Below are 57,472 nucleotides of genomic sequence, written 5' to 3' on the forward strand. Positions count from 1 at the left end.
CGCAAAGGGGCTGATTCCCAGCGCCGCTATGTGGTCAAGATGGACTTCTGTGTCTCCGGCCACGTCTACGAAACCCAATTCTCGTTAACCGATCGTGGCCGTTTCCACTATGCCGCTATCCTTGGCCGTCGCTTTATGGGCGATGACGACGTGTTGGTAAGCTCGTCTGAAAGCTTCCTGGCTAACGACGAGTGTGACTACCAGACCCTCGAGGAGCTCAATAAGAGCCAGGATTAAGTGCCAGCCTCGGCCAGGACCCGCTCGCAGATGGCCAGCACGTCGTGGCTGAAGTGTGCGGGGGCCGTGCGCATGGCGTCGAGGCTGAACCAGTCCACCTCCGACACATCGTCGCTGGCGAGCGGTTTGCCGGAGCGATAGCGGCATATCACCGGGCAGAGCACGAAGTGGTATTCCACCGTGGGTCCACGGGTAATGACCTCCAGGGGCGGCATCAGTCGCTCCGCCTCCGCCCCGAGCCCGGTTTCTTCACGCAGTTCCCGTAGTGCCGCGTCCATCAACGATTCTCCCCACTCCACCTTGCCGCCAGCATGACCCCAGAGGCCCGCATCTGGCGGATTGCGCCGGCGAACCAATCGGAATTCGCCCCGATGTTCGAGAATGGCGATAACAGCCGGGATGGGGTAGGCCATGACGAGAGTCCTTCCGAGATCGACGGAGCGGTAGATATAGTTTATCAGCACCGGCCTTAGGGTGGCCGGATTGCCTGCCGCCACCTCAGTTTTCAGCCATATGCTGGTCCGGTGCAGTTGTTTAAAGTAGGTGCTTTAATGGGTTAGGGCGCTGTGCCCGACATCAAGAATAATATGAAACCCTCAGTTGGGTAATGCAGGTGAGACGATGAAGAAGCTAAAAGACAAAGTTGCGGTGGTCACCGGGGCCGGATCGGGCATCGGTCGTGCCTTGGCGATAAAACTGGCGCAGAAAGGATGTCGTCTGGCGTTGTCCGATGTGAATGAAACGGGCTTGAAAGAGACGGCAGACGCCTGTACCGGCAAGGTCGAGGTGAAGACATACAGGCTGGATGTGGCCGAGCGGGACGCGATCTATGCCCACGCCGAAGCTGTCGCGAAGGATTTTGGACAGGTCAATTTAATCATCAATAACGCCGGTGTAGCGCTGTCCGCATCTGTTCGTGAAATGACCGATGAGGATTTCAAGTGGATCATGGATATCGATTTCTGGGGCGTGGCTCATGGTACCCGCGCTTTCCTGCCGCATCTGATTGCCTCCGGCGACGGGCACGTGGTGAACATTTCAAGCGTGTTCGGGCTGATCGGCGTACCCAAACAAAGTGCCTATAACGCCGCCAAGTTCGCCGTACGCGGCTTTACCGAAGCACTGCGCCAGGAAATGAAGCTTGAGAAACAGCCGGTTGCGGTGAGTTGCGTGCATCCTGGCGGAATCCGCACGAATATCGCCCGCGCGGCGCGAATGGGGGCTTCCGAGAACGCCGAAGCTCAGCGTAAAGGCTTCGATAAGTTGGCGATTACCACGCCGGAGAAGGCCGCAGCCGTCATTATCCGTGGCATCGAAAAAAATGAGTCCCGTATTCTTGTCGGGCCCGATGCCTGGGGCATCGAAGCCCTGAACCGCGTGCTGGGGGCCGCCTACCAACCGCTGGTGGAACGATTCTCCCGCAAGAGCCTGTACGTCTGACCGGCCGCTGTTTGTCCTGAGGCCGCTAAAGCGTGGACGGCCTGCTGAGATCGGGATAAAGCGGGGGCGCCAGACCGCTACGCCGTGTGGGTCCGGGAGCAACCGGCCAGCCCGGAGGCGGCCGTATCCCGGTGATAGCGTGGTTGATGCTTAAAGCTTGATCTTCGCGCCCAGCACCTCTAAAAAGCGGGCTATCCAGGCAGGGTGAGCCGGCCATGCTGGCGCCGTCACCAGCTTGCCATCCACATGGGCCTCATTCGCCTCGATGGACTGGAACTTGCCACCGGCCAGCGTCACCTCTGGAGCGCAAGCCGGATAGGCCGAGCATTCTTTGCCTTCCAGGATGCCTGCAGCCGCCAGTATTTGCGCACCGTGGCAGATCGCGGCGATCGGCTTGTCCGCTTCGGCAAAGTGCCGCACGATCTTGAGCACGTCGTCGTTCAGCCGTAGATACTCGGGCGCCCGTCCGCCGGGCACTATGAGGCCGACGTAGTCTGACGGTTTCACCGACGCAAAGGTGGCATTAACCGTAAAATTGTGGCCCGGTTTCTCCGAGTAGGTTTGATCCCCCTCGAAATCGTGGATTGCGGTACGCACGTATTCGCCGGCCTTTTTGTCCGGGCAGACCGCGTGCACTTCATATCCGACGGCCATTAGCGCCTGGAAGGGCACCATCACTTCGTAATCCTCGACATAGTCGCCGACCAGCATGAGTAAGCGTTTCATTTCCGATTCCCTCCTTCATCGTTCCCGGTTCGATCCAAGCCCTTAAGCTTCACCTATGGCGATGGGTTGTCAAATGAACCTTAGTCGAACAGAGGGAAAGCGATTCAGCGTTGACGGGCTGCCTGGCGCTGCGCAAACCAGCCGAAGAACAGGCTGAGAATGCCGTAATAGACCAGCGCGATAACCACCAGCACGGCTAGCCAAGCCAACGGAGACAGCGCGCTGAAAGCGCTGGACAGCGCAGCCGGCGTCTGGGCCAAGCCGACATTCCCGACCACCAGGGACAGCGTCGTCACGATTGAAATCGCGAAGGTTACCCCGACGCAGCCTAGCGCCAGCTTGCGCTTCTCTGCCGCGTCGGGGGCGTGCTGCTGTTCTCTGACAAACAGCGATGCGGCGCCCGTCCCGGCCCCGACCAGATAAGCCAGGCTGGCAATGAAGCCGAGGCTGGTGCCGGTAAAGTAGACGATCAGGCTTATAGCGGCCATCAGCGCCACGTAGATGACGCCGAAAAGGATGAAATAGCGTTGCAGTTTCAAGGCGTTCCCCTGCGTACGGAGTGGGTTGTTGTTGTGACGCAAAGGATAGGGAAAAGCGGGGCGGCACGCCATGGTTCCCGATTTCACTTATAAAAAACGCCCGCAAAATACGGGCGTGAAGGGGCAGGATGGCACTGAAACGATCGCCGCAGCTTGAACTATGGGCCGCGATACGGATTGGCCCGTACTATCGTCCTGTACTAACGACCTGTATTACCGTCCTGTACTCCTTGCCTTGCTACTGGCCTCACTACTGCCTCACGACTGGTTTCACTACTGGAGAGTACGGCGATTACCGTTGCGATATTGCGGGGCGATGTGGCTGGTGATCTCGCTCTTGAAGCGCGCAATGAGTTCGCTATTGTCGTGCTGCCAAGGATGGAAGCCCGGCTTGAAGTACTCCAGCCAAGTGGGAATCAGGCTGGAGAAAACGCCGTTGGTACCCCATGTGCGCCAGAGGCCCTTGCCCACATCCTTCAGTGAGACGCTGCGCTTGTCGTTCCACATCATGCGCGCGGTGAAATAGGTGGTCATGACGCCGAGCAGCGCGGTACTGACGATCTGATAGAAAGAGCGCTCCAGATAGGTGCCGCCGACCTGCTGAAAGACGTCGTAGGCCACGGCCTTGTGTTCGGTTTCCTCGATGGCATGCCAGACCCACAGCGGACGCATGGTTTCGTGCATGTCTTCGCGTACGTCGTCCCGCTCCAGCAGCATATCCGCCATCATCGCGGTCATGTGTTCCAGCGCGCAGGTCACGGCGAGCTGGTGGCGTTTGGGCAGGCGCTTGCCGAAACCCTCCAGCAACAGGCGCAGATGGTGCTCAAGTTCTTCCACCGGCATGTCCTGGTCACGCACGTGCTGATTCATGGCGATATGTTCCAGCGAGTGCATGGCCTCCTGCCCAATGAACCCGGCCACTTCTTTCTTGAGTTCCGGATCGTCGATCTGGTCCCGGTAGTAGCGCACGGAATCGACGAAGAACTGTTCGCCCTGGGGAAAGAGTACTGATAGCGCGTTCATCATGTGGCTCAGGAACGGACTGTCGTCGAGCCAGTAGCGCGGCACCTGGTCGTTGAACTCAAAGCCCATGCGCTGGGGCTTGATAGCCACGTGGTTAGGCTTGCGGATGGCGGGCTTGGTATGGGCGGTCGATGTTCTCAGCATTAATCCTCCTATGCGCCGTCAATGGGCGCCGATGCCGGAAAGGACGTTGCGGGCGTTCGGGTATATCGGCTCCCGAAACAGCCTTCGATGTGATGGAGCCAGTGTCGGTGCTGCAAGCCTTGGGGGCCATGCTTAAACAGGACGCGGGTCGTGGATGATGGGCCAGGGCGTTCCGGGATTGACCGGAACGACAGAAAATCCGGGCGCCACGCCAAATAGAGACGGGGGGGCTTCTGATAGCATCGGGTTGTCGAATGCCCCACGGCACCTGTGCCGACTACGCTGTTTTTTGATGAAGGAATCCGGATGGCTAAGGTGAGCGCGGATAGAGAACGTCAGATGCTGGGCCTTTTCCTACTGCCCGGTGTTTATCTGCGGGTATTGGGCGATACCGTAAAACGCCTGGGATTCAATGATCGTCCGCTCTACGAAGGACTGAACTTCGCGGCGACCGATCTGCAAGCTGCCGACAGCCGGGTGTTCGTCACCGATGCCATCGTCTTCGCTGACCGCGCGATAGCGTTGGCTGGCCGCCAGGGGTTGAGTTTCGCCCTGGCGCGGGAGTTGCGGGTCACGATCCATGGCATGCTGGGGTTTGCGGCGCTGACCAGCCCCACCGTGGGCGGCGCGCTGGATTCCGTGCGCCGCTATCTGCAGTTGCGGGCGCCTTTCCTGAATATGGTCATGCGCGATGCCGGCGAACGGGTGCTGGTACAGCTTAAGGCCGAGTTTGAGGTGCCCACCCTCTACCCTTTCCTGGTAGAAACCGTAATGGCCACCCTGGTGCTGCTGTGCGAACAGCTGGTGGATCGCGAGAGCGCCGAACAATTGGGCTTTGAACTGCGGGACGGCAAGTTGCCCGGGGTTTCGGCCCAGTTGACCTGTGTTGAGCCGGCCTACTACACGGACTATGCCCACCAGCTGCCAATCCGCTTCGAGTACAGCCGCGATGCCGAAATGCTGATCTTCCCCAAGCCTTTCCTGGATATCCGCATGCGTCTGGCCGACGCGGAGGCCTCGGAAATGGCCCGCAGCCAATGCGAGTTCGAGTTGCAGAAAGCACTCAAGGAACAGGGCGATATTGTGCTGGCGATTCGCAACATGCTGCACTTAATGCCTGGCCCCTTGCCGTCCCTGGAAGAGATGGCCGAGCGATTCTGCGTTTCTTCGCGAACCCTGAAGCGCCGCCTGGCGGAACGGGATACAACCTACCGGGAAATTGTCGAAACGGTGCTCAAGGACCGCGCGATCCAGCTTTTGCGTTATACCAATCAATCGATTAGCGAAATTGCCTACGACCTGGGTTATGCTGATCTCTCCAACTTCAGTCGCGCCTTTCGCAAGTGGACCGGTAAATCGGCCAGCGAATTCCGCGAAGGCGGGCCGGACCGGAGCTGGGGCCGTAACGCATCGGACTCGGCGTCTGGCCTGCTGGAAAGGCGTGACTGACCCTGTTGATTTTGGGGCCTCCGTTTAAGACTGTTGGCGATTTGCGCTGTATTGATAAAAGGCGATAAACCGGCGCAAGAGGCCTTCGTGGCTTGCAGACTGCATCAGAGGTTCCTTTGGCTGGAGGTAATTGAATGCCGCAGACGGATACGCACAGCAAGGTGGTTGGCTATTTGCTCTGGATTTTCGGATTTCTGGGTGCACACCGGTTCTATTACGGTAAGCCGGTCACCGGAACCATCTGGTTTTTCACCCTGGGCCTGTTTCTTATTGGCTGGATTATCGACGTGTTTCTGATTCCCGGCATGGACCGGCAAGCCGACGTTCGATTCCGCGGGGGTGACACGAGCTACAATATCGCCTGGGTACTGCTGACGTTCCTGGGTGTATTTGGCGTCCACCGCATGTACATGGGCAAGTGGATTACCGGCGTTATTTACCTGCTCACCGGCGGGCTGTTCCTGATTGGCGTTCTCTATGATTTCTGGACGTTGAACGACCAGGTTTCGGTTAAGAATGCCTCTGTGCTGGACTAACGCTACCTCTTCAATCCTCTCACTCTCCACATTTCCCGTGAGCGGCTATTGTCGCTCACGGGGCCTTTTAGGGTTCATCGTACTTTAGGGAACTCTTCCAAGTGCTTAGCGCTGCTTTAGGCAGCGCAATCTTCCTTGGCGGTGACCGGTACAGCCAGTTCCAGCGCCTCGCCATTTACCCGAACGTTATAGACGGGCACTTTAACAGCCCCGTCTTCCTGGCATTGGCCCGTGGTCAGGCTGTAGTGCTGTTTGTACAGTGGCGAGGCCACGACCAGCTCACCCTTGAGATCGCCGACGATGCCCCGCGCCAGGACATTGGCCTTGCCCAGCGGACAGTAGTGGCCAATTGCATAGAGTTCCGGCTTTTCCCCCGGCAGATAGAATACGGCGACCGGCCCATCGGGGGTCCAGACGGCGATGCCGGATTCCGGAATCAGATCTTCGCGCTTGCCGACTTGTATCCATTGTGTATCAGACATGGTGCTTTCCTCGAAACAGTAAGTACGCTCGCGTGTTTTAGCGGGGAGAGGGCTAAACCATCTCCACCTTGATTTCGTTGGCAGGGCGGCGCTGCTCGCGCTCGGTGGTCCAGTGTTGCACTGGATCTTTCTTGTCCGGCGCGTTGACGAACTCGCGGAAGCGCTTGCGCTTCTCGGGATCTTCCACCGTGGTTTTCCACTCGCACTGGTAGGTGCCGATGACGTCCTGCATGTGGGCTTCCAGTTCGTCGCCCAGGCCCAGGCTGTCTTCCAGCACCACTTGCTTGAGGTAGTCCAGGCCGCCGTCCAGGTTTTCCAGCCAGACGCTGGTGCGCTGCAAGCGGTCGGCGGTGCGTACATAGAACATCAGGACCCGGTCGATGGTGCTGATCAGTTGCTCGTCCGACAGATCAGTGGCGAACAGGTCGGCGTGGCGCGGGCGCATGCCGCCGTTGCCGCAGACGTAGAGGTTCCAGCCGTTCTCGGTGGCGATCACGCCGATATCCTTGCTCTGGGCTTCGGCACATTCGCGGGTGCAGCCGGAGACGGCGAACTTCAGCTTGTGAGGCGAACGCAGGCCCTTATAGCGGTCCTCCAGGCGGATCGCCATGCCCACGCTGTCCTGCACGCCGTAGCGGCACCAGGTGCTGCCGACGCAGGATTTTACGGTGCGCACCGACTTGCCGTAGGCGTGGCCGGTTTCGAATCCGGCGGCGATGAGCTTCTCCCAGATTTCCGGCAGCTCGCTCAGGGTGGCGCCGAACAGGTCGACCCGCTGACCGCCGGTGATCTTGGTGTAGAGGTTATATTCCTTGGCCACTTCACCCAGCACGATCAGTTTCTCGGGCGTGATTTCGCCACCCGGGATACGCGGCACGATGGAATAGGTGCCGTTCTTCTGCATGTTGGCCATGAAGGTGTCGTTGGTGTCCTGCAGCGGGACGTGGTCGGTGGCCATGATGTGCTCGTTCCAGCAGGTGGCCAGAATCGACGCCACCGTGGGCTTGCAGATATCGCAGCCGTGGCCTTTGCCGTGCTGTTCGATCAGCGTATGGAAGGTGCGGATGCCGTTCACTTTCACTAAGTGGAACAACTCTTGGCGGCTGTACGGGAAGTGCTCGCAAATGTCCTTGCTGACTTCCACGCCGCGCTTTTCCAGCTCGACATCCACAACGCTCTTGAGCAGCGCTGCGCAACCACCGCAGCCGGTGCTCGCCTTGGTCTCGCCCTTGACCGCCGCAAGATCGCTGCATCCCGCGTCGATGGCAGTGCAGATATCGCCCTTGCTGACGTTGTGGCAGGAGCAGATGGAGGCCGTTTCTGGCAGAGCATCCGGACCCAGTGCCGGAGCGCCGCCTTCGGATTCCGGCAGGATCAGGGTTTCCGGGTGCTTGGGCAGGTCGATACCGTTCAGCGCGTATTGCAGCAGCGTATCGTAGGGGCCGTTGTCACCCACCAGGATCGCCCCCAGCAGTTTCTTGCCGTCCTCGCTGATCACCAGACGGCCATAGGTGCCGGCCTGTTCGTCGTTGAAGCGGATATTGCGGGCACCCGGCGTGGAGGCGTGGGCGTCGCCGATGGAGCCCACATCCACACCCAGCAACTTGAGCTTGGTGCTCATGTCGGCCCCTGCAAAGGAGGCTTCACTCTGCTGATTTAAGCGGGAGGCAAGGGTACGGGCCATGGTGTAACCGGGCGCGACCAGGCCAAAGATGCGGTTGTCCCAGAGCGCACATTCGCCGATGGCAAAGATCTGCGGATCGGAGGTGGTGCACTGGTCGTCGATAATGATGCCGCCGCGTTCGCCGATCTCCAGACCACTGCTGCGGGCCAGGGTATCCTGCGGACGAATGCCGGCGGAGAACACGATCAGGTCGGTCTCCAGGTGGGATTCGTCAGCGAAGTTCATGCGCAGACGGGCCTCTTCACCGGCAACGATTGCTGTGGTGGCCTTTTCGGTATGGACCTTTACCCCCAACTCTTCGATCTTGCGCTTCAGTAGCGCACCGCCGTCGGCATCCAGTTGAACCGGCATGAGCCGTGGTGCGAATTCCACCACCTGAGCTTCCAGGCCCAGCGTTTTCAGCGCATTGGCCGCTTCCAGACCCAGCAGCCCACCACCAACGACGACGCCGCTCTTGACGCCTTGAGCGCTGGCGCGAATGGCATCCAGGTCGGCGAGGGTGCGATAAACCAGGCAGTGCTCATGGTCGTTGCCCTCGATCGGCGGTACGAACGGGTAGGACCCGGTCGCCAGCACCACGGCGTCATACTCATATTCGCCCTTGGGCGTATGTACCCGGCGCAAGTCACGGTCGATGGCCGTCACCTGCTCGTCCAGATGTAATTGCAGGTTCTTGGCCGCGTAATCTTCCAGCGTGCCGAGGGCCAGTTCTGCATGGGTTGAACCACCGAAATACTCGGACAGATGCACCCGGTCGTAGGCGATCAGAGGTTCTTCGCCGAACACGTGGATGTCGTACTCTGCCGCTGCGGGCGTGTCCGCGAACTGCTCGAGAAAGTGATGGCCAACCATGCCATTCCCAATCACGATCAATGTTTTCTTAGCCATGGTCTGTCTCTCTCTTTCTGTCACTTTCTAATCGGTCTGTCGGTCTGTTGGTCTAACCGGCGTCGCAGTAGGCGGCGCCGAACGCGAGTTGCTGGCGGTAGGCCGACAGATCCCGCTGTTGCTGGAGTTGGTCGAAATACCAGGGACCGTCCTGGGTCTCGCCGAACAGCACGGCGCCGGCCAGGCGGTTATCCCTGAGCAATAGATGGCAGTAACGGGCCGAGTCGTGGTCTTGCCAGATAACGGATTCGGTATCCGGGCCGGGCTTGGCCTGGCCGCAGGAGAAAATCGGAATGCCGCTGATCTTCAGGCGGGTGGCCACCTGGGAGGGCTCGAACGCCGCCGCTTCGCCGCAAAGTACGTGAGCCAGCACATCCGCCTGCTGATAGCCCGGCTCCACCAGACCGAACGTCTGCTCGCCGAGCTGGCAGCACTCGCCCAGGGCGTAGATGTTGGGCACGCTGGTCTTGAGCTGGCGGTTCACCAGAATGCCGCGCTCGCAGGCGATGCCGGCCTGGCGGGCAAAATCGGCATTGGGGATGATGCCGGCGGCCAGCACCACCAGATCGGTGCTGATCAGCGTCTCGTCGGCTAATTCCACGGCTCGTACCCGGCGCTGTCCCACAAGGCCGCGCGGGGTCTCGCCGGTGATGCTGTGGATACCCCGAGCCTCCAGCGCTTCTTCCAGTAGTCGGCCCGCGGTGGCATCAAGCTGGCGGTTGAGCAAATGCGAGCTACGATGGATGACGGTGACTGACATGCCCTGCTGGCGCAGGCCCTCGGCGGCTTCCAGGCCGAGGAACCCGCCGCCGATCACGACCGCCCGGCGATGGCGCTGGCTCATGTTCAGCAATTTTTCGGTATCGCGTACATCGCGAAAGGTGAACACGCCTTCAAGATGCTCGCCCTCAAGCTTCAGTGAAGCGGGGCGTGCACCGGTGGCGATGACCAGATCGTCGTAATCGAAGTGTTGCCCATTGGCGATCGTGACCACCTGGCGTTGCGGGTCGATCCCGGTGACCGGAGCGTCGGGGTGCAGGCGGATGCTGTGCGTCCTGAACCAGTTCGACGGCTGCAGCGTGATGGCCTCAAGGCTGGCTTCCCCGGCCAGCACGGACGACAGCAGCACGCGGTTGTAAGCCGGTACGGCCTCCGCGCTCAATACCTCGATCCGTGTGTAGGGATGGCGGTCACGCGCGACCAGTCGCTCCAGCAGACGCTGGGCCACCATGCCGTGTCCAATCACCAGTAATGTGCGCTCTTTCATGCTGTGCCTCTGTTTCGTTGCATCAACAACCGGTCGCATCGACGACGTGGCGGGCTGAAAACAAAAAAGCCGGAGCATCTACCCCTTGCGGGGCGATGGTCCGGCGTCAGTGCCAACAACGATGTTTGATGGTTCGATCAATCCCTGATCGGGCAAGTCGTCCTGTTTCGACCTGTTTCTCCTTATTTCTCCCTGTTTAAATAGTAGCGATAACCGTGCCAGTCACGGATGCCCTTTAAAATCAGTTGCATGCACGAATATCAGCCGATTCTCATCGTTGAGATTTGCCCATCACTGGTTCGTCGCGGGGGCAAAGTGCACTAAAACTGATCAGTGGGTTTCGACGGTTTCCGCCGGTTTTTCCTGTTTCGGCGTCGTCGTCACAGCGGTAGTCTGCGATTCCTGAGCCTCCGGGTTGTCTTGCGGCGCTTCGGTATCGGCCGCTTCCGTCGCTGTGTTCTTGCCCGGGAAACGCTGCTTCTCGTAAAGGAAGCGCAGCACGGCCTGCCGGTAATGGACGTAGTCCGGGTCGTCCGCCAGCGTGACGCGGTTACGCGGCCGTGGTAGTTCGATCCGGAGTTCCTCGCCGATAACGGCAGCCGGGCCGTTGGTCATCATGACGATGCGGTCGGACAACAGCACCGCCTCGTCGACGTCGTGGGTAATCATGATCACGGTGCTGTTGAGGTCCTGCTGGATGTCCATCAACGCATCCTGCAGATGGGCCCGGGTCAGGGCGTCCAGGGCGCCGAAAGGCTCGTCCATCAGCAACACCCTGGGGCGCATGGCCAGAGCCCGGGCGATACCGACCCGCTGGGCCATGCCGCCGGAGATCTCGCCAGGCCGTTTATGCCGCGCGTGCGCCATGTTGACCAGCTCCAGGTTATGAACGATCCAATCCTTGCGCTCGGCCTTGCTCATGGTCTTGCGGAAGACCTGTCGCACGGCGAGTTCGACATTCTCGTAGACGGTCAGCCACGGCATCAGCGCATGGTTCTGGAACACCACGGCTCGCTCCGGCCCCGGTGTGTTCACTTCGTGCCCGTCGAGTACGCAACCGCCCTGAGTCGCCTGTAAAAGCCCGGCCACGATGTTGAGAACCGTGGACTTACCGCAGCCGGAGTGGCCGATCAAGGAAACGAACTCTCCCTTGTGGATTTTCAGGTTGATGCGGTCCAGGGCCTGGAACGGGCCCTGTGGCGTATCGAAAGCCATGCTGACGCCGGTCAGTTCGAGGTGTGGCTTGCTCATGAATCTTCTCCTTGCGAATCCACGGTGGAGGCAAACAACTGTCCGAGAGGGCGGCAGCGCCTATTCATCCCAGGCGACCTTGCGCTGAACGATCAGCATCACCCTATCCAGCGCATAGCCGATAAAGCCGATGGCAAGAACCGCGACCATGATGCGGCTGAGCGATTCGCTGCTCCCGTTCTGAAATTCATCCCAGACGAACTTGCCCAGTCCCGGGTTCTGCGCCAGCATTTCGGCGGCGATCAGCACCATCCAGGCGATGCCCAGCGACACCCGCAGGCCGGTAAAGATCATCGGCACCGCCGCTGGCAGTACTACCTTGCGGGCATGGGTCCAAAACGGCAGACGTAGCACGCGGGAAACGTTGACCAGATCCGGATTCACCTGGGCGACGCCGGTACTGGTGTTGATCAAAGTCGGCCAGAGACTGCACAGGGTGACGGTGATCATCGAGGTGATGAAGGCTTTCTCGAACATGGGGTCGTCGCTGACGTAGGTGGCTGAAACCACCATCGTCACCAGCGGCAGCCAGGCCAGGGGCGAAACCGGCTTAAAGATCTGGATGATCGGATTGGCCGCGGCGGAGAAATAGCGGTTCAGGCCGATCAGCACGCCCAGCGGTACCGCAATCAGTGTGGCCAGGAAGAAGCCCGCCAGCACCGTCACCAGGCTGGTGCCGATCTGATCGAAGAACGTGGGCGCGCCGGGGTAGGGCCGGATGAGGGTTTCCGCATCCGGGTTGTCCGCCAGGATGCGTGCGTTACGCGTTTCCTGCATTTCGACGAATTTAGCGGCACGGTCCTGTTCGTTTTCGTGTTCCTGCCAGAGCGCACCCGCTTGTTCCCAAACATTGGCGGGCGTGGGAAAGTTGCCCAGCGACGTATTGATCTGGGGCGCGATCAGCTGCCAGGCGATCAGGAAGAGCGCGATGCCGAGCATCGGCAAGGTCACGGATTGCAACAGCACCTTGCCGGTCAAGTCCGGATAGCGGCGCCGGATCATCTGTAGCAGCGGATTCGAGGGTGTCAGCGTGCTCATAACCGTTCTCCAGAACCCCGTTACAGGGTCTCTTTGCCTTTGAGTCCAATCTCGAAGCTGTCGATATAGGCGTTCGGCTGTTTGGGATCGAATGCCACGCCGTCGATCAGCTCACCCTGATGGGGCCGGGTAAAGTTCTCTGCATCGAAGTCGGGAAAAGCGCTTGCAGGAAGAGTGCCGTCCGCAATCAGCGACTTCGCGGCCTGTTCATAGATGTCGGCGCGATAAACTTTTTTGGCGACATCCATGTACCAGTCGTCTGGCTTCTGCTCGGAGATCTGGCCCCAGCGACGCATTTGCGACAGGTACCAGATGGCATCGGACGGGTAGGGGTAGGTGGCAAAATAGCGGAAGAACACGTTGAAGTCGGGGACTTTGCGCACGTCGCCCTTTTCATACTCGAAGGTGCCGGTCATGGAGTTGGCAATCACTTCCTCGTCGGCGCCGACATAGTTGGGGCGGGCCAGCATCTTCACGGCCTCTTCGCGGTTGGCGTTGTCGTTCTCATCCAGCCAGTGCGCGGCGCGGATCAGGGCGCGTAGCAGGTGCAGGTGGGTATTGGGATTCTTTTCCGCCCAGGACTGGGTCACACCGAAGACTTTTTCCGGGTTGTTGGGCCAGATTTCGTAGTCGGTGATCACCGGTACGCCAATGCCCTTGAACACGGCCTGCTGGTTCCAGGGTTCGCCCACGCAGTAGCCCTGAATGGTGTCCGCTTCCAGGGTGGCCGGCATTTGCGGTGGCGGCGTCACGGAGAGCTGCACATCGGCTTGCAGCGTGCCGCTGGAGTCGCCCTTATGGGGGGCGTAGTAGCCCGGATTGAGACCGCCGGCGGCAAGCCAGTAGCGTAACTCGTAGTTGTGGGTGGAGACCGGGAATACCATACCCATCTTGAACGGGCGCCCGGAGTTGCGCTGCTTCTCCACGACCGGTTTGAGGGCGGAGGCGCTAATCGGATGCTGTGGCAGGCCTTCGTCATTCTGAGGGAGGTGCGCCTTCATCTGGTTCCAAACATCGTTGGAGACCGTAATCCCGTTGCCGTTGAGGTCCATGCTGAAGGCAGTGACGATATCGGCCTGGGTGCCATAGCCGATGGTCGCGCCCAGCGGCTGACCGGCCAGCATGTGCGCGCCGTCCAGTTCGCCGGTGATGACACGGTCGAGCAGGACTTTCCAGTTAGCCTGGGCCTCGAGTTCGACGAACAGCCCTTCATCCATAAAGAAGCCCTGTTCCCAGGCGACCGCCAATGGCGCCATGTCCGTCAGCTTGATGAATCCGATTCTCAGCTCCGGCTGTTCGGGTGGCCCAATCTCTTGCGCGCTGGCAGGCAGGATCTGGGACGTGCCGAGCGCCAGTGCCAGTATTGCGGTCAGGGTACGGCTAGCCATGCGTCTCTCCTCGATTTTTAATCGTGTCGTGAGTTCTTTTTTCAGGCCAAAAAAAAGCGCCCGTCCCCGGGGGAAGCCGGGAACAGGCGCCAATGCCTGCAGATCGTATCGTCAGGTTAAAACGATTCGGCGTCCGCCACAGGGCGAGGCTCGGTACGCGTCATCGTCAATTTAGTTAAAGCAGGGGGCGTGCCAACAAAATTAGTTCATATAAAACTGTGGGTTATTTGGCTTTGACGCGCGGCCAGTCTGCGTTTGCGAGGCCTTTATGGGTCAGTTGTCTAAAAAATGCACCACGGCCGGGCGAAGGCAGGTTAGAACGGCAAGATAGATAGGCAGGGTAGAAAGGCAGGATAGGCAAGAAGTATGCGAAACGGGAATTTGGGAGAATTAACCGAAGCATCGGCTATGAAAGGCGGGTCGTCGGTCAGCCGGGCCAGCGGTGAATATGCTCGCCCAGTAGGCTATCACCGGCTATGTTCACCGGACCCTCATCGCCCTCGAGTACATAAGGCAAACGATGGTGGCCTTCGGTCTTTGCGTCGATAAGCGGCGCGTCGATACCCACGGAGCGGGCGGCTTTGCGGAATAGCGCCGGTTTGACGATGCTGCGAATGTCCGCCGCCGTCGGTTCTTCCAACTGGCCCCAGCGTGCCAGCCTTGTGGCCAGCCAGTGGGCTTGGGATAGCCAGGGAAAGTTGGCGCTGTCGCGGAAGAAATGCTGGTGCAGGCGTGGGTGGAACAGCGAGAACGGGTGGCCGTCCAGCGCTTGAACCTGATTGCCTAGATAGCGTTCGTCGGACAGGATGTCCCGCAGCGCCCCGTGGTGGTCGGGATTATCCAGCCATTGGCAGGCGCGCAGCAGCACACGAATCAGGCGCTGATGGATTTCGGGGTGTTGATCGGCCCAGTCCTGGCGCATCCCCAGCACTTTTTCCGGCGAGTTCTGCCAGATCTGATGACCGGCATGGAGAATGACACCCAGGTCCTGCCATTCCAGCAGGCTGTTCCACGGTTCGCCGACACAGCATCCTTCGATGGCACCGGCGCGGAACGCATCCAGCATTTGCAGAGGCGATACCGGTACGATTTGCAGATGATGGCGTGCTTCCGGACCTGCCGCCGCGACCCAGTCCCGCAGCTGCAGATCATGGCTGGACCACGGCGCTACCGAGGCCAGCCGGATTGGCGAATCCCGGCGCCGGGCAACATCTATCAGCGCTCTCGCCGAAGCCAGCGGGGCGTCGGGCGTGGCGCCGCAGTCGACCAGCTTGGAATAAAGGGACGTGGATACGGTAATGCCGTTGCCGTTGCGGCTGAGCACCATGCCCGTGGCAATCGGTGTGCGCGGGCGGTCTGTCGCCAGCGACATGGCCAAAGGCATCGGCGCCAGCATCTGAGCGCCATCCAGCAAGCCAAAGGATATCTTGTCGCGCAGTGACGCCCATGACGCTTCCCGAACCAGTTCGACGTCCAAACCTTCGTGAAAGAACAGGCCCAGCTCGCGGGCAATGATCAAGGGCGCGCTATCCAGCAGCGGCACGAAGCCTAACCGGACGGTGAAGCCTTTATGCCTGCGAAACGGTATGGGGTCGGTCATGGCCTGAACCGGTCCTTTTCAGGTTTCATTCGGATGCGCCAAGCTAGTGTGCCGTGCGGTTAATTCGCTGATCTGCTGCGCGTCGCTGACGGCGCTGGACAAGGCGCCAAGCCGCAGGCGGGGTGGTTCCCCGTCAAGGTTTGGGAACGACGGCCCAGCGTCGTCAGCGACGCGCCCTTCGGGAGCCCCTGAGAGCCGCGTTGCGATGGCTCGATTTGGAACCACCAAACCTTCGCCACCGCGTCTTGCTCTCAAAGCTCTCAGGGGCTCAGTAGATCAGCGAATTAACCGCACGGCACACTAAGTCAGGAGGCGCGTTTCATTTTATCGGCATCCTTGCCTCCGAACATGGCAATCACGCGCTCGGCAATCTGGCCGATGCGCTGGCTGTGATCCATCGCGGCTTTTTGCAGCACCCGATAAGCCTCGTCTTCGTCGCAGCTCTCGCGCTTCATGATGAGACCTTTGGCGCGATCGATCAGCTTACGCTCTTCCAACGCCGTACGGGTTTCTTCCAATTCCGTCCGCAACGCCTGGAAAGCCTCAAAACGTGCAACCGCGGTATCGATGATCCCACGAACATGCTTGGGCTGCACGCCATCGACGACGTAGGCACTCACGCCCGCGCGCACGGCGGCCTGAATGGTGTTGCGATCACTTTGCTCCTGGGCAAAGAAGATGATCGGGCGCGGCGCGTGAGCGTTCAGGGTACTCATATTTTCCAGCGTGTCGCGGTCCGGCAGGTCCATATCGATGATTACCATGTCCGGTTCATCACGGGCGACGGCGGCGGTCAGGCCGGTGGCATCCGGACGCTGGCTAATGACGTCATGGCCTTCGTCGACCAGAGCCTTGCGCACGATCGCAGCGCGGTCGGCATCATTATCGATTAACAGAATTCTCAGGGGTTGGAAATCATTCATGGCAACGTCCTCGGTGTTTCTGTACGAGGTAAAAGCAATAAACTGACCAAGCCTGTTGATCTGTAGTCTAACTGGTTGATTCGATGACTTTTTTGAATTATTCAGCGGCACCGTACGAGCCTTGAGAAAGGCGCCGATACTGCTCGCTAGTGGGTCAAAAATTGGGCTTATGCACTGTTTTGGCGTGTCGGCAGAAATCGACTGCCCTGTTTTCGTGGACTTACGGCTGGCCCCTAAATTGCTTCGTTTACCGCACGGTCTATAAAAGGAACCGGCAATGAAGCCCGATCTCCCTGTCGCCGACTGCGGTCTGCGATCCGGGCGTTCGGGCTTTTTTATGGCTTTTTGCCGATTCACGCATTTTGTGTCTTTGGGTTTTTTGCCCGGGGCGAAGACGATTAAGAGAGGTGCCCGTGAACGACATGCCCGACTCAGTCTGCAAGACCACCTGCCCCTATTGTGGTGTGGGTTGCGGCGTCGAGGCCCGCGCCGGCGAGGCGGTCCAGGGCGACAAGGAGCATCCTGCCAATTTCGGCCGTCTGTGTGTCAAAGGTTCGAGCCTCCACGAGACGCTGGGTGAGACCGGCCGTTTGCTACATCCCAAGGTGAACCACCAGCGGGTGGATTGGCCGGCGGCCAGCCGAGCTGTGGCCGCGGCCATCCGTGGGTCTATTGAAGAGCACGGGCCCGAGTCCGTGGCTTTCTATCTGTCCGGGCAATTACTGACAGAGGACTATTATGTCGCCAACAAGCTGGCCAAGGGCTTTATTGGCACGCCTCATGTGGACACCAACTCGCGGCTTTGTATGTCGTCGGCGGTGGCGGCCCATAAGCGGGCGTTCGGCGCAGATGTGGTGCCGGGATGCTACGAGGATCTGGAACTGGCCGACTTGCTGGTACTGGTGGGCAGCAACACCGCCTGGAATCACCCGATCCTGTACCAGCGGATGAAAGCAGCGGCCCGGGCTGGCCGGCGCGTGGTCGTCATCGATCCGCGCCGGACCGCCACTAGCGAGCTGGCGGATCTACACCTCAGCCTCAAACCGGGGACAGATGCCCTATTGTTCAACGGTTTGCTGCGTTGGCTGGCCAACCAGATGGCGTTGGATCAAGCCTATATCGACCGTCATTGCGCCGGTTTTGAAGAAGCGCTGGACGCTGCAGCCGCATCAGCGCCTTGCGTTGAAACAGTAGCGCAAGGTTGCGACTTGCCTCAGGCTGACGTCGAGCGATTCTTTCGCTGGTTTTCCGAAACTGCCCGTACGGTCACTGTCTTTTCCCAGGGGGTCAATCAGTCCAGCAGCGGTACCGATAAGGGCAACGCCATCATCAATTGCCACCTGGCCACCGGCCGCGTGGGCAAGCCGGGCGCCTCGCCCTTCTCCGTCACCGGCCAGCCCAACGCCATGGGGGGGCGTGAGGTGGGCGGACTGGCCAACACCCTGGCGGCGCACATGGACTACGACACGCCCGGCGATGCCGATAGAGTCACTCGATTCTGGCAATCACCGGGGCTGGCGAAGGGGCCGGGGCACAAGGCGGTGGATCTGTTCGATGCGGTTCATCGCGGCGACATAAAAGTACTCTGGATCATGGCCACCAATCCCGCCGTCAGCCTTCCGGATAATGCCAAGGTACGTGAAGCCCTGGCCCGCTGCCCCACGGTGATCGTGTCCGACTGCATTGCCGATACGGACACGGCCGCCTATGCCGATATCCTGCTGCCCGCTGCGGGCTGGGGGGAGAAGGACGGCACTGTCACCAATTCCGAACGACGGATTTCGCGCCAGCGCCGGTTCCTGCCGTTGGCCGGGGAAGCCCGGCCGGATTGGTGGATCATGAGCGAGGTGGCCCGTGAGTTGGGTTACCAGGCGGCTTTCGACTATCGCAACGCAGCCGACATTTTTAGCGAACACGCCCGGCTTTCGGCTTTCGAAAACACCGGGCGCCCCTTTGACATCGGCGGCCTCAGCACACTGGACGAAGACCAGTACGACGCTCTCGCACCCATCCAATGGCCAGTCAATCCGGCGTTTCCTGCCGGGCGGGCACGGCTTTTCGACGACGGGCAGTTTGCCACGCCGGACGGCCGGGCCCGTTTTATCGCCGTGAAACCCTCATTGCCGCGCCAGCAAACAGACGACACTTATCCGCTGGTGGTCAACAGCGGCCGCATCCGTGACCAGTGGCACACCATGACCCGCACGGGCCGTGCTGCCAGGCTGTGGCAGCATCGGGCGGAGCCGTTTATCGATGTTCACCCGGGAGATTTGGAAAAACAGGGGCTAAAGCCGGGCCAGCTGGCCCGATTGATCGGACGGAAGGGCGAGTTTGTCGGGCGTTTGCAGGCTGTCGATGAGCAGCGCGAGGGCGAGGTTTTCATCCCGATTCATTGGAACCAGCAGTTTTCCGCCAAGGGCATGGCCTCCAGTCTGATGGCGCCGGTGGTGGACCCCGTGTCTGGCCAACCGGAATCGAAACATGGTGTGGCGCGGCTCGAGCCCTTGGCGGTCCGCTGGGAGGCCCGGCTGCTGTGCCGGCCGGGCCACGCGGGCTTCTGGCAGGCCGAGCACTGGTCGAAAGTGCCTCAGGCTGGCTGCGACAGTTGGTGGCTGGCGGGGCCGGAGGCGCCGGACTGGCCCCAGTGGGCGCAGCAGTGGCTGGGCGGCACGCCGCAGCTGGAGATGTCCGATGTTGCGGCAGGCCGCTATCGCGCAGCCCGGTTCCATCAAGGCCGGTTGCTGGCGGTCCTGATTGCGGAGCCGGCCGGCGGTACGTTGCCCGACTTGGCCTGGCTGGCTCAATGCTTCACGCGCGATGCACTGTCCGCCGCTGAAAGGCGTGCGATTCTGGCGGGACGGGATGTGGAGCAACCGGATATCGGGCCTGTGATCTGTAGCTGTTTCCAGGTGGGGGAAAAACAGATCGCTGCAGCGCTGCAAAACGGGGCGGACTCGGTGGATGCGCTGGGCGTTGCTTTGAAATGTGGGACCAACTGTGGCTCCTGTGTCCCGGAGCTGAAGAAGCTGGTGGAACAGGCCCGTATTGGCGATGCGGAAACGGCGAGCCGCTGAGGCGGCCGGTGCTGGCTAGCCCGGGACAATGCCGGTCAGCGATGGGTCATCATGGAAACCGGCACACGGTAGCGTGCCCCGCGCCAGCGACCCGTACCCTGCACGGTGCAGGTGCGCCGATTGATACGGACGATCTCGCCCTCCCGCTGGTGCCGGTCGCGGCCGAAGCGCACCGCGTCCCCCACCGAAAAGGCCTGCAGCTGTTCTCGGACATCGTTGAGGTTCATGGTGGTCTGGGGCAGCTCGATACCTGACCGTGCGCTCCGCTCCAGCAGGAAATGCCTGACCGCGGCCGCGCCGCCGCTCCCATGTAATTCATCGAGAATAGTGTAGAACGCCGCATTATGAACCGAACCGTAGCGCCGCTCGCCGCTGATGCTCTGCAGCAAATGGGCGAACTCATGGCAGCAGGTATGGGCCAGCAGGTTGGCGGTAGACACCTCCCCGTCGAAATAACCCTTGTGCTGGATCTCCCGGGTCGATAACCAGCCCTGGCTGGTCTGCGCTGAGAACTTGGCTTCGACCATGCGCTGGCCGAAGCTGATGAGGTGATGGTGGGTATTGGGGTCAAACCGGTGATAAGTGGCCTGGCCCGAACCGATCCGGCATTTCAGCTCGCTACGGGCCGAGCGCTGCTTCACCCAGTCCCTTGCCGGCCCCCAGAGAATAGCCTCGGTGGCGCTGCACATCAGGCGTGCGGTGTGGTGGATCGTCTGTGGGGTGGGACTGCTGGTCATGCCGGGTAAGGGGTCCTCGATGGTATCGGGAGAATAATGGCGCCTTGGGGCCCTGGCTGCAACTTGGTTACGCGGACCCCAAATTCGCCGTACCCACTGCCGCTGGCAGGGGGTTCAATGGCAAGTCCGGTCACACAATATCGAGAGGGGATTTGTGCCGGGGCGCGGGGAAGACCTTATCGAGTCGTTCCAGGACGTCGTCGTTCAGTTGAAGTGAGAGGGCCGCAGCGTTCTGCTCCACATGTTCGGTGCTGGCAGCCTTGGGAATGGCGATGACGTTGCGCCGGCCTTCCACTGGACGGATCGCCCAGGCCAGCAGCACCTGGGCCGGGGTAGCCTTCAGTTCGCTGGCGATGTCTTGCACGGTGGCATCGGTCAGCAGTTCACGACCCAGGCGGCCACCCTGGGCGAGAGGGCAGTACGCCATGATCGGCATGTCCTGCTCTTGCTGCCAGGAGCGCAGGGAGTGTTCGATACCCCGGGACCCCAGATTGTAGAGCACCTGATTCACCGCACACTCCGAACCGCCGTTGGCTCGTTGAACGGCCTGCATATTGTCCACGTCGAAGTTGGAGACACCGAAACGCCTGATCTTGCCCTGCTCTTGCAGCCGCTGGAAGGCCTCGAAGGTTTCCTCGAGGGGAATGCTGCCTGGCCAGTGCAGCAGGTAAAGATCCAGGCAGTCGATACCCAGGCGCTTCAGGCTGTTCTCGCAGGCCTCGATAGCACTTGTGCTGCCCGCGTTCCAGGGATACACCTTGGAAACCACGAAGGCATCATCGCGGCGCCCGCGCAGGGCTTCACCGACAACCGTTTCAGCGGCGCCTTCGCCGTACATTTCTGCGGTATCGATGAGCGTGAGCCCCTGATCGAGCCCTTGCTGGAGCGCCCTGACTTCCTGATCTTTCGGCGCCAGACCCTCGCCCATGTACCAGGTACCCTGGCCGATGGCGGGCAAGGCAAGTTCGGGTTGCCGTCCGGTGGCTTGGAGATGCACGTGTGGTGTTGTTGTCATCTGAGCTGTCCTTCTCTGTGAAAATGATGCCGGCCCCCATCGATGAAGGCGCGGCAAGTCACGCAAAAAAATCAGGCAGGGTATCTAAATGGTGACCTGTCCCCTAGGCCCAGACCCCGTGGCCCACGGGCTGGGGTGAATCGTCTCTGGGGTGGGGACGGCTGGGCATGGGCTTCTCGGTCATTCCGAAAGAGTAATGGAGTCCGCGCCTGAGCTGCAACCTGACGGCTGAGACTGCAGGTGCCCGCCGGGTTTCGGGCAAGTGATTTGCAGGATCAGCCAAGAATTCATGTTGTGCCGGGTCCATTCCCTGACTAGCTTAAAAGGTATTCGAATATAAAAAGGTCTGATGAGAGTCCTTTCCTGGCTGCACTGTCCTAACGCGGCCTGTTACCCAGTACGCTGCACCGGTCCGGGGGCGGCCTAATTCGGTCGCGTTCCCTTGCGTGCGAGCTTCGCCAGCTCGCGTGAAAGAAGCCTAAGCGTTCGGTGCGGACGTCGACGAAACGGCATGGAGGCAACAATGGCTGTCAGTTTCGAACTCAATGGCAAGCAAGTGTCTGCGGATGTCGATCCCGACACGCCGCTACTGTGGGTCATCCGCGATCATTTTCGGTTGACCGGCACCAAGTTCGGTTGCGGTATCGCTCAGTGCGGCGCCTGTACCGTGCATATGAACGGCCTGACACGGCGCTCCTGCGTGACCCCGATATCCCAGGTCGACGGCGGTATTGTCACCACCATCGAGGGTTTGGACGGCCGGGAAGCAAAAGCCATTCAAGACGCCTGGATCGCCCTCGATGTGCCACAGTGCGGCTTTTGCCAATCCGGCCAGGTCATGTCGGCGGCAGCATTGTTACGGGAAATGCCCCAACCCACGGATGAGAATATCGACCAGGCCATGGCCGGGAATATCTGCCGTTGTGCTACTTATGCCCGCATCCGCAAGGCCATCCACAATGCTGCGGATACGCTGGAGGGATGATTCATGAGCCAGGGTAACGAAACAGCAGCTCCACACGCGGACGCATCCAATGGATTGACCCGGCGCGGGTTCCTTAAGGGATCGGCCGCCGTGGCTGCAAGTCTGGTTATTGGCGTTCATCTACCGGGGCGCGCCCGGGCTGACGCGATCTCCGACGCCGCCTTTTCGCCCAACGCCTTTGTGCGGATTGGTCCGGACAGCCAAGTGACGGTCATCGTCAAGCATATTGAGTTCGGCCAGGGGCCGGTAACCGGTCTATCGACGCTGGTCGCCGAGGAACTGGATGCTGATTGGGATCAGATGCGAGCTGAGCTGGCCGTTGCAAACACTGAGAAGTATGCGAACAAGCTTTTCGGCCTGCAGGGCACGGGCGGGTCTACCGCGATGGCAAGCTCCTACGAGCAGATGCGCAAGGCTGGCGCGGCCGCACGAGCCGTGCTGGTGCAGGCTGCCGCCAACCGCTGGGGCGTTGACGCCGGCGAAATTACGGTCAGTCAGGGCACGATCAGCCATAGCGCCAGCAATCAAAGCGCGGCCTTCGGCGATCTGGTCGCGGACGCGGCGCAACTTGAAGTCCCAGCGGACCCGAAGCTGAAGAGCCCGGACCAGTTCAATCTGATTGGCACCGAGGTTCGCAAGCTGGACACGCGGGACAAGACCAACGGCACGCAAAATTTCACCCTCGATCTGTACCCCGACAATCTGGTGACTGCAACGATTTTGCATCCACCCCAGTTTGGGGCGACCGTCGCCTCTGTCGACGACAGCAAAGCGCGCCAGGTGAAAGGTGTCATCGATGTGAAGACTATTCCCGCCGGTGTTGTGGTCTATGCCGACAATACCTACGCGGCTTTGAAGGGCCGCAAGGCGCTGAACGTTCAGTGGGAGACCGGTAAGGCGGAAAAACGCTCCACTACCCAGATGGAACAGGATTACAGCAAGACGGCGGCGAAACCCGGGCTCGACGCGCGCAGCGAAGGGGATGTGGAAAAGTTCTTGGCGTCGGCGGACACGGTGGTCGAGGCAGAGTATTTCTTTCCGTTTCTCGCCCACGCGCCTATGGAAACACTGGATGCCGTGGTCCAGTTCCGGGACGGCCAGGTGACGGCCTGGATGGGCTCTCAGATCCAGACGCTGGACATGGGGGCGCTCGCGGGTGTGTTCGGCGTCGACAAAAGCAACGTCACCCTCTACACCGAGTATGCTGGCGGCAGTTTCGGCCGTCGCGCCCAGCCGGGCGGTGACTTCGCCACCGAGGCCGCGCAGGTGACCAAGGCGCTGGGCTCGGACCGGCCGGTGAAACTGATGTGGACCCGGGAGAACGACATCCAGGGCGGTCGTTACCGGCCGCTGGCTGTGCACAAGATGCGAGGCGGCCTGGATAAGGACGGCACTATCGTTGCCTGGGACCAGCAGATCGCGGTTCAGTCCTTCATGAAAGGCACCGCGTTCGAAAGCGCCATGATCAAGGACGGCATCGATGCGAGTGCGGTGGCGGGCTCCCAGGAGTTGCCCTACGGCATCCCCAATTTGCGCATCGGCCAGCACCTGATGGAAAACGGCGTGCCGACGCTTTGGTGGCGCTCCGTCGAGCACACCCACAATGCCTACGCCAACGAGACCTTCCTCGACGAACTGATTGAGCGGGCCGGCAAAGACCCGGTTGAAGCCCGCCTTGCCATGCTGGGGGACAAACACCCTCGGCATAGCGGCGTTTTGAGAAAAGTGGCCGAGCTTGCTGACGCGGCCGGTGCCGTGCCGGAAGGTCGGGCTCGGGGCGTGGCCGTGCACAAGAGTTTCGGCAGCTTCGTCGCGCAGATCGCCGAGGTCTCCGAAGATGCCCGCGGCGAGCCCAGGGTGCACCGGATGTGGTGCGCCGTGGATTGCGGCGTAGCTGTGAATCCGGACGTTATCCGCGCTCAGATGGAAGGGGGGATCGGCTACGGCATCGGCGCGGTCCTCTACGACGCGATTACCCTGGATGACCAGGGCAGGGTCGAGCAGGCCAATTTTGACCGCTACCGCTCCCTGCGCATCAACGAGATGCCGGATGTAGAGGTGGCGATCATCCAGTCCACCCAGCCGCCGACGGGCGTGGGCGAACCGGGTACGCCGCCTTCGGGGCCAGCCATCGCCAATGCCTGGCGTCGACTGACAGGAAAGAGTGTCCACCGGCTACCGCTCGTGCCGATCACAGCGTAAGGAGACGACCCGTGCAACGACTGACCCTATCCCTCGCCAGTGCTGTGGTGGTTGCCGCTATCGCATCTCTCGGCATCGGCGTAGCTATCGCGGCGAACGAGCCGGAGGCGGCGCAAACGCTACAGAAGCCCGAGGCCTTTGAATCCATTCAGGACGAGCGCAAGCGCTCCATGGCGCTATTCAACGAAATGGGTAAGGTCCTCACTCACCCGCGCTGTGTAGCCTGCCATCCTGTCGGCGACAGCCCGTTGCAAGGCATGGCGCTGCAAAAGCACGAACCACCGGTGGTTCGCGGTCAGGGCGGCATGGGCGCCCCCGGCATGCGCTGCTCGACGTGCCATGGTCAGGAAAACGTCGAGTTCAGCAGCGGCGAAGGCTCCATCCCCGGCCATCCCCGCTGGCACCTGGCGCCCCCCGAGCAAGCTTGGGAAGGCAAGAGCCTGGCGTACATCTGCGAGCAGCTCAAGGATCAGGAACGCAGCCACAAAACGCTGGAAGAACTACAGAAGCACAATGCCAGCGACACCCTGGTGGGCTGGGGCTGGAATCCCGGTGAGGGGCGTATTCCGGTGCCGGGTACTCAGAAGATCTTTGGGGATTTGACGCGGGCGTGGATTGATACTGGGGCGGCTTGTCCGGAGGGGTGATAGGCACTCGTTTGGTTTTATTGTTAGCCGTGTTAACTCCGACCCCGGCGTTAACGGGCTGACTTTTCCGTCGTCTCGCTATGTGTCTTTTCCAGTTTAAACTGATACTTCTTGGCGCCCAGGCCAAAAACGAGACTAATGAGAAAGTAAGTCAAAACAGTGGTGCCCGTCATGATTGCGGCAATAAATGATAGGTGAGGGCCATTAATGATCAGTGCTATGTACTCAAACAGTGCACCATCTGCCAAAAAATAATTGATGAAGACTATAGTGCCAACGGAAACAACGAGCCCGCCCAGTGTACAGCCAAGAGCCAGTTGCCTTTTTTCGACTTTTTCCGGGACTCGACCGGCTTCACTGACAAAAATCATCATTGCGCCATACGCAGCGGCCAATGAGTAACCGAAGTTAGCGGCCGAAGGGATTGTGAAATTGAATAATTCCTGAGCCGCTGCGGTGCAGAACAATATAGCGGCGTAAAGTGCCGAAAAGATTAGGCTGCATTTTGTGATCATGATGAATCGTCCGTGATTTGGGGCTGGTGTCCGGGTTAATGCGGCTCGTCAGCAAGCCGGTCGATAGGAGTGTCAAGAATGTGGCCGGAATGGGTTGGTCAGTTGCACTGCTGCTATGGGAAGGCTCATTTAACTGGGCTGGGCTGATTGACCACGCAACGGAAGCCATTGATGCCGTCTAGGGGCGAGCCACCTCGGGCAAAAACCGTTCCCCCTCCGGCAATATTGTCGCCCCGCCCAGCCCAATCCCTTACCACTTTCTCAGGCTCATCCGGATTGATGGGCATATCCGGCCCTTGGGGATTATGGGGTTCGATATGCTGGTAGGCATCCTCGTCGTACCAGTCTCGTGTCCATTCAGAGAGGTTGCCGGACATGTCATAGAGCCCCAGCGGGCTCGGGGGATAACTGCCCACGGGACGACGCTCCATGGTTGTCGAAGCGTGACTGAGCATATTGCCTGATGGCGGAATGCTAGGGTCGATGTATTCTATGGGCCGTTGCAGGTAGGTATCGTTGCGCTTGGTGCCGTCATCTGTGGCGTAAGGCACGTCCTGTCCCCGATTTCGAGCGGCAAACTCCCACTGGGCTTCGGTGGGCAAGGCAAAAGGTTTGCCCGTTTTCTCAGCCAGCCAGGCGCAATACCTTTCAGCTTCCTGATAGTTGGGGCTCCTGACTGGTTTTTTATAGTAGTTGGGGGAAAGCGGATCATTATTGGCTGTGGTTGGAATAATCATCGCCCAGTCAAATCCGGCTTCCAAGGTATAGTCTTGGGCCCGCCCTACATCCTTGAGATAGACGATAAAGTCCCCCCAAGTAGTTTCGTATTTTGAGATCGAGTAGCTATCCAGTGACACATTGACCGGAGGTTTACTGTCATCGTTATGGCTTAGTCCCAAATAGGGGCGTCCCTTTAGCTCGCCGACATCGCCAAGTATAAAGGTGCCTCCCTCGACAAATACGAGGTTGTCTTGGGCTCGTTGCGTTACGGCATCCATCTCGGCGGCGGTGGCCTGAGGGCCTGGGTCCGAGTTTGCGCAGCCGGCCAGCAAGCTGGTTGTAAGCACCGTTAAGATGAGCCTCGACGGCCACCGGGACGTATTATACTGGTTGATTGCAATGCTCATTCTGAGAAAGACTCAGTTAACCGGGCTAGTCTGGTTAACCACGCACCGAAAACCATTGCTTTCTTCTAGTGCCCCCTCCCCTCTAGCAAAAACTGTTGCGCTGCCACCTATATAGTCACCGTGACCTGCCCAGTCCCGTACCACTTTTTCGGGTTTGTCGGGATTCACGGGCGCATCCGGTCCTTGGGGATTAAGCGGATCGATATGTTGATAGGCGGCCTCGTCATACCAGTCCCGCGTCCATTCAGCGACATTGCCGGACATATCGTAGAGGCCCAGCGGATTAGGCGGATAACTTCCCACTGGCCGCCGCTCTTTGATTGTCGTTGAATGACTTAGCATGTTGCCCGATGGGGGGACGCTGCGGTCGATGTATTCCTTCGGTCTTTGCAGGTAGGTGTCATTGCGCTCGGTACCGTCGTCTGTGGCGTAAGGCACATCCTGCCCCCGGTTGCGGGCGGCGAATTCCCATTGTGCCTCGGTGGGCAAGGCAAAAGGGGCGCCAGTTTTCTCTTCCAGCCAAGCGCAATAGCCTTCGGCTTCCTGGTAGTTAGGGGCCCAAGCCGGTTTTTTGTAATAATTGGGTGAGAGTGGGTCATTGTTGGCTGTAGTCGGGATAATCCGCGCCCATTTAAACCCCGCTTCAACGGTATAGTTTTGGGCGCGCCCCACATCCTTGAGGTAGACCATAAAGTCTCCCCAGGTTGTCTCATATTTTGAAATCGAGTAGCTATCTAACGACACTTCAACTGGAGGTTTATTGTCCTCATTATGGCTCATGCCCGTGTAGGGTCGTCCCTTTAGTACACCGACGTCGCCAAGCATGAAGGCCCCGCCTTCAACAAAGACGAGGTTTTCCTGAGCCCGCTTGGTCACGGCCTCGACCTCAGCGGCTGATACTTGAGGGCCTGGATCTGGGCTGGTGCATCCCTCAAGCAAGCCGGCTACGAGTAGCATCAAGGAGCTTATCGATGGCCACTGGTGCCCGAACACGTTCTGATTGCAGACTTTATCGCGCATAACGGGACGACTCAGTTAACCGGGCTGGACTGGTTGACCGCGCAACGGAAGCCATTGCTAGAGTCCAAGGGCGAGCCGCCTCTCACAAAAACTGTTCCGCTTCCCCCAATATGATCACCGCGCCCAGCCCAATCCCTTACAACTTTCTCGGGCTCATCTGAATGAACGGGTGCATCGGGTCCTTGAGGATTGTGAGGGTCGATATGCCGATATGCGTTTTCGTCGTACCAGTCTCGCGTCCATTCGGCTACATTTCCGGACATATCGTAGAGACCCAGGGGACTAGGTGGGTAACTGCCCACGGGACGGCGCTCCTTGATGAGTGATGAATGACTGAGCATATTGCCTGAGGAGGGGATGCTGGGATCAATGTATTCCTTGGGTCGCTGCAAGTAGGTATCGTTGCGCTTGGTGCCGTCATTGGTGGCATAAAGCACATCTTGCCCCCGGTTGCGGGCGGCAAATTCCCATTGGGCTTCGGTAGGCAGGGCAAAAGGAACACCGGTTTTATTCGCCAACCAGGCGCAATAGCCTTCAGCCTCCTGATAGTTGGGGCTTCTGACCGGTTTCTTATAATAATTGGGTGAGAGCGGATCATCGTTTGCTGTAGTTGGAATAATCATCGCCCAGTCAAACCCGGCTTCCACGGTATAGTCTTGGGCTCGCCCCACATCCTTGAGGTAGACCATAAAGTCTCCCCAGGTGGTCTCGTATTTCGAGATCGAGTAACTATCCAGCGACACTTCGACCGGGGGTTTGTTGTTGTCACTATGGTACGTAGTGTGAGCCATCCCATTCAGTACGCCCACGTCACCGAGCATAAAGGTGCCGCCCTCGACGAATACGAGATCGTGCTTAGCTCGTTGCGTCACCGCATCAACCTCGCTGGCGGTGATCTGGGGGCCTGTATTCGAGTTGAAACAGCCGGCGATCAGAAGGAGCGTGGCGCCGCTGGTAGTCAGCTGCAGCTGTTGCAGGGGGTTACATATTTTCATCGTCTACTGATCCTACAGTCTCTACAGGCGCCGAACGGGTCGAGTTGCACGGGACGGTCCGGGATGGCGGTTTTGTTTTCCAGCTTTTTCTTGAATAGCCAGTAGTCGTGTTGTTCCAGGTCGAGATAATGGAACACTTTCTGGGCATTGGTCTCGCTTACTCCTGGGGTCACCTTGCCCTCGGCATTCATCCGCAGCATGCTCTCCTCAAAATCCCGCCAACTCTGGAAGCTTTCCAGGATCTTGCGAATGGCCTCGACTTTGGTTGACCTGCCGTCATACCAATGGGGCGTCCAAGAAAAATCGTACATGAGTTTATTGAGGATAGGGCCTTTAACTTCAGGTGGTGAGTGCCTGAATACGCTATCTTCCTCTTTAACAAGGTCTTCCAGAATATTTTCGGCGAGGGTTAAACTTTCTTCCTCTTGGGACAGGCTCGATTGTTGCGTCTGAATAAATTGACGAACTAACAGTTCGATGGATTCTAATTCAGTTGTCACGTATTCAGTTGCGGCGCCTGCATAATCTAGCCCCTTTACTAAGGCCATCAACGATAGTTGGATGTACTGGTCAAAAGCATATGTTTCATCATCAAATAGTTCGAGATAACGGATGTCCGACTTCAAAAGGCTGTTGTAGACAAAGCGCATCATGGTCGCTAGTTCGTTCGCGTTGACATCAAGGATGAAGGTGCCGCTGGCACCCAGCCCGAAGACTAGGCCCGCGTGAGCCCGAAGAAAAAACTTCCCACTCCTGTCGTTGAAACCCAACTTTAAATATGCTTCGACCCCGACTCCAGCAGCCCCCTCGACCTTCTCCCCGACCTGACATAGGTTTTTCCAGTCCGACTGTCGAGTGAGTTTATCGACCCAGTACAATCCGCCTAATAGTTCACAGCCAGCCCGCACGCCAGCGAAAGCCTCAGCCGCGACGTTCACGCCCTGATCATTACTGTCTGGGGCGCTGGCGACGCCCTTCAGGGTGGGCACGCCCTCCGAGCAATCCACGTGGACGTTCCCTGCCAGCAACGCGGAGGCACCGGCATAGCCGCTGGCGGTAATGGCTAACCTGGCTTGGAAGTGCCCCATGGTCTCGTAGGTTCGGGGTCCGTTCCAGCCGCCTTTTCGGTAGTAAATCCTTATCTCTGACTCGTTATTGGTGGGATAAGCCTGTTCGATCGTTGCTTTACCCTGGGCTAGGCTGAATTGGGCGTCAGCCTTGGCCTGTAAATGGACTTTGCCTTTGCTCGGCGTGAACTCGGCGAAGGCTCCAGCGCCGGAGGCAAAGCGCATGAATTGGGCTTCAGCCGATGCGTTGAAGCCGGTTTCATCAAGCTGTTCTTTGGTCTGCTGCTTATCGCCCCAAGCAGACCAACTGACCTCCTTATGGAGCTGATTCACTGATTTGCTGAAATCACTTTCCGGATCGAGCTTCCAGAAACTGACGTTAAACTTGACTCCGAAGTCTGCCTCGACTGCTTTACGCAATTCCTCGGTATTGATGCTCTTCGATGTCAGCCATTTTTCGCTTCGATGCCGGTCTTTGGCGTCCATTCTGTAACTCCGCCAATGGTTGGCAATCTTGTCTGACCGAACGTAGGTGTAGTGCTTATTCCCCCTGAGGCGTTTGATCTCGGTAAGCTTGGGCGTTGTTTGCATCGAGGTACCAACAACGCCCAGAGCCTGCAACTCTTCCACAAGCGCTTGCTTCTGTTGTTGAAGCACACTCTTCAAAGCGCCCTCTGAGTCTTGAGGTTGGTCGTTGTTGCACTCTGCCGGAGCATCACCGTCTTTTATGTCGCAATATAATTGCTCGATGCCGGAGATAATCAGAGCTTCTTCTTGGAGAAGTTCGTCCAGTTCTTCCTGATTGAGGAAATAAAGCTCATCCGAACCGGTGACATGCACTATTTCTACGTATTCATCCTCACAAGGAGCAGTTCCTGACACGGTCGTGGCGGGTGCGGATGAAAAGACCTCTTCGTCATTGGCGGGCATGTTTAACACTTGGCCCGCATAGATACGATTCGGGTCGTCGATCTCAGGATTGAGAGCCATCAGGCTGGAAACTGTCGAGTTGTTCTTCAGCGCAATACGGTTGAGCGTATCTCCAGCTTTCACTGTGTATGCGGCTTTCATCGCGCACCTCCGTATGCAAGCAGATGATCCAACTGGTTGAGCTTTTGGGAATTGGTCGCCTGAGGGTCTTTCAGGACGGCGATACAGACTTCTTCATTGAGTTTCTGTGGGTGGCGTAGCGCCAATTCGGTATACCGAGCGACGTCCTTTTCAGAATGGAAGCCGTGTTCTTGCGCGTGGTGTACAAGCCGTCCGAGCTGAGCGGACGAAGCCGGGCTGGTGTCGAGGCCAAGATGACGACCAAGTTTGGTCAGAAACGCCTCGGCCTGGGTGCGGTTAAGGACGCCGATGTGTTCTTCAGTTAACTGGAACCAGCCTTCGTCTTCCGCTGACTTTGCTTCAGCCTCGCCTTCCGTTGCTATGGATTGCCAGGCTGCTGTGGCGCTGGGATTCTGCCATTGTGTTATGGGTCCGCTGAACAGGCTTCGCTCCGCTTCAGTTAACGCATAAAGAAACTGGTGCAGGCGAGTATTCGAGTAAAAGCGGCAATAACTGAGCTGTCCTGAGGGTAATCGGACACTGATCAAACTTCGAAGATGCCCGATCAGTTCTTCTGGTGTTGCATTGGTTTTCAGAACGAGGCCGTTCTCCGCCCAGTCGGTTTGGTTAGCCCAGAGGCGCGAATCGGCTGACGGTTTTACCAGATAGGGGCTAACGTCCAATGCGGTCTCATGACGCGTCCCTCGATAAAGCCAGTCCGCCCAGGGTGCGTCGTCGTGCTGGTAGGTGATGCGTGGCGCATTGAGTTTAGCGCCATCGAGTAACAGGAACAGGTGGGTCTGCTTGTCGGCTATCATGTCGTCTACCCGTATTTACGCAGTTGTACACGGACAGTCGGCGAGTGGACATGTGCCGTCAGCCTGCCGATGACATTGGCCGCTGAAAAGTAGGTCTTTCTGGGCCACTTGTTTGAGCTTCTCTGAGCTGCTGGGTGCGATTTCAAACGCCTGGCTACCGGATGTGCTCGCGAGGGCGGCAATGTTGCTGCCGGGCACTTTCCGGTAATTAAAGGCGGTTGATGCCCCCTGTTCTCGGGTATTCGCCTGTGCCAGGGTCGCCGGGACGAGCTTGCTGCTGGTATGGGCGTCCAGACTTTGCGGAAGGCCGGGTGTCGCGGCCGACTGCCCCGTCCCACTCCCCGGCGATCCACCTGAATTCATCTTGATCATCGGACCGGAAATCGTCACCCCACTGGGATCGACCTTAACGAAACTGCCGCCGGCCATGAGGGTGATTTCAGCGCCGGCTTCGACGACGATTTTCAGGCCCGCTTTGTGGTGGATTTCGCTGCCGGCCTCGACCAGTTGGGCTTTGCCCTGCTTGCTGTGGTGGCTGCCGCCGACCGTCAGGCTCATGTCCTTGCCGATCTTCTCCCGCTTCTCCCCATTGACCGTGCTGTGATCATTAGCCTTGATGTGGCTGTAGCGGTCGTTGTCCACAGTGAGGTGGCTATTGTGATGGATGACCTCGGTGCGGTCGTTCTCGGTCAGCAGGTCCAGGTCCTTCTGGGCGTGAACGTAGATCTGTTCCTGATCGGCTTCGTCCTCGAAGCGCAGTTCGTTGGAGCCTTCGCCCTTGTGGGTCTGGGTTTTTATTGTCGTGCGGGTTTTATGCTCCGGCAGCGCGTAGGGTGGCGTATTGGTGGCATGGTAGGTCCGCCCGGTGATGATCGGCTGGTCCGGATCGCCATCGAGGAAGGAGACAATCACTTCATGGCCGATTCTCGGGATGGCCATAAAGCCGTAACTGCCGCCGGCCCAACCCTGGGAGACGCGGAGCCAGGCGCTGCTGTGTTCGTTGTTTTGTGAGTAGCGGTCCCAGGGAAATCGGACTTTGACTCTGCCATGTTCGTCGCAGTGGATCTCTTCACCCTCGGGGCCGGTGACGAGGGCCATCTGCGGGCCGTCCATGCGTGGGCGGGGGTTCTCTTTATCCGTTATCCGGGGCCGCCAGGTTCTATCCCCGGGCACGGTCCAGAAGTCATTGCTGTAGGTGGTGGCCCCGCTACCGCCTTCCTCTTCCAGCGCCTGGGGTTGTTTGCCTTCGTGCTTGACGGCGGTGATCAGCCAGTCCCGGTTGAGCGTTGGTTGGGTATGGCCATCCAGCGTGAACTTCGCCCCGGCGGTAAAGTCCGCCCGGTTGCTTTCCCCTTTTCCGACGCTGACGTCTCTGCGCAGGCTGTCGAGCCGTGATTCGGTAAACGGCTGCCCCGCCGCATCGGCCTTGAAGCGTCCGGGGTAGTCGTAGTGTTCGTAATCGGTCCGCTGGTTTGCTTCGCTATCGGCAGCATGGGCCTGGTGCATCAGCGCATAGGCGGGGTTCTTGAAGGTGTAGTCCTTCAGCGCCACCCCAGCCACCGAGACGGTTTCGGTGTACTGGAACGTGAAGATACAGGGGGCCTTGTGGCTGCCCCCGGCCATGGCGTTGTAACCCACCTCGGGCAGTTCCGGGGCGTCCCGGTGATGGTCGGCCATCACCAACGGCTGACCGGCGGTGTCAGGGTCAAAGCGGTAGTGCCAGCCTTCCTCGGCGGCGAGCCGGTTGAGAAAGTCGAGATCGGTCTCCCGGTGCTGGACGCAGTATTCCCGTTCGGTAGGAGTGCGCTTGAGATTAAAGTGTTTATCCACCAGCCCCCGCTCGTCCAGCAAGGTGCCCAGAATCGTCTCCGGGGTTTGCTGCTGGAAGATGCGGCTGTTGTGCATTAATCCTAACCGCCACAGGGCGGGTTGGACGGCTACCCAGTAGCGGGTGCGCCGATGGCCGGTATCGCCCCGGCTGAAGGCGCTGACCACCCCCTGCACGGTCCGCACCGCCTGGCCGTCCTGCCAGATCACCAGCTCCGCCCCCTGATCCAGCACATCGGCTACCGCCAGGTCGGCAAAGCGACTGGCCAGATTCAATTTAAGGACAAAGGGCTGCGAAAGCTGCTCGGTCAGCTCGAAATCCACCACCGCGAAGGTGTCGTCGGGCAAGCGACCGAGGCGGGCCGTAAACTGCAGGCCGGTAGGCTGGGGCATGGGGGTCTCTTCCTTGAGTCATTACTGCTTCCTGCAGCGGGCACACATGACCCGCTGAAGCGCCAGAGTGTAACGGTTGCCTGCGATCAGCGCTGTAAGCGATCTCGGACAAGTGCAGCGGTGATCGCTGACACCTGCAGGCGTGTTGCAAAAGCTGCTCGGGTAAGGGCGGTGTTCGGCTGGAAACCCGGTGCCGGAAGTGAAGGGGTTACTGCGCTTCCGCTGTCCTGGATGGCCGTCCTTGGCCAGCCAGGACGACCGGGGCGTCCCTGCCCCTCCTCCAGCGCGGGAACCCCTCCACTTCTGGCGGGCCTCGTGCGGTCCCGAAACACCCTTTGCAACACACCCGAAAACGGCCAGCAAGGGCTGGCCGTTCCAAAACCTCAGTTCATGAATCCCTCACAGGATCGATGAACCAAGCGCGAAGCCTTACGCTTCTACCGGCGAACGCCAGTCGTCAGAGCCGGAAGTACCGGCCACGCCGTGCTCCCAGGTGACCTTACGGTAGGCGACAGACACTTCCACCAGCTGGGTGAACTCGGCCTTGGCCGGGTCCTGGCAGTGGGGCATCTTGCAGTCGATGTTAATGATGGTGGCGTCTTCCAGAATGGTAGAGAAGAAGTGCTCCTGCTTGCCCTCGACGGAGGTGCGGTACCACTTCAGCTCGACCTTGGGCAGCATTTCGCCGGAGGCCAGGGAGTTGTACATCAGCGGAGTGGCCTTGTTCAGGGCAGCGGTGAACTTGAACGGCTTGTGCACGCGCTGGCCGGCGGGCTGACCGGACTGGGGGTCGGTCGGCACAGTGACGATGTGGTTGAATTCCTGAACCAGCATCTCGTCTTCGTGACCTTCGACGTAGATGTTGCCGACGGAGTCGGAGGTAAAGGCACCGGCGGTGATGTTGCCCTGAGTCTTACCTTCGATGCTGATATAACATGGGGTTGGCATAGTCTGCTCCTTGACGGAAAGTTGGGAGCCAAAAAGGCGGCTCCAGTTGAGTCCATTCAGTGTGAGGACGCCAAAGAGAGAACAAGACTTGTGCCAGAATAGGAAAAGCAAGGGAAAAACAGACGACTAACCGAAAGTCACGACCCAGGCCTTCAGCCGATCAAGCAAGTTCTTGCGCCAATCGAGCCAAATCTTGCTGTGTGGGCGAAATGTTGCCCAGGCTGATGAAGTTAGGAGAGTTAGGAGAGTTAGGAGAGTTAGGAGAGTTAGGACAGGGTTGAAGCTGAGCTTGAGAGAGTGGGCGCACCGCCTTTAAAAGCTGTGAGCCTGTTCCATAGGTCCAATTCGACTTTGGATGATGCTGGCTGGCGTCCGTTTGGCGTGGCGGTCAATCGCGTAACTCGTAGCGAATGGGCAGGGAGAAGGAGAAGCTCTCGCCTTTCATACTTTCGGGCACTTCCGGTAGCGGCTCACTGTTGCGGATAATTTCCAGCGCTGCCTCGTCCAGCAAACGGTACCGTGTCCCCTCCGATAGCGACAGCGCGATAAGATTGCCCTGGCGATCGAACTCGAAATGGACGACAGGCGTGCCCTCCTGATTACGCCGTTTGGCTCTGCGAGGATACTCGTATTTCTGGGCCAGGTGACGATTGAGTGAGGCCAGGTAGCTGTCCTCGGAGTCCGAGCGGCCAGCAGTCAACTCGACCTGCTGCGGGCGGCTCGAAGCTTCTTTTGCCGGTTGTTCAGTGGTTTGAGTTGGCGCCGTAGCTGTTGTTGGCGTTGCTTCCGCTGTCGGCGGGGCTACACTTTTCGTTGGCTCTGGCTCTGGCTCTGGCTCTGGCTCTGGCTCTGGCTCTGGCTCTGGCTCTGGCTCTGGCTCTGGCTCTGGCTCTGGCTCTGGCTCTGGCTCTGGCTCTGGCTCTGGCTCTGGCTCTGGCTCTGGCTCTGGCTCTGGCTCTGGCTCTGGCTCTGGTTTGGGTTCCGGTTCCGGCTTTGGCTTTGGTTTGGGTTCAGGTTTCGGTTCAGGCTTTGGCTTAGGTTCGGGTTTCTCTTCTACAACGGGTTTGGGTGCTGCTTTGGGCTGAGGTGCTGGCGCAGCTTCCGGCTCCGCTTTTTCGGCCGCGAGGTTCAAGCTGATGACGGCCTGCGCGGTCACGCTGGCATTGCCTTTCGGGACGGGGATTTCATCGGCGGAGCGAGCGAACAAGAAGCCCACGCCCAGGGTGAGGGTTATCGCGAAGACAGCGATCCCGGCACGGATGATTCGGCTCACAGGCTGGGCTCCGTAAGCAATGTGATTTTGCTGTAGCCGGCCTGTTCCAGCGCCCGAAGCAGGGTTTCGAGATCGTTCAGGGTAACGCCGGCATCTGCGGCTATGCGCAATGGACGCCCATCGGTCGGTTCCGGCAATTGCTGGGTAAGGGTGTCCTGGGTCACAGGCTTCTGGCCGATCAGCCACTGGTTTTCACCGGTAACGATCAGGTCGGCTTTGGGCGCCGTACTTTCGCCCGCTTCCGCCGTGCCCGGTAGCTGGGGTAGCGGGTCGTCGGTCAAGTGGCCGGCGACGATAAAGAACAACAGCAACAGGAACACGAGATTGATCAGCGGAAGCATGGCGTCTTCCACGCGATCGAGCAGCGTGCGGTTATCGATTTTATCGTGGATTGGGAGCAGTGACTTCATTGCAAATCGCGTTGCGGATCGCCGTTAGTGGTGGAACGCCGCCAATGGGTATTGATGCCCGCTGACTGAAGCTCGGTCAGGCCTTGGGTAAACAGCCCCAGGGGGACGTCACCTTCGGTTTCTAAATTGACTTCGGTTTTGCCGTCGCTGATCAGCGCGCTGGCAACATTGCCCACTTTTTCCGTGCGATTATTCCATTGGATTTGGCCGTCCGCCTGCATGACCAGCTCGGGTAAGGGGGCGCCATCCCCTCCTCCGGAGCGTGCCGTGTTATTATCCAGGTCCAGATGACTGGTCGGCGCCAGGCGCGAGGTGACCATGAAAAACACCAGCAAAATGAAGACAACGTCGATCAGCGGCGTCATCCGAATCGGCAGGCGTCGATGAGGCCGGGGTTCAACCAGTTGCATGGGCGAAACGCTTCTCTTCGCCGGTGCCGCTCACACTGGCCCGTTTCTGTTCTGAATGGGTCGTGGTTTCCTGGATGGGGGCACTGTGGGCCTTGCCGTCGCCAGGCATCGCAGACAGGACGCGCACCAGAAAATCATTCATCTGCGTACTGAGCCGGCGGAGGCGGAACTCCATCCAGGCGGCCATCGCAGCCATGGGAATGGCAATCACCAGACCCGCGGCGGTGGTCATCAGCGCCTGATAGATGCCGCCACTCAACTGGCTGGCACTGGCCCGGCCTTCGGCTGAGGCCATGGCACTGAACGCTTCCATCATCCCCATTACGGTGCCCAGTAGACCCAGAAGCGGCGCCAGAGCGGCGATCACTTCAATAATTTTTAGCGGCGATTCAAACGGCTGAAGCGCGCGCTGGGCCAAGCGGGCAATGTTTTCACGCTGCTGGGTTTCGCTGAGCCCTCCCAGCGTATCTCTCATGGCGGTGGCGACTAGCGGTGGCAGGGGATTGAGGCGCTTCACGCCATGTCGGGCTTGGCCCAGCTGAGTGGCCGCCTGGTTACTCGGATTGGCTTCCCAGCGGCTAATGCTTTGCTTTAGGTTGCGATCGGCGCGCGGAGCTAACAACACGCCCACGAGCATGGCGTAGATGAATGTCGCCAGACCAATTACGGCCAGAACGATCAGCACGCCCATGACGGGCCCACCGTAATCCAGCAGTTGCTCCAATGGGCCGAATTGTCCGGTGAAGCTTGTGGTGGCGGTTGATTCAGGCACGATGGGGTTCCTCGGCACTTAGCGATCAGAACTGTAAATAGTAACGATTATTATTAGATTTAGCTACCGATCAAGACCTCTCAGGTCATGACGGGTCTGTTAGACTGCGGGGCGAAAAGTGCGCTAAATCGGCCGTCAGAGGGCCAGAAGTCTGCGCGGTGGACTTTGTGCCAAGCGCTCGTGAGGGTAAACGTGCTGCCGCGCAGTGATATATCCGGAAGTTAATACAGGGCGGAGGTTCCTACTTGTTGCAGAAGTCGTTGCAGAAGGTCAGGCACTGGTTCGATAGTCTCAAGAACCGGGCGGTGGGCGTCGTTGTCCTCGTCGTGGTTCTTATTACATTTACGGCGACGCTGGTGGGAATCGCTGTCGGACAGCAGGAGTTGGAAAGCCAGGCCCGGAGCCAGCTTGAGACGCATGCAGGGCTCATCGCCGACAATATCGACGCCAAATTGGCGGAACGCTTCGATGCCATCACCCAAGCCGCGCGAAGCCTGACCATGAACGAGGAGAGTCTTATCGGAAGGGCGCAGCTTGTCTTGGAGCGACAAGCGGCATTGGATGCGCTTTTCCATCGAATTTATCTGATCGATTCGTCGGGGATCGTGCGTGCCGCCGTTCCCGGGGCAGATAACACCGAGGCGGTTGGAGTGGACGTTACTGACCGCAACTATTTCCAGTTAACCAGCCAGCAGTTGACGACACTTATCTCCCAGCCTTTCGTGTCACGCGATGAAAACATACCCGTCGTTGCGGTCACGTCCCCGATCTTCGATCACAAGCGCCAAATGATCGGTATGCTTCTTGGTACGATCAATCTGGATGAGCGGAGCTTCCTTGGCCAGTTAAAGAGCTTGAAGATCGGTGAAACCGGTTATGTGAGTGTGGGCACCCGCTCCGGCATGGGGCTGGTTCACGCTCGGCAGAGGGAAGCTCTGAAACCGTTGAATATGGTCGACTCCGTGTACCAACAAGCGACGAAAGGAGCAGAGGGTGTAAGCCTGGTACGGGAAGAAGAAGGTGTGAAAAGTTTAGTGGCCTATCGCCAGCTGAACGAGGCGCCCTGGTTCGTGACTGTTGCGCTGCCAACCAGCGAAGCCTTCGCGCCAATTCGAGCGCTTTCCAGAGTCATGTTCTGGGTAGCCTTTGGCGTTCTGGCGCTTTTCATACCGCTCTCCCTGCGGCTTTTCACCCGCCTACTCAATCCTCTGCCGCAACTGGCTGAGCAGATCCGGGAGCGGCATGCCGGACGCCGGGAAAAGCCTGTCGATGTCGGCGGGGGCCAGGAAATCCAGGAATTGGTCGATACTTTCAACCTGGTTCGTCAAGAGCGCGAAGCCGCCCGCTTCGAGCTGGAGCAGCAGGAGGCCTATTTCCGCTCATTGTCTGAACGTTCGCCGGTGGGCATTATCCAGACCGATGTCCTGGGCCGCATCGTGTTTGCCAATCCGGCCTTTGAAGCGATTCTCGGGGTGGCGTTCGAGCACCTGAGTAACCGGCCTATCCTGATGGCGGTGCATCAAGGCGATCATCGCCAAGTCCTGGCAGACTGGCAAGAAGTGCTACGGACCGGCGAGATGCGTCAGGGTGAATATCGGCTGTACGACCGCCGAACGAATCGCACGATCTGGGTATCGATGGCGACGTCCCCCATTCAGACGCAAGATCGATCCCTGGGGACGATCAGCGTCATCAGGGATATCACCCGCGAGCTTGAAATAGAGGCTGAGCTGCGGGTGGCGCGAGATCGCGCCGAGAGCATACTGGGTGCTCTCCACGAGGGCGTCATCATGACCGACAGTAACGGCCGGATCAGCTTCGCTAACCCACCGGCCCATGTATTCCTGGGTGTTGACGATGCCATCGTAGGACAGGGGCTGTTCGAACTCATTCGTGTCGAAGTAGGTGGCGCGCCCTGGGACTTTGCCAAGTTCAGCCAACAGCGACAGTTAACGGACCTCGACGCGATTATGACCAACATCCGCCATGTCAGCTTCGAAGTAGAACTCAGCATGCTGCACACCGAAGGCGAGTACAGCGCCGGCCAGTTCGTCTTTGTACTTCGGGATGATAGCGAGCGCCGGCGCCAGGAAGAACGTCTTTCCTGGGAAGCCAGTCATGATGCCTTGACCCGCCTTCACAATCGCCGCGCTTTTACCGCCACGCTCTCCAATCTGGTCGATCAGAACGCCGGTGACGATAACGTTTCGGTGGTCATGATGATCGATCTGGATCATTTCAAACCAGTGAACGATCAGGGCGGCCATTTGCTGGGCGACGAGTTGTTGCGCCATTTGGCGGACCTATTGCGCAGCCGGGTGCGCCAGTCGGACATGGTCGCTCGGCTGGGGGGCGACGAATTTGGCGTGATCCTGCCAGGGTGCGGCCTGGAGCGGGCTGCGGCCATCGCCGAATCTCTGCGTTCAGGCATCGAAGCCCTGGTGCTGGAGCAGGACGGCCGGCATTTCAGCGTTACCGCCAGTATCGGTATGACGGGCATCCTGGCCTCGGATGCTTCGGTGAAAGCGGTGCTCGCCCGGGCGGACGAAGGCGCCTATGCAGCGAAATCTCGCGGACGAAATCAGGTTGTAGTCCAGGCGCCTGAGACGGCCGGGTCGTGAATGAACAAGATTGAACAGCAGATAGGACGGCACGCGTGAACTCGGTATCCGAACAGGCTCTGATCCACCAGACCCGCCTCAAGGGTTTTATGATCGCCGGTCTTGGTGTGCTGTTGCTTTCGCCGGATGCCCTGCTGGTCAAATCGACTTCGGTAACGCCGGTGACGTTCCTGTTCTGGCGAGGGCTGCTGCTGGCGCTGTCCTTTGCGGTCATCAATAGCGTTCGTTATCGCAGACGTCTGATCAGCGAGATGCGTCTGTGTGGTCGGCGGGGGCTGTATTGTGGGCTGGCCTTTGCCGGTAGCACCCTGGGGTTTGTGATGGGCATGAAACATACTGCGGCCGGGAATGTGCTGGTTATCCTCAACACCGCGCCCGTTATCGCGGCATTACTGGCCTGGGCTATTTGGCGTGAGCGTTTGCCTCTGAGGACCTGGGTGCTGATTCTGGTGTGTATTTCCGGCGCTACCCTGATGGCGGCGGGCGAGATGGGCAAAGGCCAGCCCCTGGGCTTGGTCATGGCGGGCGTCGCCGCCTTCTCGTTAGCGTCCAATCTGGCGGTGGCGCGCTCGAGGCCCCACGCGGACATGAGCCTGATGTTGATTTTCGGTGCGCTGTTGGTCTGCGTCGTTGCCGCTTTTTTCGGAGGCATGACGTGGCCGGGCTGGCGGGATTTCGGATTGATCGTGTTGCTTTGCGTTGGCTTCCTGCCGGCTGCCAGCATCCTGATACAGACCGGGCCGCGCTATATCCCCGCGGCGGAAGTCAGCTTGTTCCTGCTATTGGAAACAGTGTTGGGAACGCTGCTGGTCTGGATCTTCCTGGATGAACTGCCCGGGCCGCTGGCCTTTGCCGGGGGAGCGATCATCCTCACCGCCCTGGCAATCAACGGCTTTATAGAGGACCGGCGCCAAAAGCGGCTGCGCGCAAAAAGTGCATTAGCCCATCCATCCTGACATCTCGGCGGCTTGCCAAATGAGTCGCAGCGCCAGCAATGTGAGCAGCACGTTGAAGAACTGCTGGAAACGCCGGTTGCTGAGCCGCCGAAGCACATGCAACCCGAGCCAGGTACCGACAAAGCCGCAAACGATCATCGCGGCGATAAACGGCAGCCACTGACCCAGTGCGAAACCGGCGAAGCCGAACACGACGGCTTTGGCGCCGTGTTGCAAGACCATCGCGCAGGCAAAGGTCGACACGGTACGAAAACGGTCCTGATGAATTTGCTTGATGAATGCGGCGACCAAGGGACCGGTAGCGCCGACGAACAACGTGAGAAACGTCGTGCCCAGAGCTGCCAAAAAAACACCGATCGGGCTCAGGATGGCTTTAGGCAGGCTCGGACCCCAGCACAGGTAGAGAATGAATAGCGCAATCGTGAGTTGCCAGATCGCCGGCGGCAGGCTGACCAGCACCGCCGCACCCAGCACCGCACCCAGCACGACACCGGGCAGAAAAATGGCCAGCACGCGCCAGTCCACATAACGCAAGGTCAGCGCGGCACGCCCACCGTTGGAGCCGAGCTGAATCAAACCATGCACCGGGATAATGGCCGCCGGTGGCAGCCACAAGGCCATCAGTACCAGCAGTAGCGCGCCGCCCCCCGCGCCTAGGCTGGCGGTGATCAGTGAGGTGATGGCCGAAGCGACCAGCAGAATAATAGCGAGGGCCGGATCCAGGGTGGCGGGCAGGACAGCAGACAGAAACAGCCAATCCAAGCGTGTATCTCCAATTGTTATTCAGGGGCGCTTTACTCGGCGCAGAGCGCGTCGCCCCTCATGCTTGGCAGCCGGCACAGTGCCGCGGACGCTAGCTCCACATCCGTGACATAGTACAGCGATGACAGCCCCAGGCGGTTGCGGCCCAAGTTGTGGTAAATCAGGCCAAAGGCAATATCGCCGGCACTGTAGCGCGCATGGTTTTCGGCGAAATAGGCCGCCGGCTGCGCCAGGGCGTCATCTTCCATCAGCGTCTGCACGCGTGCGGCGCCGCCATGATAGGCCTGTACCAGCAAGAGGGTAAAGAGCCGGTCGCGCTTCTCCTTCGGCAGGTGTCCGAAGCGTGCGTCGAACACCGGGCGCAGGTTGCGGGCGTTCTGGGCGGTAAGGCTGAGTGCGCAGTCCATTTGTGCCAACCGGTGCCAGTAGTGGCTCGGACCGATACCGCAATCGCCCAAGACCATGCTGGAGAGCTGCATGATGCCCCGGGCGTTGGCAGCGGAATGGGCCCGTTGCTGGCCACCGCTTTCGATCAGCAACTGACCCGCCAGGAAACGGGGCATGTCTTCCGGTACATCGTCCAGCCGCTGTTGTTCGTAGCGGGTGCGATAAATACCGGCCAGCGCGGTATGAAGCGAGACCGGTTGTGTCGAGGTGCCGAGCGACAGGTCGTCCCAAGCACCCCAAAGCAGGTCAGAGAACGTGCTGCCAACATAGCGGGCGAGGGCTTCGCTCAGGTTGACGTGGGGTTGGTCGCAGGCCAGGGCGAAGGGGTAGCCGGTGGTGTCGGGTGCGCCTGCGACCCAGTAATCCGCGCGCCCATCTTTCGCCATCGATTGGCGGGTGTCGTTGAGTTTGCGCTGGGTGGCCGCTCTGGTGGATGCGTTTTGCATATAGCCCAGGAAACGGCCCCGGCGGTCAAACAGGATGTGGCGCTCGCTCTCGCTGCAGTAGCCGTTCTCCTGCAGAATCCAGCGGCGGATGGTAAGGATGTTGTCGTAGACGCCCTGGCTTTCCCAATAGGGCGATTCGCGGATGACGGAGGTCCATTCCTTTAGTTTTTCCGCCCGGGCCGATCCCGCCAGCACCAGAGCGGCGACAATGAACAACAGCATCCGCGGATGGGGGGTGGTGTTGGGCAAACAGAAAGTCATGGATCGGGATGTCCTTTGGGGCCTTTGTCATCGCAGGTTGGATTCGACCACCGAAGTTTGGCGACCGCAATCGCTCGCTGCAACAGCGCCACGGCGGCTCAGGCATGAAACTGTCGTAAGAATCGCCAACCGTCGAAAGGCCCTGTTGCACGCAGCGTCGATCTTGAGCGGCCTGCCATTATGACCGGGCTGGGGGTTATGCTGGGCCGACACCACATGACCGGGCGCCTTGGCACAGTTTTCACACTGCCGGCGGCGACCCCATAATAACGTTAGGATCATCCATGAAAGTCAGTGAATACCTGCAGTACGATGCTGTCGGGTTAGCCGACCTCATCCGCCGCAAGACGGTGTCCTCGCGGGAGGTGCTTGGCGCTGCGATCAAGCGGGCACATGCCGTCAACCCGGCACTCAACGCGATTTGCCATTCCCAGTTCAACGAAGCGCTCGATCAGGCGCCTAGCGACGAAGGTCCGTTTTCCGGCGTGCCGTTTTTGCTCAAGGACCTGGCCCAGGAACAGGCCGGCATGCCTTGCACCTACGGTAGCTATGCTCTTCGCAATCAAGTGGCCGAGCGCGACTCGGCCTATGTATCCCGGGCTCGCCATGCCGGACTGGTCGTTATCGGGCGCACTGCGACGCCGGAATTGGGTCTCAAGGCGGTTACTGAGTCCAGGCTGTGGGGCGCTACCCGCAACCCGTGGGACCGCACGCGGACGCCGGGCGGCTCCAGCGGCGGGTCCGGCGCGGCGGTGGCTGCCGGTATCGTGCCCATGGCCGGCGCCAACGACGGTGGCGGCTCTATCCGGATTCCGGCGGCCTACAATGGCTTGTTCGGGCTCAAACCGTCCCGGGGCCGGGTGTCGGCAGGCCCCGGTATGGGCGAGCACTGGGCCGGCGCATCCGCCGACCATGTCGTCAGTCGCAGCGTCCGCGACAGCGCGCTGATGCTCGACCAACTGTCTGGCCCGGAGTCTGGCGATCCGTTTACCATCCCGGCGCCATCCAGGCCGTACTACGACCTGATCAAGGACGCCCCGCGCAAGCTCCGCGTCGGCGTGTTTACCAGCTCGCCTTACCAGGGTGAGGTCGCGCAGGCCTGCCTCGATGCAGTGGAAGGCACAGCGCGCACCTTGGAGAACCTGGGGCATCACGTCGAGTATGCCCGGCCGGATTTCGACGGCATGGCGCTGGCCCGGTGTTACCTGGGGCTGTATTTTGGCGAGGTGTCGACCGCTATGGACCGGGCAGCTCGGCAGTTTGGAGCGCGGGACAAGGATTTTGAGCTGGACACACGACTGATCGGCATGCTCGGCCGAACGCTGCCAACGCCGGAATATCTTCGTCTGCGCCAGCAGTGGAACGATTTTGCCCGCGCCCTCGGCCTATTTTTCGAAACCTACGATCTCTACCTATGCCCCACCAACGGGCAAATGCCGGCCGAGATCGGCGAGTTGGACACCCCGGCGCATCTGCAGGTGGTTAGCCGCCTGATGTTAATGCTGAAAGCCGGGCGATGGGTGCATCGCAGCGGGTTGGTGGATCAGCTGGCCCTGGAAAGCCTGGGACGCACGCCCTTTACCCAGTTGGCCAACCTGACCGGCACGCCGGCAATGTCCGTGCCCTTGCACTGGACCGCCAACGGTCTGCCGGTGGGGGTGCACTTTGGCGCCGCACACGGCAACGACGGTATGTTGCTGCAGCTGGCCGCGCAGCTTGAGGCGACGCTGCCCTGGTGGAGCCAGTACGAAAGCCTGGAGGAGATCGGCACCGCGCCCTGAGTGCATCGCCGCAGGTATTTTAGGGAACCGGTCGCGCAGGGGTTGTGATCCGCGACCTGCATCACCACGTTTAACCTTTTGCGGAGACACGCTATGCTGTAATGAGGGAGATCCACGAACTCCCTTGTGGCGATCACTGCATTGACGGCCTGTCTGCCGTATGTGCGCCAGACAGGCGGTTGTGTCCAGTGTCTCCCTACCCTGATGGCACCGAGGAGGCGAGCGTACCATGAATCAACCGATTGCGATCGACGAGCTTGTATCTGTAGCGCAGGGTGAAGCAATGGGAGAGCTGGACGCTCCCATGATGGCTATCGTTCTGTCCTCGGATCAAAGTTATGACCTGCCCATCAATTCCCTCGAGACCGAAGCCGACAAGGCGCGCTGGGCGCTGATCCTGCGTGCGGCCCGGGAACATGTCGAGGCTGATGCCGTGGCCGTGCTCTATCCGGCCTGGACCACCATAAAATCCAAGCGCGAAAAAGCCGTGGAACGGGAGGAAGACGCGGACGCGCCAAGTCCAATTGATACCTTGTTCGTCCAGCTTCACACCCGTGACCGTATCTACTGGCGAGGCTTCGAACAGATCCGCGACCCGCGTCATCAGCGGATTATCGGCTTTAAGCGCATTGGTGCATTGTCCTCGGATTACGACCGGGAAGAAGCACCCTCGGTGGCTGCCTGGCTGAACACGCTGTTCGAGCCGCTGCCGGATGAAGGCGAGGAAACCGAAGTCGACCGGGAACTGGCCGACCTGCTGGAGGAGCCGGAGGTCAGTGCGGCGCTGTATCCACGACAGATGCGCAGCATGCACTGAAACGACTGCGTTTAAAGGCCCACAAGCAAATCAGCCCGCTTTTGACAGCGGGCTGATTTAACTCGGGCTTGCCTGTCTTAGCCGCCGGCTTACATCGGCGGCAGGCTGGCGAAGCGTTCAAACGCCCAGTTGAGGCTGATGATCGATACGATCAGCGCAATCGCGGGGACTACTAAACGCTGGTAGGCGCGATACCGGCTCATGGCGTAGAGTACCGGGAACAGTAAAGCCACTAAGGCCAGCTGGCCTGCTTCCACCCCCAGATTGAACCCTGCCAAAGCCAATACCTTTTGCGATGTCCCACTGGTCAAGTCGCCCAGCACACTGGCGAAGCCGAAACCGTGTATCAACCCGAAGCCGAAAGCCAGCCGCCAGGTCTTATGACCGAACAGCGGGAAGAACAGATTGATGGCGGCCATGGCAATGGACAGGGCAATAATGATCTCGATCCAGGTGATCGGCGGCCGTATCACATCCAGCGCCGCAAGGCCCAGGGTGATGGAGTGAGCGACCGTGAAGGCGGTGATGATGCCGCCTAGTTCCCACAAACGGTCCCACAAACGGCGAACCGCGACGCCACGGTCTCCGGTTTGTTCACTCCTCCGGACCATGGTGGCGGGCAAAATCAGGACGATCAGGAACAGCACATGATCGTAGCCCAGCACCAAGTGAATCACCCCCTGCCAGAGGAAATCCAGGAACGTGCCGAGCATAGAGCCCCCTTCGCCGTTGAGCGCCGCTCTTGGGCTGTCTGGGCTCAAAACCGCCAATTGTTCCTGTCCGCCGGCGGTGTGTTGCAGCAGGCCACGATGCAGGCTGTCGGTATCGAATAGCAATGTGTACGTCAGGCCGGTGATGGCAGCGCCGTCCGGACACGCGATTTGATAGCGGGCGCTGGCATAGGGGCCGTCACTGTGCCGGGTCAAACCCCAGGCATTGCCGTTGAGGGCGCAGGTGGCATCGCCGGCATGGACACTTAGACCGGATTCGATATAGCGCGTGATCTCGGGCCGGGCCGCGCTGAGCTCGCGCCCGCGGATCTGCTGGTCGGCATTGGCGTCCAGCGGTACAACCAGCGCCAGATCCCTGAGTGCCAAGTCGACCCTCACCGAGGGCGTCTCGCCGGATTCGTCCAGATAGACAAAGCCGTCGCTGGCCTTGTGTGCCTGGGCGGCCGACGCGAATACGATCAGCACGCCTAAACACAGCAGTCGGGTCAAGACAGTCACAGGGTCGCCTCCGGATAGCGTTGGTCGTGCTGTTGGTGCTGTTTCAGCCACTGACTGACCTCTTCAATCGCATCGGCTTTATCCGCGGCCCGCGCAGCGCGTAATACGAGACGCGTATCGGCGGGTTCGCGCTGGGTTTGCCAGTTGGACCAGGCATAGTCAAAGGCGGTTTCGGGCTGGTCTTCGACATCCAGCAGGAAGCGGGCAAGCTCGCGCTTGTGTAGCAGGTCACCGCGCCATTGAGCTTCGTCGAATCGCTCGCCCAGCATCTCGATCAGCGGGCTATCGCTCTTGCCTTGCGTCGCCAGAATTACGGCCCTGAGCACCGCCAGGCTGTCGACCTGTTCGTAGCCCTCGGTGAGCGCCAGCGCATCTTGCGCGCGATCGTGCTGGATCAGCCAGTCGGAATACTGGGTACGGGTGTAGAGATCGTCCGGATTGCGGGCGAGTATCGCCTGCCAGTACCGTTCGGCCTCCGGTTTACCCAGCTGCGCCGCGATATCCGCCAGTGTGCCTTGCGCCCAAGCGAGGCCGACGGGATCGCGCTGTGCCCGGGCGCCTTCGGTCAGTGGCTTGAGCTTCTCGTACGCGGATTGTGCCTGGCCCGTGCGGGCATCGACCTGAGCCGAACAGCTCGCGGCAATCAGCCCGGCATACTCTTCAGCCAGCGCCTGACAGGCGGTCCGCGCCTCTTCGTAATGACCTTGCGCCAGCGCCATGCTGGCGAGGATCAGCTGAGCTTGGCTGCGCAACTGCGCCGGGGCGTCCGATTCTGTCACGGCTTTGAGGTCTTCCTCGGCCGCAACGAACTTGTGCAGGCTTTGCCGCAGGGAGCCGCGCAATACGCGCAAACGTGGCGTCAACGTATCTTCCGGCCATTGCTGCAGCGCACTTTGGGCATAGCCGAGGAAGCGCGGGTCGCCGCTGGTACGGGCCTGCTGCAGATAGCTCTGGACGCGTGCCGCTACCGTTTCAGCGGACTCGGCAGAGTCGGCGGAGCTTGGAGCTGGCGGTATGTCCTGCAAACGCAGCAGCAGGTCGTTTTCCGGTACCGGTTCGACCGGCGGCATGGCCGCGGAAGCGTCACCGGCGATCAGCGCCAGCCCCAGGAAAAGAGAAAATACCCCACCCCGAAGGGTGGGGTGAGGGGCGGCCGAACCCCTGCCTCGTAGGGGCCGGCCGCCAAGTGCTCCATTACTGGAGTACATCGTCGAACGCCTCTTCATTGGCCTGATCGTTGAAGGTGAATTCGATATCGTTGATATCCACCGCGTCACGATCATCCTTGGTGTTGGCGATCTCATCCTTAACGAACTGGGTGAAATCCACCTGGGCGTTCATCTCCGGGTCGTCCGAGCGGCTGCTGTCGCTGTCGGAACAGCCGGCCAGCGTGCCGCCGATGAAGACGACGCACATCAGTGCGATTAGACGTTTCATTGGTCACCTCCCGGCTTAGGGCGCGTTATTCGGATTAGGTGAACCCGGCAGCGGCGTGCCCAGGTACGGGAAGCCGTCGAGTAATAGCGACTGGTCTACAACAGCGCCGTCAACCAGCGGAGCGCCATTGTTCGGGTCGGTTTCACCGAAGAACGGCAAGGTCGCACCGATGGCAACGCGCAGCTCGATATCGACTACGTCGTCCACCGGACGCCGGCCGTTAGGAAAGCCGGTGGCGTCAGGACTGCTAGCCAGGAGACCCAGGTCGTTCTGGTTGGCAACAGCCGGGTCAGCCGCCGGGATGGCGGTGTTCAGCCGCAGCATTTCGGACGGCGTTCCACCATCAGGCTGGTTAGAGAAGATAACGTTACCGCCACCGTCTGCGAGCGTGATGCCAGTCAGGAAAGTCGCAACCAGATCATTACGCGGGAACACCTGTGGCGCCACCACGGCACTGTTGGTGGTTATTTCCAGTAACGCAGGCAGGGTCGGGTTGGTGACGTAGTCGAGGAACTGCGTGTCACCCATCGGCTCGCTGGCGTTGAAGCGGTCCTTGTCCTTCAGGCCGATAACCACCTCGTTGACCAGCGGCATGCCCAGACGTGATACCTGAGTATAGGCACCGCCTTCCACCGAGGCGCCTTTGCCATCGACGGTGGGTTCCGGGTTGAGGACGCGGGCCTGACGTACGCTGGCAGTGGTCCAGCCACCGATCACCGGATCGCCCCCTGCAGTCACGGCTGAGCCAGTCAGGCAGTCGGTCGGTACTTCAACCGCGAACGAGGTGACATTGGCATTGGCCAACTGATCCAGGTTCTGGTCGCGCGTGCCGGTTGGGTTGGAGATATTCACCAGGTCAAAGATTTCACCCAGGTTGACGGCGAAAGCATCTTTGCGCTGGCCGACAAAAACGCGGCCGTTGGCACTGCAGCCCGGAATCGCGACTTCGGTAACATGGTTGCCGGCGTAGGCCGCATAGTCCGGGATGGACTTGTTGCCAATGTTGTCCAATGGCTTGCGGAACGTCTCGGTGCCGGTCGATACGTTGGTGGCCGTCTGGACCGTACCGCTACGGCGGTCACCGCGGATCACGTTAAGGGTGTATTCCTGGCGCGCCTGAACGTTGTCGGTTGCCGTAGCGGCAGGACCGATTCCACCAATGTTCTTGAGCGGCGCGGAAACCATCTTGTCGCCAATGGGCAGTTGCAAGTCCTGCTCGACATCGGTCATGGCGAACTGGAAGGTAATGTCTTCCTTGGCATCGGCCGTGTTGTCGATGTGGATTTCGTAAATGGCGTCCTCGTCGAGGGCGAAGTAGTTCGGGCCGCCGTAGGGCGCCTGAAGGGGCAGGTAATTCGCGATCAGGGTCACGTAGTCCTGCCGGCCACTTTCGTAGCTACGGAACATATAGAAGTCGGTGCCGTCTACCTTGGGCACTTCCGTAATGAATGGCGCTTCGCGGTGGCTAGATGCGAAGCCCTGTCCGCTGGCGAGACAAAGCCCGGCGATCGTGGCCGCGAGGGCTGACCGCTTGAGAATCACATTCATCGTTCATTCCTCTGCTATTGTAAGTAGTTCGAATGACTAAAAGTGACAGCCCATCATTGATGAGACTGTTCATACTCGTATAGTCGTACGCGGCCGGTTTCGTAAAGGTTGCAGTTTGTAAATAAAAAAATCTGAGAGTAAGCAGGTTGCATCTCGTCCGACCTCCCGGACGTATTGAAGCTACCTGTCCTCGTCAATGAATGGATGCGAGAGCAAAGATAACGATGGCTTTAGAGACAGGTGAGGACGAACTGATGGCGCTGTTGGCCCGTGTGGCCCAGCATGACAGAAACGCATTCCGGACCCTCTACGGGCAGATGGCCGGCCGCATGTTTGGCGTTTGCCAGAAGCTTGCCGGTCAGCCTGAGCTAGCGGAAGAGGCGCTGCAGGACGCTTTTATCCGGATCTGGCATCACGCCAGCGAGTACCACAGCGAACGCGGCACGCCCCTGAATTGGATGCTGACGATTGCCCGTTATCGCACGCTGGACCTGATGCGGGCCCGTAAGGTACGGCAGACCTCCGGTGACGAGATGCTGGAGACCGTGGCCGGCGATACGCCGGACCCGCTGGATGCGTCGCTGCAGGCTGCTGGCGCCGCGGCGTTGAGCGGATGCCTGGAAGAGCTGAGTGAGTCCCAGCGGGATAGCATCCTGTTGTCCTATTACCGGGGATTTACTCACGATGAATTGTCCACGGCGCTGAGTACGCCTATCGGCACCGTGAAAAGTTGGATTCGCCGTGGTCTCATGGCGTTGAAGAGGTGTTTGGAGGGGTTGCAGTAATGAACAGAACACCTGAACGTATCGAGCGGCTGGCGGCGGAATACGCCCTGGGCGCGCTGCAAGGAGGAGCCCGGCGACGATTTGAGCGCTGGATGATGGAATCCTGGTCGATTCGCCAGGAAGTCTGGTATTGGGAAAACAAGCTGGCTCCCCTGGCGGCTGTCGTACCGGCGCAGGAGCCGCCAGCGCGGGTCTGGCGGCGAATAGAAGCGCGCCTCTGGCCGGAGACCGCTAAATCTGACACCCGTAAAGGCAGCCTGAATTGGCTGTGGGCCGGCTGGAGCTTGGCGGCGACAGCGATCGTGCTTGTTCTGGCGGTGGTGCTGGTGCAGCAGCCCGGAGCACCCGAGCGTGCCTTGATGTCCGGCGCCGTGGTCCAGCAAGACGTGAAAGATCCGCTCTGGCTGGTGGCCGAGCGCGGCAAGCCTGGCCAGCTCAGCTTGCGGCCTGTGGCCGCCACCCCGGCAGAGGGTAACCAGGATTACGAGCTATGGGTCGTACCCGACGATGGTAATCCCATGTCGCTGGGTGTCATCCCGGTCGGCAAAGACACGTTGCAGATTACCTTATCACCGGAGGCCCGTGCAGCATTGGAGGCGTCGAAGACCCTGGCAATCAGTCTCGAGCCCAAAGGTGGTTCGACCACCGGCGCGCCGACCGGGCCAATTCTACACATGACGCGCTTGCACGAGCTGGAATAACGCCGGGCAGCCGCGGCGCCTGAGTCCGAAAGCCGGGCTCAGGCGCGGGCGAGTAACGTGATGCAGAGTTGGGCTTGCTGGATAAAATGACTGAACGCGACGAGCTGGTCCTGGGACGGCTTTGTCTGTAGTTGGCCATTATCGGCAAAGAACAGGCCCACCAGGCGATCCCCGGCGAACAGCGGTCCGGCTAACGCCGGGCGGGTACCGACCCAGGCGTCGCAGACCGGCAGCAGGGGGCCTGACGGATGCGGCGGCAGTATCTGGCAGCTTTCCACCATCAGCGACGCCAAGGGGCCGCGGGTATCGCGATCAATCACAAAGTCGTCACGCCAGCTATCGGTACCGGGGCCAAGCAGTTTGCGGGGTACCAGCTGGTTGCTGGCACGATCGGTCATAAGCAACACCACCCGCCGCATACCCACGGCGCGATGAATGCCCTCGACGACCATTTGGCACACGGTGTTCAAATCCGGCTGGGACGCCAGTGTCGCAGAAATTTCCCGCAGTATGCTCAATTGCAATGCAGGGTCGGCCACCGGAGCTTCGGTTTGAGGAGCGTCGTTGCCTTCGCCCCGGCCCGGCAGCAGGCCGCGAATTTGGGGAATGCCGAAGGAAATCGCAATCTCTTCGGCCTCCGCCGTATTGAGGCGCACCCGGTCGCGCACGGTGGCAGGTTTCTCGTCGACATCCTTGGCGATGGCGGCCAGCAGCTTCTCCACGGCCGGTGTGCGCCAGCCTTCTTCCGCTTCCCGGGCGAGTTCCACCGAATGTCTGACCAGGGACACCGCCGGCGACGTTGCGCGGTTGGCGCTGACCACGTCATGCATGAACTGCCCAAGCTTCCAATTGTCCACCAGCCCGCGGGTAATCTCGACAAAGGTTGTGCCGAGGATCTCCTTCTGCACGGCGGCGGGGTTATCGTCCGGCAGGCGGGCGGAAAGCTCGCCGGCCTGCTCCGTTGCACTGGACCAGAAAGCCAGTTCGCCGATATTGGTCAACAGGGCGCCGATAAATACCTCTTCCCGGGCCTGTTCATTCTTGCCGGGCAGCAGACAGCGCGCCTGGACTGCCGCATGCAGCGCCCGGGCCAGGGACTTGAGCAGGTGTGGGCGCGGATTGCGCTCGATCAACGTATCGATCAGCAGCGATGAAATGGCCATGGATTTCACAGCATCGAAACCGATCAGCGTGATGGCACGGCTGACGGTGCTGACCTGAATGCGGGAGTGATTGTAGAAAGCGGAATTCGACAACCGCAGCACCTGCGAGGTGAGCTGGGCGTCGTTGAGGATGACGCCGGCCAGTTCATTGACGGTGGAACTGGTGCTGTCGGTCAAGTGGTTGATGCGCTTGAGGGTGTTGGCGAGAACCGGTAATTCCACCTGGCTCAGGTAATCGACCCAGGCGTGGGTAGTGTGGAAACGGGACGGCTGGTCGCTCAAGGCTCGGGCTCCTAAAAAATGACTGCATGTTCAAACTAAGTTTAGCCGATTCCTGACGCGGATTAGTGCTTCATCCTGTAGCTATTCGTTACGGCATGCCCCGATTCGGGTTTAGTGGCTGGCTGCGATATACTGCGCGATCATTTTTCAGGCTTTCCAGAGATAGATGCCCAGTGATTGAATTCGACCAAGTCCACAAGGCGTACGAGGTGGAAGGACGGGCGATCCCCGCGCTGCAACCCACCGATCTCGCGATTCAGAACGGCGAGATCTTCGGCATCGTCGGCCACTCCGGTGCGGGTAAATCGACCCTGATCCGGCTGATCAATTTGCTGGAGCGACCCAGCGGCGGGCGCATCGTGATCGACGGTGAGGATGTGACCGGCTATGGCACAGACAACTTACGTGGATTTCGGCGTAAGGTCGGCATGATCTTCCAGCACTTCAATCTGCTGTCCTCCAAGACGGTGGAAGACAATATCGCCTTTCCCATGAAACTGGCGGGCATCTATTCCAAAACGCAGATCCAGGAGCGGGTCAAGGAATTGCTGGCGCGTGTCGGGCTGACGGCTCACGCCCGCAAGTATCCATCCCAACTCTCCGGCGGGCAAAAACAGCGTGTGGGGATTGCCCGGGCGTTGGCCTGCCGCCCGACCATCCTGCTGTGCGACGAGGCCACCAGCGCACTCGACCCGCAGACGACCCAATCGGTGCTGCGCCTGCTGGCGGACATCAACCGCGAATTGGGCCTGACCATCGTGCTGATCACCCACGAAATGGACGTGGTACGCCGGGTGTGCGATCGCGTGGCGGTGATGGATGCGGGCGAAATCGTGGAGATGGGCCCGGTGACCGATGTCTTTCTTCATCCCCAGCACCACACCACCCGGGACTTTGTGTTCGAGAGTGAGCATATCGACGAACGCGAGCAGCGTGAGGACTTCGCGCACGCCGAGGGTCGTATTCTGCGCCTGACCTTCCGTGGCGAGGCCACCTATAAACCGCTGCTGGGCAGCGTGGCGCGGGAGACCGGTGTGGATTTCAGCATTCTTTCGGGCCGTATCGACCGCATCAAGGATACGCCCTATGGCCAGCTCACCTTAGCTTTGATGGGGGGTGACCTGGAGGCGGCCCAATCCAGACTCGAAGCGGCTGAAGTCCACGTGGAGGTGTTGCGATGATGGAGGGTCTACTGAGCAACGTCGACTGGACGGAAATCGGCTGGGCCAGTTGGGATACGCTGGTGATGGTGGGCGTCTCCCTGTTCTTCAGTGTGCTGTTCGGCCTGCCGATCGGTGTGCTGCTGTTCCTGACCGGAAAACGGCAGTTGCTCGAGCAACCCGTGGCTTATGCGCTGTTGTCGTTCGTCGTCAACGTGCTGCGCTCGGTGCCGTTCATCATCTTGCTCATTGTGATGATTCCGCTGACGGTGATGCTGATCGGCACGTCCTTGGGTGTGGCGGGGGCGATTCCGCCGCTGGTTGCCGGTGGCGCGCCTTTTTTTGCGCGCTTGGTGGAAACCTCCGTGCGCGAAGTAGACCGGGGCATTATCGAAGCTACGCAGGCCATGGGTGCCACCGTGAAACAGGTGGTGTTCGGAGCCCTGCTTCCGGAAGCCTTACCGGGTATCATTGCCGGCGTCACGGTCACAGCGATCACGCTGGTGTCCTATGCCGCCATGTCCGGCGTTATCGGCGGCGGCGGTCTGGGTGATTTGGCGATACGTTTCGGTTATCAGCGATTCCAGACGGATGTGATGGTCATTACCGTAGCGCTCCTGGTGATTTTCGTGCAGTTGCTGCAGATGCTGGGCGACCGGCTTGTGCTCTATTTCAGCCGCCGCTGAACCACTGGCGCGTTCATGCCGATCAACCCGAAATAATCGGAAAAAATCGCTCGCCCGCCGGCGAGCCCATAAATACGAGGAAGAGTATGAAACTGACCAAGATTCTGGCGCTGGCCGCCACCCTGGTAGCCTTCTCCGTCCAAGCTGCGGACAAGCTGACCGTCGCGGCGACAGCCGTGCCCCATGCCGAAATTCTTGAATTCGTGAAACCCAAACTGGCCGAGCAGGGCGTGGAGCTGGAGGTAAAAGTCTTCACCGATTATGTCCAGCCTAATATCCAGGTGTCGCAGGAGCGGATGGATGCCAACTTCTTCCAGCATCAGCCGTACCTGACCGAATTCAACGACGGCAAGGGCACCGATCTGGTCAGCGTGGTCGGTGTGCATGTGGAGCCGTTCGGTGCGTACTCCAACAAGATCGAGTCTCTGGACGATCTGGAGGAGGGCGCCACCATCGCCATCCCCAACGATCCGACCAACGGTGGCCGTGCGCTATTGCTGCTGCAGAAAGCCGGTCTGATCACGTTGAACGACGAGAGCAAGATCACAGCCACGCCGCGCGATATTGCCGAGAATCCGTTGGATCTGGAATTCTACGAGCTGGAAGCGGCCACACTGCCGCGCGTGCTGAGTCAGGTCGAAGTGGCCATGATCAACACCAACTATGCGCTGGAAGCGGACCTGAACCCGACTGAGGATGCGCTGACCATCGAAGGTTCCGACTCGCCGTACGTGAACATTCTGGTCTCCCGTCCGGACAACAAGGACAGCGAGGCGATGCAGAAACTGGCCGACGTACTGACCAGCGACGCGGTGAAGTCCTTCATCCAGGAAAAATATCAGGGCGCTGTGGTTCCGGCTTTCTGAGAAGTGATGCCTTAGGCGTAATGCAAAAGACCCCGGCGATCCCGGGGTCTTTTCGGTAGGAGCCGTTATAACCGTGGGCGGTTATTCACAGCTCCAGTTGGCTTTCGGATCCGGCGTCATGCGCAGGTATGGCCGCACTGCCTTATAGCCCTGGGGGAAGCGCTGCTTGATCTCTTCCTCGTCCTGCAGGGAGGGCACGATAACCACGTCGTTGCCCGCTTCCCAGTTGCCCGGGGTGGCGACTTTGTGTTCATCGGTCAGTTGCAGGGAATCGACGACACGCAGCACCTCGTTGAAATTGCGGCCGGTGCTGGCGGGATAGGTGATCGTCAGACGCACCTTCTTGTTCGGATCGATCACGAACAGGGACCGCACGGTCATGCTGTTGTCCGCGTTGGGGTGAATCATGTCGTACAACTCGGACACCTTGCGGTCGCCGTCGGCCAGGATGGGAAAATTGACGGAGCAACCCTGCGTCTCGTTGATGTCCTTGATCCAATCCTTATGGGATTCGGCATCGTCCACGCTCAGCGCGATAGCCTTGACGTTACGCTTGGCAAACTCGTCTTTTAGCTTGGCAGTCAGACCCAACTCCGTGGTGCATACGGGGGTAAAGTCGGCGGGATGGGAGAAGAGAATGCCCCAACTGTCGCCCAGCCACTCGTGGAAACGGATACGGCCTTCGGTGGAATCCTGTTCAAAGTCGGGTGCGGTGTCCCCTAGACGTAAACTCATCGATACTCTCCTCGGTCTGTGGCGCCCGCAACACGCGAGCGCGCCGTTTTCTTTTGCTGTGATTTAATCTCTTGCTGTAACTGTTGGGTCGCAGCGTCAGAACTCAAAAGACTGTTTCAGTCTAGTTTATAACCTTAGGGAATCAGTAGTTCGTGGATTTATGGCGATCGTTTACCGGTGGCCTGCTCAAAATAAGTTCGCGTCAATTTGAAGACGATGGGGCTGAGCAGTGCCAAGGCGATCAGGTTCGGTAGCGCCATCATGGCATTCAGCGTATCGGCGATCAGCCAGACGATGCCCAGATTGGACGTGGCGCCGATGGGAATGGCGATGAGCCAGAGCACCCGGTAGGGCCAGATCGCCTTTATGCCAAACAGGAATTCCACGCAGCGCTCGCCGTAGAACGACCAGCCCAGGATGGTAGTGAAGGCAAAAATCGCCAGGGCGACCGCCACCACGTAGTTGCCGACGCCGGGCAAGGCGTTGGCGAAGGCCATTGACGTCAGGGCTGCGCCGGACTCGCCGCTGGTCCAGGCACCGGAGGTGATGATCGCCAGACCGGTAATGGAGCAGATGATGATCGTGTCGAGAAAGGTGCCCAGCATGGCCACCATACCCTGCTTGATCGGGCTGTTGGTTTGCGCGGCGGCATGGGCGATGGGTGCCGAACCCAGGCCGGCTTCGTTGGAAAAGACACCGCGGGCCACCCCGAATTGGATCGCGGCCCACACCGCCGCACCGGCAAAGCCGCCTTGGGCCGCGGTGCCGCTGAAGGCATTGCTAAAAACCAGGGCCAGTGCACCCGGAATTTCCGGCGCGTTGATGCCCAGTATGATCAGCCCCGCAGCCAGGTAGGCAATCGCCATCAATGGTACCAGCGACGACGCCA

Annotated in this window: 53 protein-coding genes (2 of these 53 cut by a window edge); 18 read left to right on the forward strand and 35 right to left on the reverse strand. The window is 59.7% G+C overall.

The features are described 5' to 3' along the window. Positions 1-237: the 3' end of an ATP-dependent zinc protease family protein gene (locus FXO11_RS01045; protein WP_148861164.1), read on the forward strand. Its footprint begins 336 nt before the window's first position; 237 of the gene's 573 nt are visible here — the last part of the coding sequence; the start codon falls outside the window, past its left edge; its stop codon occupies positions 235-237. Here FXO11_RS01045 and FXO11_RS01050 read toward each other — a convergent pair. Next, positions 234-650 (reverse strand): NUDIX hydrolase, encoded by a 417-nt coding sequence (locus FXO11_RS01050; RefSeq protein ID WP_148861165.1) that lies wholly within the window; start codon positions 648-650, stop codon positions 234-236. The two genes, FXO11_RS01045 and FXO11_RS01050, sit on opposite strands and share 4 nt — an antisense overlap. Positions 651-858: 208 nt before the next feature. On the opposite strand from FXO11_RS01050, the gene FXO11_RS01055 reads away from it, so the two are divergent. Continuing rightward, positions 859-1,677 carry an SDR family NAD(P)-dependent oxidoreductase gene (locus tag FXO11_RS01055; protein ID WP_148861166.1) on the forward strand — a complete coding sequence of 273 codons (819 nt, stop codon included), beginning with the start codon at positions 859-861 and terminating at the stop codon, positions 1,675-1,677. Positions 1,678-1,827: 150 nt separating this feature from the next. Here the strand turns inward: FXO11_RS01055 and FXO11_RS01060 are convergent, their stop codons facing one another. The 3 genes from FXO11_RS01060 to FXO11_RS01070 all read right to left on the reverse strand — a co-directional run bounded on the left by FXO11_RS01060 (position 1,828) and on the right by FXO11_RS01070 (position 4,109). Beyond that, complete coding sequence (locus tag FXO11_RS01060) at positions 1,828-2,403, reverse strand: DJ-1/PfpI family protein (RefSeq protein WP_148861167.1); 576 nt, start codon at positions 2,401-2,403, stop codon at positions 1,828-1,830. 104 nt (positions 2,404-2,507) lie between these two features. Beyond that, positions 2,508-2,942, reverse strand: a complete 435-nt coding sequence (locus tag FXO11_RS01065; RefSeq protein WP_148861168.1) for an ABZJ_00895 family protein — start codon at positions 2,940-2,942, stop codon at positions 2,508-2,510. Between the two features lie 273 nt (positions 2,943-3,215). Continuing rightward, positions 3,216-4,109 carry a metal-dependent hydrolase gene (locus FXO11_RS01070; RefSeq protein WP_148861169.1) on the reverse strand — a complete coding sequence of 298 codons (894 nt, stop codon included), beginning with the start codon at positions 4,107-4,109 and terminating at the stop codon, positions 3,216-3,218. Between the two features lie 306 nt (positions 4,110-4,415). On the opposite strand from FXO11_RS01070, the gene FXO11_RS01075 reads away from it, so the two are divergent. Both FXO11_RS01075 and FXO11_RS01080 read left to right on the forward strand, forming a co-directional pair. After that, positions 4,416-5,558: an AraC family transcriptional regulator gene (locus FXO11_RS01075; RefSeq protein ID WP_148861170.1), complete on the forward strand. Its 1,143-nt coding sequence runs from the start codon at positions 4,416-4,418 to the stop codon at positions 5,556-5,558. Positions 5,559-5,692: 134 nt separating this feature from the next. Next, positions 5,693-6,094, forward strand: a complete 402-nt coding sequence (locus tag FXO11_RS01080) for an NINE protein (protein WP_148861171.1) — start codon at positions 5,693-5,695, stop codon at positions 6,092-6,094. A 116-nt stretch (positions 6,095-6,210) separates the two neighbouring features. Here the strand turns inward: FXO11_RS01080 and nirD are convergent, their stop codons facing one another. From nirD to FXO11_RS01120, 8 genes are all read right to left on the reverse strand, one after another. Continuing rightward, positions 6,211-6,576, reverse strand: a complete 366-nt coding sequence (gene nirD, locus FXO11_RS01085) for a nitrite reductase small subunit NirD (RefSeq protein ID WP_148861172.1) — start codon at positions 6,574-6,576, stop codon at positions 6,211-6,213. Positions 6,577-6,628: 52 nt separating this feature from the next. Further along, positions 6,629-9,148, reverse strand: a complete 2,520-nt coding sequence (gene nirB, locus FXO11_RS01090) for a nitrite reductase large subunit NirB (RefSeq protein WP_148861173.1) — start codon at positions 9,146-9,148, stop codon at positions 6,629-6,631. Between the two features lie 52 nt (positions 9,149-9,200). Further along, entirely contained in the window at positions 9,201-10,415 is a 1,215-nt protein-coding gene (locus FXO11_RS01095; RefSeq protein WP_148861174.1) for an NAD(P)/FAD-dependent oxidoreductase, read from the reverse strand. A gap of 330 nt (positions 10,416-10,745) precedes the next feature. Next, positions 10,746-11,666 carry an ABC transporter ATP-binding protein gene (locus FXO11_RS01100; RefSeq protein ID WP_406565635.1) on the reverse strand — a complete coding sequence of 307 codons (921 nt, stop codon included), beginning with the start codon at positions 11,664-11,666 and terminating at the stop codon, positions 10,746-10,748. A 60-nt stretch (positions 11,667-11,726) separates the two neighbouring features. Further along, a complete protein-coding gene (locus FXO11_RS01105; RefSeq protein WP_148861175.1) occupies positions 11,727-12,704 on the reverse strand; it encodes an ABC transporter permease in 978 nt (325 codons plus the stop codon). Between the two features lie 20 nt (positions 12,705-12,724). Beyond that, complete coding sequence (locus tag FXO11_RS01110; RefSeq protein WP_148861176.1) at positions 12,725-14,092, reverse strand: CmpA/NrtA family ABC transporter substrate-binding protein; 1,368 nt, start codon at positions 14,090-14,092, stop codon at positions 12,725-12,727. A 427-nt stretch (positions 14,093-14,519) separates the two neighbouring features. Further along, on the reverse strand, positions 14,520-15,692 hold the full coding sequence (locus FXO11_RS01115; RefSeq protein WP_148861177.1) for a CmpA/NrtA family ABC transporter substrate-binding protein: 1,173 nt from the start codon (positions 15,690-15,692) through the stop codon (positions 14,520-14,522). Between the two features lie 305 nt (positions 15,693-15,997). Continuing rightward, the gene (locus FXO11_RS01120; RefSeq protein ID WP_148861178.1) at positions 15,998-16,615 is read right to left on the reverse strand and encodes an ANTAR domain-containing response regulator; all 618 of its coding nucleotides are present in this window, start codon (positions 16,613-16,615) and stop codon (positions 15,998-16,000) included. A 422-nt stretch (positions 16,616-17,037) separates the two neighbouring features. Here FXO11_RS01120 and FXO11_RS01125 point away from each other — a divergent pair, with 422 nt between their 5' ends. Continuing rightward, on the forward strand, positions 17,038-19,689 hold the full coding sequence (locus tag FXO11_RS01125; protein WP_168203212.1) for a nitrate reductase: 2,652 nt from the start codon (positions 17,038-17,040) through the stop codon (positions 19,687-19,689). A 35-nt stretch (positions 19,690-19,724) separates the two neighbouring features. Here FXO11_RS01125 and FXO11_RS01130 read toward each other — a convergent pair whose 3' ends face one another. Further along, entirely contained in the window at positions 19,725-20,426 is a 702-nt protein-coding gene (locus FXO11_RS01130) for a hypothetical protein (protein ID WP_148861180.1), read from the reverse strand. A 130-nt stretch (positions 20,427-20,556) separates the two neighbouring features. Then, positions 20,557-21,441 (reverse strand): aldo/keto reductase, encoded by an 885-nt coding sequence (locus FXO11_RS01135; RefSeq protein WP_148861181.1) that lies wholly within the window; start codon positions 21,439-21,441, stop codon positions 20,557-20,559. Between the two features lie 523 nt (positions 21,442-21,964). On the opposite strand from FXO11_RS01135, the gene FXO11_RS01140 reads away from it, so the two are divergent. From FXO11_RS01140 to FXO11_RS01150, 3 genes are read left to right on the forward strand one after another with little or no spacing between them, the layout of a single operon-like run. Next, on the forward strand, positions 21,965-22,426 hold the full coding sequence (locus FXO11_RS01140; RefSeq protein ID WP_148861182.1) for a (2Fe-2S)-binding protein: 462 nt from the start codon (positions 21,965-21,967) through the stop codon (positions 22,424-22,426). Between the two features lie 3 nt (positions 22,427-22,429). Further along, the gene (locus FXO11_RS01145) at positions 22,430-24,628 is read left to right on the forward strand and encodes a xanthine dehydrogenase family protein molybdopterin-binding subunit (RefSeq protein ID WP_148861183.1); all 2,199 of its coding nucleotides are present in this window, start codon (positions 22,430-22,432) and stop codon (positions 24,626-24,628) included. 11 nt (positions 24,629-24,639) lie between these two features. Continuing rightward, entirely contained in the window at positions 24,640-25,275 is a 636-nt protein-coding gene (locus FXO11_RS01150; protein WP_148861184.1) for an Isoquinoline 1-oxidoreductase subunit, read from the forward strand. A 50-nt stretch (positions 25,276-25,325) separates the two neighbouring features. Here FXO11_RS01150 and FXO11_RS01155 read toward each other — a convergent pair whose 3' ends face one another. The 9 genes from FXO11_RS01155 to FXO11_RS20365 form a co-directional block, all read right to left on the reverse strand. Then, positions 25,326-25,790: an ABZJ_00895 family protein gene (locus tag FXO11_RS01155; protein WP_148861185.1), complete on the reverse strand. Its 465-nt coding sequence runs from the start codon at positions 25,788-25,790 to the stop codon at positions 25,326-25,328. 125 nt (positions 25,791-25,915) lie between these two features. Further along, positions 25,916-26,857, reverse strand: a complete 942-nt coding sequence (locus tag FXO11_RS01160; protein WP_227546000.1) for a formylglycine-generating enzyme family protein — start codon at positions 26,855-26,857, stop codon at positions 25,916-25,918. A gap of 72 nt (positions 26,858-26,929) precedes the next feature. Further along, entirely contained in the window at positions 26,930-27,937 is a 1,008-nt protein-coding gene (locus FXO11_RS01165) for a formylglycine-generating enzyme family protein (RefSeq protein WP_227546001.1), read from the reverse strand. A gap of 11 nt (positions 27,938-27,948) precedes the next feature. Beyond that, positions 27,949-28,932 carry a formylglycine-generating enzyme family protein gene (locus FXO11_RS01170; protein WP_148861187.1) on the reverse strand — a complete coding sequence of 328 codons (984 nt, stop codon included), beginning with the start codon at positions 28,930-28,932 and terminating at the stop codon, positions 27,949-27,951. Further along, positions 28,929-31,070 (reverse strand): LysM peptidoglycan-binding domain-containing protein, encoded by a 2,142-nt coding sequence (locus FXO11_RS01175; RefSeq protein WP_148861188.1) that lies wholly within the window; start codon positions 31,068-31,070, stop codon positions 28,929-28,931. Before FXO11_RS01175 ends, FXO11_RS01170 begins: the two co-directional genes overlap by 4 nt. Continuing rightward, positions 31,067-31,867, reverse strand: coding sequence for a DUF4123 domain-containing protein (locus FXO11_RS01180; RefSeq protein ID WP_148861189.1), 801 nt, complete (start codon positions 31,865-31,867; stop codon positions 31,067-31,069). The genes FXO11_RS01175 and FXO11_RS01180 overlap by 4 nt, the downstream gene beginning before the upstream one ends. A 15-nt stretch (positions 31,868-31,882) precedes the next feature. Next, the gene (locus FXO11_RS01185) at positions 31,883-34,087 is read right to left on the reverse strand and encodes a type VI secretion system Vgr family protein (protein ID WP_148861190.1); all 2,205 of its coding nucleotides are present in this window, start codon (positions 34,085-34,087) and stop codon (positions 31,883-31,885) included. Between the two features lie 429 nt (positions 34,088-34,516). Further along, a complete protein-coding gene (locus FXO11_RS01190) occupies positions 34,517-35,035 on the reverse strand; it encodes an Hcp family type VI secretion system effector (RefSeq protein ID WP_148861191.1) in 519 nt (172 codons plus the stop codon). 388 nt (positions 35,036-35,423) lie between these two features. Continuing rightward, on the reverse strand, positions 35,424-35,735 hold the full coding sequence (locus FXO11_RS20365; protein WP_168203104.1) for an energy transducer TonB: 312 nt from the start codon (positions 35,733-35,735) through the stop codon (positions 35,424-35,426). A gap of 74 nt (positions 35,736-35,809) precedes the next feature. On the opposite strand from FXO11_RS20365, the gene FXO11_RS20370 reads away from it, so the two are divergent. Continuing rightward, a complete protein-coding gene (locus FXO11_RS20370) occupies positions 35,810-36,073 on the forward strand; it encodes a hypothetical protein (protein WP_168203105.1) in 264 nt (87 codons plus the stop codon). Positions 36,074-36,304: 231 nt separating this feature from the next. Here FXO11_RS20370 and FXO11_RS01200 read toward each other — a convergent pair whose 3' ends face one another. Genes FXO11_RS01200 through FXO11_RS01210 form a run of 3 tightly spaced genes read right to left on the reverse strand, consistent with a single transcriptional unit; the run spans position 36,305 to position 37,900 of the window. Beyond that, positions 36,305-36,718 carry an ExbD/TolR family protein gene (locus tag FXO11_RS01200; protein WP_148861193.1) on the reverse strand — a complete coding sequence of 138 codons (414 nt, stop codon included), beginning with the start codon at positions 36,716-36,718 and terminating at the stop codon, positions 36,305-36,307. Further along, positions 36,715-37,128, reverse strand: a complete 414-nt coding sequence (locus FXO11_RS01205; RefSeq protein WP_148861194.1) for an ExbD/TolR family protein — start codon at positions 37,126-37,128, stop codon at positions 36,715-36,717. Before FXO11_RS01205 ends, FXO11_RS01200 begins: the two co-directional genes overlap by 4 nt. Beyond that, complete coding sequence (locus FXO11_RS01210) at positions 37,115-37,900, reverse strand: MotA/TolQ/ExbB proton channel family protein (protein ID WP_202980266.1); 786 nt, start codon at positions 37,898-37,900, stop codon at positions 37,115-37,117. Before FXO11_RS01210 ends, FXO11_RS01205 begins: the two co-directional genes overlap by 14 nt. A gap of 245 nt (positions 37,901-38,145) precedes the next feature. On the opposite strand from FXO11_RS01210, the gene FXO11_RS01215 reads away from it, so the two are divergent. Both FXO11_RS01215 and FXO11_RS01220 read left to right on the forward strand, forming a co-directional pair. Continuing rightward, complete coding sequence (locus FXO11_RS01215) at positions 38,146-40,521, forward strand: sensor domain-containing diguanylate cyclase (protein WP_148861195.1); 2,376 nt, start codon at positions 38,146-38,148, stop codon at positions 40,519-40,521. A 35-nt stretch (positions 40,522-40,556) separates the two neighbouring features. Further along, positions 40,557-41,477, forward strand: a complete 921-nt coding sequence (locus FXO11_RS01220) for a DMT family transporter (RefSeq protein WP_227546002.1) — start codon at positions 40,557-40,559, stop codon at positions 41,475-41,477. On the opposite strand, the gene FXO11_RS01225 is transcribed toward FXO11_RS01220, so the two are convergent. Both FXO11_RS01225 and FXO11_RS01230 read right to left on the reverse strand, forming a co-directional pair. Further along, positions 41,460-42,239 carry a sulfite exporter TauE/SafE family protein gene (locus FXO11_RS01225; protein WP_148861196.1) on the reverse strand — a complete coding sequence of 260 codons (780 nt, stop codon included), beginning with the start codon at positions 42,237-42,239 and terminating at the stop codon, positions 41,460-41,462. The genes FXO11_RS01220 and FXO11_RS01225 overlap by 18 nt on opposite strands. Positions 42,240-42,271: 32 nt before the next feature. Then, complete coding sequence (locus tag FXO11_RS01230) at positions 42,272-43,393, reverse strand: lysozyme family protein (RefSeq protein ID WP_227546003.1); 1,122 nt, start codon at positions 43,391-43,393, stop codon at positions 42,272-42,274. Positions 43,394-43,677: 284 nt separating this feature from the next. Between FXO11_RS01230 and FXO11_RS01235 the strand changes: the two genes are divergently transcribed. Together FXO11_RS01235 and FXO11_RS01240 are read left to right on the forward strand one after the other, a co-directional pair. Next, entirely contained in the window at positions 43,678-45,174 is a 1,497-nt protein-coding gene (locus FXO11_RS01235) for an amidase (protein WP_148861197.1), read from the forward strand. Between the two features lie 229 nt (positions 45,175-45,403). Further along, on the forward strand, positions 45,404-45,991 hold the full coding sequence (locus FXO11_RS01240; RefSeq protein ID WP_148861198.1) for a hypothetical protein: 588 nt from the start codon (positions 45,404-45,406) through the stop codon (positions 45,989-45,991). A gap of 89 nt (positions 45,992-46,080) precedes the next feature. Here the strand turns inward: FXO11_RS01240 and FXO11_RS01245 are convergent, their stop codons facing one another. From FXO11_RS01245 to FXO11_RS01260, 4 genes are read right to left on the reverse strand one after another with little or no spacing between them, the layout of a single operon-like run. Then, on the reverse strand, positions 46,081-47,220 hold the full coding sequence (locus FXO11_RS01245) for a HupE/UreJ family protein (protein ID WP_227546004.1): 1,140 nt from the start codon (positions 47,218-47,220) through the stop codon (positions 46,081-46,083). Continuing rightward, complete coding sequence (locus tag FXO11_RS01250) at positions 47,217-48,428, reverse strand: tetratricopeptide repeat protein (protein WP_227546005.1); 1,212 nt, start codon at positions 48,426-48,428, stop codon at positions 47,217-47,219. Before FXO11_RS01250 ends, FXO11_RS01245 begins: the two co-directional genes overlap by 4 nt. Further along, positions 48,415-48,657, reverse strand: a complete 243-nt coding sequence (locus FXO11_RS01255; protein WP_148861199.1) for a hypothetical protein — start codon at positions 48,655-48,657, stop codon at positions 48,415-48,417. Before FXO11_RS01255 ends, FXO11_RS01250 begins: the two co-directional genes overlap by 14 nt. A 15-nt stretch (positions 48,658-48,672) precedes the next feature. Then, entirely contained in the window at positions 48,673-50,205 is a 1,533-nt protein-coding gene (locus FXO11_RS01260; RefSeq protein WP_148861200.1) for a DUF4331 domain-containing protein, read from the reverse strand. A 224-nt stretch (positions 50,206-50,429) separates the two neighbouring features. On the opposite strand from FXO11_RS01260, the gene FXO11_RS01265 reads away from it, so the two are divergent. Next, complete coding sequence (locus FXO11_RS01265; RefSeq protein ID WP_148861201.1) at positions 50,430-50,990, forward strand: RNA polymerase sigma factor; 561 nt, start codon at positions 50,430-50,432, stop codon at positions 50,988-50,990. Then, a complete protein-coding gene (locus FXO11_RS01270; RefSeq protein WP_148861202.1) occupies positions 50,990-51,691 on the forward strand; it encodes an anti-sigma factor in 702 nt (233 codons plus the stop codon). The genes FXO11_RS01265 and FXO11_RS01270 overlap by 1 nt, the downstream gene beginning before the upstream one ends. Positions 51,692-51,729: 38 nt before the next feature. On the opposite strand, the gene FXO11_RS01275 is transcribed toward FXO11_RS01270, so the two are convergent. Next, a complete protein-coding gene (locus tag FXO11_RS01275) occupies positions 51,730-53,136 on the reverse strand; it encodes an HDOD domain-containing protein (protein WP_148861203.1) in 1,407 nt (468 codons plus the stop codon). Between the two features lie 173 nt (positions 53,137-53,309). Here FXO11_RS01275 and FXO11_RS01280 point away from each other — a divergent pair, with 173 nt between their 5' ends. The 3 genes from FXO11_RS01280 (at position 53,310) to FXO11_RS01290 (ending at position 55,848) form a co-directional block, all read left to right on the forward strand. Further along, entirely contained in the window at positions 53,310-54,317 is a 1,008-nt protein-coding gene (locus tag FXO11_RS01280; protein WP_148861204.1) for a methionine ABC transporter ATP-binding protein, read from the forward strand. Next, complete coding sequence (locus FXO11_RS01285) at positions 54,317-54,982, forward strand: methionine ABC transporter permease (protein WP_148864747.1); 666 nt, start codon at positions 54,317-54,319, stop codon at positions 54,980-54,982. The genes FXO11_RS01280 and FXO11_RS01285 overlap by 1 nt, the downstream gene beginning before the upstream one ends. A gap of 86 nt (positions 54,983-55,068) precedes the next feature. Beyond that, positions 55,069-55,848, forward strand: coding sequence for a MetQ/NlpA family ABC transporter substrate-binding protein (locus FXO11_RS01290; RefSeq protein ID WP_406565636.1), 780 nt, complete (start codon positions 55,069-55,071; stop codon positions 55,846-55,848). 81 nt (positions 55,849-55,929) lie between these two features. Here the strand turns inward: FXO11_RS01290 and FXO11_RS01295 are convergent, their stop codons facing one another. Both FXO11_RS01295 and FXO11_RS01300 read right to left on the reverse strand, forming a co-directional pair. Further along, a complete protein-coding gene (locus FXO11_RS01295) occupies positions 55,930-56,583 on the reverse strand; it encodes a peroxiredoxin (RefSeq protein ID WP_148861205.1) in 654 nt (217 codons plus the stop codon). Between the two features lie 158 nt (positions 56,584-56,741). Further along, on the reverse strand, positions 56,742-57,472 hold the 3' portion of the coding sequence (locus FXO11_RS01300) for an alanine/glycine:cation symporter family protein (RefSeq protein WP_148861206.1). It continues 625 nt past the right edge of the window; 731 of the gene's 1,356 nt are visible here — the last part of the coding sequence; the start codon falls outside the window, past its right edge; it ends in the stop codon at positions 56,742-56,744.

The organism is Marinobacter fonticola (assembly GCF_008122265.1).
Taxonomy (GTDB): Bacteria; Pseudomonadota; Gammaproteobacteria; order Pseudomonadales; family Oleiphilaceae; genus Marinobacter_A; species Marinobacter_A fonticola.

Bases quoted from the DNA above. Each gene is read 5' to 3' on its own strand.
- FXO11_RS01050 (WP_148861165.1), bottom strand. From the start codon at position 650: ATGGCCTACCCCATCCCGGCTGTTATCGCCATTCTCGAACATCGGGGC.
- FXO11_RS01055 (WP_148861166.1), top strand. From the start codon at position 859: ATGAAGAAGCTAAAAGACAAAGTTGCGGTGGTCACCGGGGCCGGATCG.
- FXO11_RS01060 (WP_148861167.1), bottom strand. From the start codon at position 2,403: ATGAAACGCTTACTCATGCTGGTCGGCGACTATGTCGAGGATTACGAA.
- FXO11_RS01070 (WP_148861169.1), bottom strand. From the start codon at position 4,109: ATGCTGAGAACATCGACCGCCCATACCAAGCCCGCCATCCGCAAGCCT.
- FXO11_RS01075 (WP_148861170.1), top strand. From the start codon at position 4,416: ATGGCTAAGGTGAGCGCGGATAGAGAACGTCAGATGCTGGGCCTTTTC.
- FXO11_RS01080 (WP_148861171.1), top strand. From the start codon at position 5,693: ATGCCGCAGACGGATACGCACAGCAAGGTGGTTGGCTATTTGCTCTGG.
- nirD (WP_148861172.1), bottom strand. From the start codon at position 6,576: ATGTCTGATACACAATGGATACAAGTCGGCAAGCGCGAAGATCTGATT.
- nirB (WP_148861173.1), bottom strand. From the start codon at position 9,148: ATGGCTAAGAAAACATTGATCGTGATTGGGAATGGCATGGTTGGCCAT.
- FXO11_RS01095 (WP_148861174.1), bottom strand. From the start codon at position 10,415: ATGAAAGAGCGCACATTACTGGTGATTGGACACGGCATGGTGGCCCAG.
- FXO11_RS01100 (WP_406565635.1), bottom strand. From the start codon at position 11,666: ATGAGCAAGCCACACCTCGAACTGACCGGCGTCAGCATGGCTTTCGAT.
- FXO11_RS01105 (WP_148861175.1), bottom strand. From the start codon at position 12,704: ATGAGCACGCTGACACCCTCGAATCCGCTGCTACAGATGATCCGGCGC.
- FXO11_RS01110 (WP_148861176.1), bottom strand. From the start codon at position 14,092: ATGGCTAGCCGTACCCTGACCGCAATACTGGCACTGGCGCTCGGCACG.
- FXO11_RS01115 (WP_148861177.1), bottom strand. From the start codon at position 15,692: ATGACCGACCCCATACCGTTTCGCAGGCATAAAGGCTTCACCGTCCGG.
- FXO11_RS01120 (WP_148861178.1), bottom strand. From the start codon at position 16,615: ATGAATGATTTCCAACCCCTGAGAATTCTGTTAATCGATAATGATGCC.
- FXO11_RS01125 (WP_168203212.1), top strand. From the start codon at position 17,038: ATGCCCGACTCAGTCTGCAAGACCACCTGCCCCTATTGTGGTGTGGGT.
- FXO11_RS01130 (WP_148861180.1), bottom strand. From the start codon at position 20,426: ATGACCAGCAGTCCCACCCCACAGACGATCCACCACACCGCACGCCTG.
- FXO11_RS01135 (WP_148861181.1), bottom strand. From the start codon at position 21,441: ATGACAACAACACCACACGTGCATCTCCAAGCCACCGGACGGCAACCC.
- FXO11_RS01140 (WP_148861182.1), top strand. From the start codon at position 21,965: ATGGCTGTCAGTTTCGAACTCAATGGCAAGCAAGTGTCTGCGGATGTC.
- FXO11_RS01145 (WP_148861183.1), top strand. From the start codon at position 22,430: ATGAGCCAGGGTAACGAAACAGCAGCTCCACACGCGGACGCATCCAAT.
- FXO11_RS01155 (WP_148861185.1), bottom strand. From the start codon at position 25,790: ATGATCACAAAATGCAGCCTAATCTTTTCGGCACTTTACGCCGCTATA.
- FXO11_RS01165 (WP_227546001.1), bottom strand. From the start codon at position 27,937: ATGCGCGATAAAGTCTGCAATCAGAACGTGTTCGGGCACCAGTGGCCA.
- FXO11_RS01170 (WP_148861187.1), bottom strand. From the start codon at position 28,932: ATGAAAATATGTAACCCCCTGCAACAGCTGCAGCTGACTACCAGCGGC.
- FXO11_RS01175 (WP_148861188.1), bottom strand. From the start codon at position 31,070: ATGAAAGCCGCATACACAGTGAAAGCTGGAGATACGCTCAACCGTATT.
- FXO11_RS01180 (WP_148861189.1), bottom strand. From the start codon at position 31,867: ATGATAGCCGACAAGCAGACCCACCTGTTCCTGTTACTCGATGGCGCT.
- FXO11_RS01185 (WP_148861190.1), bottom strand. From the start codon at position 34,087: ATGCCCCAGCCTACCGGCCTGCAGTTTACGGCCCGCCTCGGTCGCTTG.
- FXO11_RS01190 (WP_148861191.1), bottom strand. From the start codon at position 35,035: ATGCCAACCCCATGTTATATCAGCATCGAAGGTAAGACTCAGGGCAAC.
- FXO11_RS01200 (WP_148861193.1), bottom strand. From the start codon at position 36,718: ATGAAGTCACTGCTCCCAATCCACGATAAAATCGATAACCGCACGCTG.
- FXO11_RS01205 (WP_148861194.1), bottom strand. From the start codon at position 37,128: ATGCAACTGGTTGAACCCCGGCCTCATCGACGCCTGCCGATTCGGATG.
- FXO11_RS01230 (WP_227546003.1), bottom strand. From the start codon at position 43,393: ATGACTTTCTGTTTGCCCAACACCACCCCCCATCCGCGGATGCTGTTG.
- FXO11_RS01235 (WP_148861197.1), top strand. From the start codon at position 43,678: ATGAAAGTCAGTGAATACCTGCAGTACGATGCTGTCGGGTTAGCCGAC.
- FXO11_RS01240 (WP_148861198.1), top strand. From the start codon at position 45,404: ATGAATCAACCGATTGCGATCGACGAGCTTGTATCTGTAGCGCAGGGT.
- FXO11_RS01250 (WP_227546005.1), bottom strand. From the start codon at position 48,428: ATGTACTCCAGTAATGGAGCACTTGGCGGCCGGCCCCTACGAGGCAGG.
- FXO11_RS01255 (WP_148861199.1), bottom strand. From the start codon at position 48,657: ATGAAACGTCTAATCGCACTGATGTGCGTCGTCTTCATCGGCGGCACG.
- FXO11_RS01260 (WP_148861200.1), bottom strand. From the start codon at position 50,205: ATGAATGTGATTCTCAAGCGGTCAGCCCTCGCGGCCACGATCGCCGGG.
- FXO11_RS01265 (WP_148861201.1), top strand. From the start codon at position 50,430: ATGGCTTTAGAGACAGGTGAGGACGAACTGATGGCGCTGTTGGCCCGT.
- FXO11_RS01270 (WP_148861202.1), top strand. From the start codon at position 50,990: ATGAACAGAACACCTGAACGTATCGAGCGGCTGGCGGCGGAATACGCC.
- FXO11_RS01285 (WP_148864747.1), top strand. From the start codon at position 54,317: ATGGAGGGTCTACTGAGCAACGTCGACTGGACGGAAATCGGCTGGGCC.
- FXO11_RS01290 (WP_406565636.1), top strand. From the start codon at position 55,069: ATGAAACTGACCAAGATTCTGGCGCTGGCCGCCACCCTGGTAGCCTTC.
- FXO11_RS01295 (WP_148861205.1), bottom strand. From the start codon at position 56,583: ATGAGTTTACGTCTAGGGGACACCGCACCCGACTTTGAACAGGATTCC.